Below are 57,518 nucleotides of genomic sequence, written 5' to 3'. Positions count from 1 at the left end.
CAGTGTGGTCAGCACGTGCTCCTTGCCGTCACCGAGCGCACGTCCCCAGTTCTCCCACGTGTGGCCGCCGTAGTTCGGCAACGAGATCACCGATACGCCGGCCTGCTTGGCCTGCAACTGCATGAGCACGGTCGACACCGCGGACAGGATCTCCAGGGCCATCGCACTGAGCTGGTCCTGCGGCGACAGCTTGGCCATCTCCGACGGCGTCAGGAAACCGTTGCCCGAGGAGATGATGAGAACCTGGCCGTTGTCGGCCAGCTGCGTCAGGTTCTTCGACGGGTCGTTGTCGGTCCAGCGGGTGCCGCCCGGCGCGCCCCACATGTTGACGACGCCGTTGACGTAGTTGGACACCATGGTCTGCGTGGCGAACACGCCGAGGGCGCCGACCGGGTTGTCGGTCTGGTAGTAACCCGACATCGCCTGCACGACCTTGAACTGCTCGGGGTGGCGCTCGGCGAGGGTCACCGCGGGCCCGCCGGACATCGACAGTCCGATGATCGCGTTGTTGTTGCGGGCCACGCCGAACTCACGCTCGAGGTAACCGGGCAGCTCCGAGGTCAGGAAGGTCTCCTGCTTGATGACCGTGTTCTTGTCACCGGCGCCGCCGTCCCAGTCGGTGTAGAACGACGATGCGCCGCCCACCGGCATGACCAGGGTGGTGTCGGCCTTGGCGTCGTAGACCTTGGCGGCCTGCACGTCGGTGGTCCATGCCGAGCGGGTTTCGCTGGCGCGCATGCCGTCGAGCAGGTAGACGCCGCTGTCGCTGCCGCTCGAGGCGCGGATCTGCACGATCACGTGGCGTTTCTGCGACTCCGACCAAACCTTGCAGTTCTGGACGTAGTTCCCGGAGGAGTCCCACGTGCAGCCCGGCCGCAGCACTTCGGGATGCCCACGCAGAGCGCTGGCGGTGTTCGACGAGTTGATCAGCGTGCTCGCGCCGAACAGGCCGAGCGTGAGGATCGCGACCACCGAGATGCCGGTGAGGAGTCGGCGACGAGGTGAGGGTCGGCGTGGCGACTCGGGCGTCTGGCCCGCGGGGGTGGAGGGGACGGGCGGTTCGCTGTGCGAGTGCGACATGGAGCTCCTGACATACGCGGCCACCCGACTACACGGTGCCGATGTCAGGGATGTCGTTCGGAGAGTGGACCGGCGTTACCGGGCGAGTGCATTTTTCCGGACGACCTCGGCGGTCTCGTCCGGACGTTCCCACCAGAACATGTGTCCGACACCGGACCAGCGCGCCAGGGTGGCCTGCGGGATGAGGTCGGCGAGCCGCTCGCCCTCGGCGACGGCGATCATCTCGTCGACGTCGCCGTGGATGACCGCCGTCGGCATGTCGAGTGAGCCGATTCGGTCGCGGGTGTCGTGTGCCGCACAGGCGCCCGCCTGCCACGCGACGACTGCCGACGGAACGCGGCGCTGCCTCGACATCGAGACGAAATGGTCGAAGGCGCCGGCGCGGGCGATGAACTCGGGAGACAGATTGACCTCGAACGCGATGCGTGCGACGCGGTCGGCGTCGCGCGACGAGATCGCCTCGACGAGGCGGGCCGCGCCGGACGAGCCGGGCGCACCGATGGCCCCTGGGCCGCCCGCGGTGGTGCAGCCGAGGACGAGACTGCGCACCCGGTCCGGCGAGTTCAGGGCGAGTTCCTGCGCGATCATGCCGCCCATCGACGTGCCCAGCACGTGGGCGGAGTCCCAGCCGAGGCCGTCGAGGATTCCGCGGGCGTCGGCGGCGAGGTCGGCGATGGTGAACGGTCCCTCGGCCCGACTGCTCGTGCCGATGCCGCGATGGTCGTAGGCGGCCACCGAGAAGTGCGGGGTGAGGGCGTCGAGGAGCTCATCGGTCCACATCCCGCGGTGTGCGGACATGCCGCCGATGAGCAGCAGCGGTTCGCCGTCGCCGAACACCTCGGTGTCGAGGACGGGACCGGTATCGGACGCGACGGGGATCTGCATGCGGAGATGGTAGCCACGCAGATGACCGGATTCCGTGATTCGCCTCAGAGCGCCGGCGAGATCGCCGCCCACACGTTGGGGAGTTCCTTCTCCCAGTAGTACCAATGGTGGGTTCCGACCTCCTGCAACGCGTCGGTGTACGGCAGACCCGCACCGCGCAACAACCCGGCGAACCGGCGCGAACAGTCGCTGGTCGCGATCTCGAACGCCGACGATGCGGCGAGTACCACCTGGTAGAGGCCTTCCTCGGGCGTCACGTTCCGCTTGAGGTCGGCGGGACCGAGCCGGCCGGCACCGGAGTACAGGTACAGGGCCTTGCCGCGGAGACGGTCGAGATGCAGCGCCGGGTCGTGGTCACGCCATCCGGCCGAACCGACCGGCCCCCAGAGGTTGTCGGCGTTCGCCCCACCCCGGGCGAGGGTGGCCCGCACATACGACTCTCCCTGCGGTGAGGACACCGGAGGACATCCGCTGATCGAGGCCACCGCGCGGTACAGCGAAGGGGCCCGTGACGCGAGCGTGAACGCCGCCTGCCCGCCCATCGAGACGCCCGCGATCCCGCGGCGAACCGTTCGACTCGAACCGGGCGTCGATGAGGGGCGGGAGTTCCCTGGTCAGGAACGTCTCCCACATCGGTTGTCCGACGCGCGGATCCCGGCGCTGCCAGTCGGCGTACTGGCTGCCGTACGCACCCGTCGGGAGTACGACGTTCACGTCCTTGTCGGCGAAGAACTCATCGGCATCGCCGGCTCCACGCCACCCACTGTCGTTGCCGCGCGAACCCGCCCCGTCCAGGAGGTAGAGCGTCGGCCGGGGTCCGGTCTTCGTTCGTGGCGTGAGGACGAAGAGCTTGATGTTCTTGGCCATCGCCGCCGAGTAGACCCAGACCGCAGAGCGGGTGGGGGACTCCTGCACGACCGAGACCACTCGCGACGCAGCGGGTGCCGCCACCGCCGGCGCGGCGGCCAGACACAGCATCACCAGACATGCGGCACAGACCGCACGAAGAATCACTCGAAGCACCGTTCCCCCATGTGCGCCGCGCGGACGCTCTTCCCCCGAAGAATGTGGATTCGATCGGTAGGCGGCCGGGCCGCCGGATCGAAGTCGTTCGGCAAGCGTAGGACGTTCGCGCAGTCCTGTCCGGGCCTTGCGAAATCCCGGGGTACCGCGATGGGCGCGACTCCGCGGCCTCGACGAACGACGCCGCCGGGCACATCCGTTGGGGATGCGCCCGGCGGCGTCGGGAGAGGGAACGGGCTGGGTTGTCAGGCCCCGAAACCGAGCAGCGACTTCACCTCGAGGAACTCGTCGAAGGCGTAGTCACTCCACTCGCGGCCGTTGCCGCTCTTCTTGTATCCGCCGAACGGTGCGCTCGGGTCGAGCTGGGCGCCGTTGAGCGAGATCGAACCCGCACGGATCTGTGATCCGATGCGGCGGACCTCGTCGACGTCCTTGCCGGAGACGTAGCCGGCGAGGCCGTACTCGGTGTCGTTGGCGACCTTGATCGCTTCGTCGATCGAGTCGTAACCGATGACGACGAGGACCGGGCCGAACACCTCGGTGCGGGCGATCTCCATGTCGTTGGTGACGTTGGTGAACACGGTCGGCTTCACGTAGTAGCCGGTCTCGAGACCCTCGGGGCGCCCGGGACCTCCCACGACCGCGGTCGCGCCGTCGGCGACGGCACGCTCGATGAGACCCTGGATCTTGTCGAACTGCGCCTCGGACACGACCGGGCCGAGCTTCACGTCGGTGGTGGGATCGCCGACGGTGAGCTCGGCGGCGACCCCCTTGGCGATCTCGGCGACCTCGTCGACGCGGCCGGCCGGGACCAGCATGCGGCTCGGGGCGTTGCAGGACTGGCCCGAGTTCATCATCATCGTCGCGATGCCGCCGGCGACGTTCTTCGCGAAGTCGTCGTCGTCGAGGATGATGTTCGGGCTCTTGCCGCCGAGTTCCTGGGCGACGCGCTTCACGGTCGGCGCGGCACTCTTGGCGACCTCGATGCCGGCGCGGGTGGACCCGGTGAACGAGATCATGTCGATGCCCTCGTGGCTCGACAGCGCGGCGCCGACGCCGGGGCCGTCACCGTTGACGAGGTTGAACACGCCTGCGGGTACGCCGGCGGCGTCGAAGATCTCGGCGACGATCGCCGCGCTGAACGGCGCGACCTCGGAGGGCTTGAGGACCATGGTGCAACCGGTGGCGAGTGCCGGGGCGACCTTGCACATGACCTGGTTGAGCGGCCAGTTCCACGGAGTGATGAAGCCGCACACGCCGATCGGCTCCTTGGCGATGCGCGAGCTGCCGCGGTCCTCGACGAACTTGAAGTCGGGGAGTTGCGCGGCGGCGGTCATCAGGTGGCCGAGACCGATCGGCACCTGGGCGGCGTTCGTGAGGCCGACCGGCGAACCCATCTCCTCGGTGACCGCGGCGGCGAGGTCTCCCATGCGGTTCTGGTACTCGGCGATGATCCGGTTGAGGACTTCGAGACGTTCGGAGACGGTCGTCTGTCCCCAGGTGACGAATGCGCGACGGGCGGCGTCGACCGCTGCGTCGACGTCGGCCGCGCTGCCGATGGCGACCTGTCCGGCCGACTTCTCGGTGGCCGGGTTGATGACGTCGATGAGGTTGAGCTCGGCGGGCTCGACCCACTGACCGTCGATGTAGAACTTGGTGATGTCCGGCATGGTGCCTCCGTTGCAGCCTGAAGTGAGGACAATTGTTGTCTGTTTCACACTGTAGGCGCTGCCGCGACCGGGGTCTCGCGAATCCCGGCGTTCCGGGGGCGACACTTTGTGACCGGTTCTGGAACAGCCGTCCCAGTCGCATTCTGCGACGCTCGGCCCGGCCGCGAACGACTAGGGTCGAATCATGATCCTCATCGTCGTGAAGTTCCCCATCAAGCCCGAATTCGCCGACGAGTGGCCCGAGTTGTCGCGCGAGTTCACGGAGGCGACCCGCGCCGAACCGGGTAACAAGTGGTTCGACTGGTCGCGATCGCTCGAGGACCCCAACACCTACGTCCTGGTCGAGGCGTTCGACGACGATGCCGCGGAGGCACATGTCACCGCCCCGCACTTCAAGCAGGCCCAGCAGGAACTCCCCAAGTACCTCCAGCGCACACCCGACGTCATCAACACGACGATCGAGGGCGACACCTGGTCCGAACTCGGGGAGTTCCGGGTCGACTGAGCTCTCTCAGCGGCCGGCGCGGACCTCGGAGTCCGTGTCGGCCCCCGCCGGGTCCGCCGGTCGCGCCGCGTCGTCGCCGATGCCGAGCTTCTCGCCCTCGATGTCCACGTCGGGCAGGATGCGGTCGAGCCAGCGCGGGATCCACCACGCCTTGTCGCCGAGGACGGTGAGCACCGCCGGCATCAGGGTCATCCGGACGACGAAGGCGTCCAGGAACACCGCGGCGGCCAGGGCGAAGCCCATCACCATGATGAAGGCCATGTCCTGCAGCATGAATGCGGCGAAGACCGAGATCATGATGGCCGCGGCCGCCGCCACGACGCGGGCGCTGTGGCGATATCCCTCCACCACCGCGGTCTTCGCGTCGGCGCCGTGCACGTACGCCTCTCGCATCCTGGTCACCAGGAACACCTGATAGTCCATGGCGAGTCCGAACACGATGCCCACCAACATGATCGGCAGGAACGACACCAGCGGTTGCGGGTTGTCGACGATCCCCAGGGCGCCGTCGGTGAAGAGGGCGACGGTCACACCGAAGGTCGCGGCGACGCTGAGCAGGAAGCCGAGCGCGGCGGTCAGCGGCACGAGGATCGAGCGGAACACGATGATCAGCAGGATGAAGGCGAGACCCACCACGACCAGGAGGTAGGGGATCAGCGAACTCGACAGTCGGTCGGAGATGTCGAGTTCGATCGCGGTCTGCCCGGTCACCCCGTAGGAGATGCCCGTCGTGCCCTGCACCCGGGACTCCATCTCGCGGAGCGATTCCACGAGTACGGGTGTCGCCTCGTCGGCCGGCGCGGTCGACGGGATGATGGTGATCTTCGCGGTGTCCTGGGCCTCGTTGAGCCCGCCGGCACCGATCTGCGCCACCTCGACGTTGTCGATGCGACCCAGGTCGTCGACGAGTGAGTCGAAGGCGCGCAGGCGCTCCCCGGTGTCCTGGATCTCGCGACCGTCCGCGACGACGACCAGCGGTCCGTTCACGCCGGGGCCGTAACCCTCGGCGACCATGTCGTAGGCCCGGCGCTGCGTCTCCGACGGCTCGGCGGTCCCGTCGTTGGGTAGCGCGAGCTTGAGCCCGGCCATCGGGATGGCGAGGACGACGAGGATGCCGACGATCGCGACCGTCACGGTGCGCGGCCGGGCCACGATGCGCTGGACCCAGCGCTGGCCGTTGTGCAACCGCTCCGCATCGTGCGGTCCGACATCGGGAGCGTTGAGGCGCGGTACGCGTCCGGCGAACGCCTTGCCGCCGAACAGGCCGAGGATGGCCGGCAGAAGGGTGAGCGCGACCAGCACGGCAGCCACCACGGTGCCCGCGGCGGCGATACCCATCGCGGTGAGGAACGGGATGTTCACGATGGCCAGTGCGGCCAGCGCGATGACGACGGTGCTGCCGGCGAAGACGACCGCCGAACCCGCGGTGCCGACCGCCCGCCCCGCCGCGTCGGCGCGGTTCGCCGACCGATGGATCTCGTGGCGGTAGCGGGACACGATGAACAGCGCGTAGTCGATGCCGACCGCGAGGCCGATCATCGTCGCGAGAATCGGTGTCTCGTTGCTGAGGTCGAAGAAGTGGGTGCCCATCTGCACGCCGAGCATCCCGATGGCCACGCCGACGATCGCGGTGATGATCGGCATGCCCCACGCGACCAGGGAGGCGAAGGTCAGGATGAGGATCAGCGCGCCGACCCCGATGCCGATCAGCTCAGAGGTGATCCCGAGCTCGAATTGCTGTGTGGCCGAACCCTTCATCTCGACGGTGAGGCCGGCGGCCCGCGCGTCGTCGGCGATGGCGTCCATTTGTTCGCGCATGGTCTCGGTGACGTCCGAGGATGCCTCGACGTCGAAGGAGGCGCCGAGCTGCGCAACGGTGCCCGCTGCGTTGATCGGCGAAGTGGCCTGCGCGTCGGCGGCGGCCTCGTCCGCGCTCTTGCCGAAGGTCTCCCGCTGGAAGGTCGCCGAGAGTTCACGGAGCTGACCGGGGGATTGCTCGGTGCCGTACGAGACGAACGGGTTGGCGATCGAATCGGGGCTCTTCACGTTCTCGACGGTCTTGAGGCCGGCCACCATCGAGTCGATGGCGCTCTGGAACCGGGGCTCGCTCAGCGTCGAACCCTCCGGTGCGCGGACGACATACGTGACACCGATGTCGGAACCGAACGTCGCTTCCCCGGGGAAGCGTTCGATCATCAGGTCCTGGGCGCGCTCCGACGGGATGCCCGGGATCGAGAACGACTCCGAGGTCGGTTTGGCCAGCAGGCTCGCGCCGATGCCCAGCCCGATCAGGACCAGAACCCAGATCGCGATGGTCTTGAGGCGGTTCTCGTACGCCCATCGCCCTAGTCGGTACAGGTGTGTTGCCACGTCAGTGCTCCTCGAGGGATGGGTCGGCGAGTTCGTTCAACGGTGGGATGGGTTGTGCGAGCCCGGACGCCAACTGGTCGAAGGCGGACTCCAGCACGGTGGCCAGGTCGGCAGCGGTGCCCGGGGTGTCGTCGTGATGGGTCACCCAGAATTCGAGGGCGACGCGGATGGTGGTGATCGCGTTGTGCAGGACGAGGCGCGGATACAGGGTGTGTGCCGGCTGCCCGCGCTGCGCGCACAGTTCGGCGAGACGCGCTTCGACGGTGTCGCCCAACTCCATGTCGCGGGACCTGGCCGTCAGCCCCGGATCCGTGTCGAGGAGGCGCAAGGAGCGCGACGATCTCGGCGGGTTCGCCGACGTCGGGCGAGGTGGCGGCCTCGATGAGGGCGGTCCGGACCGAGCAGAAGAAGTTCTCGTCCGTCGGTCGGGCCTCGATCCGCTCAACGATCGTGTCGAACAGCGACGACACGAAGTGCAGCAGCGCATCCTCTTTGCCACTGAAGTAGTTGTGGAACGTGCGGACCGAGACGTTCGCCTCCGCCGCGACGGCGTCGATCGTCACGTGATCCATCCCGGCGCTGGTGGACAACCGCAGCACAGCGCGGGCGAGCGCCGAACGGGTCGCCGCCTTCTTCGCCTCGCGGAGTCCGGGGGAGTTCACCTCACCCACGGTACGGAACTTGCAGAACCCTGCAAACTTGCAGGACTACGCAATATTTAGGAGAGTCCTCACACCGTTTACCCGGCGATGGCGTGCGTCACACCATCAGCCCAGTGTCGATGCGCGGGCGACCAACTCGGGCTGGAACACGAGGTTCGACGGGATATGGCGTTCGGCGGGATCGTCGGCCGCGCTCATCAGCAGATCGACCGCGGTGACGCCGATGCGGGAGGTCGGCTGCCGGATCGACGACAACGGGACGACGGCCGAGCGGGCGAAATCGATGTCGTCGTAACCGATCAGCGCGATGTCGTCGGGAACGCGGACGTCGCCGCCGAGCATCGTCAACGCCTGCAGGACCCCGATGGCCAGGAGGTCGTTGGCGCAGAACACCGCATCCGGTCGGTCTCGGGGGGCCCTGGCCAGCAGGGCCTGTCCCGCCTCGCGTCCGGCCAGCACACTCAGGTTCGCCGTCTGCACGACCTCGAGCGTGGCGTCGTCGACGGCGTCGACCGCCTCCTGCGCGCCCCGGCGGCGGTCCGCGACCTGCCGCAGTCCGGGCGGTCCGCCCACGAACACGATCCGGCGACGACCGGTCTCGCACAGGTGCGACACCGCGAGCCGCCCGCCCGCGATGTCGTCGACGGCGACGGAATCGAAGGGCGAGCCGCCGGCGTCCCGGTCGACGAGGATCACCGGGGTGCCGCGACGGCGCAGCGAGTCGAACCGCCGCAGATCGTCGCCGATCGGCGAGACGAGCAGACCGAACACCCGCTGCTCGTCGAAGGTGTCGAGATAGGCCTGTTCGCGCGATTCGTCGTCGTCGGAGGTGCCGAGCAGCACCGTGAGGTCGTGCTCGCCGGCCCGTTGTTCGGCGGCGCGGGCGATGTCGGTGAAGAAGGGGTTACCCACGTCGAGTACCACCATGCCGACGCAACGCGATCGGCCCGCACGGAGTTGACGCGCGGCGTCGTTGCGCACGAAACCCAGCTGGTCGATTGCCGCCTGGACCCGCGCGACGGTCGCGGGCGAGACCTTTCCGGGCGAGTTGAGCACGTTCGAGACGGTGCCCACCGACACCGAGGCCGCCGCCGCGACATCCCGCATGCTCACACCCATGTGTCCATCTCACCAGATGCGATGCCGGTACCCGCGTTTCGCGGACTCGGGAGGGTCGCCCATCTCGTGAGCTGATTGACTACGAACACCCGCGGTACCCCCTGTAGGAAAGGCGATCCATGTCGACTCCGGCCAGCCCGTTCTCCGCGGACTACGAACCCGACCCGCGGCGCTGGAAGGCGCTCGCGGTGTGCCTGGTGGTCGGCTTCATGACCCTTCTCGACGTCTCGATCGTCAACGTCGCGCTCCCGTCCATCGAATCCGGTCTCGGCGCGAACTCGGCCGACCTGTCGTGGGTCGTGTCCGGCTACGCCCTCGCCTTCGGACTCGTCCTGGTCCCGGCCGGCCGGGTCGGGGACGCGCGCGGCCGCAAGGTGACCTTCCTCATCGGGCTGTCCCTGTTCGTGCTGGCGTCGGCGGCATGTGGGTTCGCCCAGGGCCCGACGCAACTCGTCGTCTTCCGCCTGATCCAGGGCGTCGCGGGCGGCATTCTCGCGCCGCAGGTCTCCGGGCTCATCCAGCTGCTGTTTCGCGGGGCCGAGCGCGGCCGGGCCTTCGGCATGTTCGCCGCGACCATCGGTATCTCGACCGCGGTCGGGCCGCTGCTCGGTGGGGTCCTCATCCAGCTGGGCGGGTCCGCCGACGGGTGGCGCTGGATCTTCTTCGTGAACGTGCCGATCGGTATCGCGGCCTTCGTCGCCGCGATCCGGTTGATCCCGGCTCGGCCCGAGGAACTCAAACAACCGCTGCGGGGGAGTTTCGACCCGGTGGGCGTCGTGCTCCTGGGCACCGGGGTGTTCGCGCTGATGCTGCCGATGGTCCAGGAGCAGGAGTGGCCCGGCGGGCGGAAATGGCTGCTGCTCGTCGTCGCGGCGGTGCTGATCGGTGCGTTCGTCCTGTGGGAACGCCGGCAGGGCCGCGTCGGCCGCCAGCAACTCGTCGACCTCTCGTTGTTCTCCATGCGGTCGTACACGTTGGGGTGCATCATCGCGATGGTCTACTTCGCCGGGTTCACCACGGTGTTCTTCATCTACACGCTGTTCGTCCAGCAGGGCCTGGGCTATTCGGCACTGCAGGCCGGTCTGGCGGTGACCCCGTTCGCGCTCGGCTCGGCGGTGTCGGCCAGCGTCGGCGGCAACATCGTCAACCGGGTCGGGCGCTCGCTGGTGTTGCTCGGTCTGGGCCTGGTGGTCGTGGGGATGATCGCGACGATCGTCGCCGTCGCGTTCGTGTCCGGTCCCGGTGTCGGGTACGCCGCCGCGCTGCCGCTGCTGGTGGCGGGTATCGGTTCCGGTCTCGTGATCTCGCCCAATCTCACGCTCAGCCTCGACCAGGTGCCGGTCACCAAGGCGGGCATCGCCGGTGGCGTCCTGCAGACCGGTCAGCGCATCGGGGCCGCCGCGGGGATCGCGCTCGTCGGTGCGGTGTTCTTCGCCCAGGTCGCGAACACCGGCGGCGACTGGGCGCGGGCGTTCCAGATCGGACTGGCGACGGCCGCGGTCCTGGTGCTGATCGCGCTGGTGGTGGGCCTCGTGGATCACTTCGCCCACCGCCGCGAGGACGCGGAGGTCGCGTAGGCGGCCGGTCTGATGCCCACGCGACCTCGGCAGTCGAGCCTCAGGAACGCGCCCGGGGCACCAGCCGCTCGAGCTGGGTCACGTGCGCGGGGGTCAGCTCGTCGAGCGAGGCGACACCGAGCAGCCGCATCGTGCGTGCGATCTGCTCGCCGAGGATCTCGATCATCCGGTCCACCCCGGCCTCCCCGCCGGCCATCAGGCCGTACAGGTAGGCCCGGCCGACGAGCGTGAACCGCGCGCCGAGGGCGACCGACGCCACGATGTCGGCACCGCTCATGATGCCGGTGTCGAGCATGACATCGGTGTCCGCGCCGACCTCGCGGGCCACCTCGGGCAGGAGGTGGAACGGGATCGGTGCGCGGTCGAGTTGGCGCCCACCGTGATTCGACAATACGATGCCGTCGGCGCCGAGGGCAGTGACGGCCTTGGCGTCGTCGACGGTCTGGATGCCCTTGACCACCAGCTTGCCCGGCCACTGCGACTTGATCCACGCCAGATCGTCGAAGGTGACGGTGGGGTCGAACATCGTGTCCAGCAGTTCGGCCACCGTTCCTGACCATCGATCGAGCGAGGCGAACGCCAGGGGCTCGGTGGTGAGGAAGTCGATCCACCACTGCGGGCGCGGGATGGCGTTGAGCACGGTCTTGGCGGTCAGCGCCGGCGGGATCGACATGCCGTTGCGCTTGTCGCGCAGACGAGCCCCGGCGACCGGCACGTCGACGGTCACCAGCAGGGTGTCGTACCCGGCCTTCGCCGCGCGGTCGACCAGGGCCATCGAGCGCTCCCGGTCCTTCCACATGTACAGCTGGAACCAGTTGCGGCCGTGCGGATTCGCATCCCGGACGTCCTCGATCGACGCCGTACCCATCGTCGACAGCGAGAAGGGGATCCCGGCCCGGCCGGCCGCGCGCGCACCAGCGTATTCGCCCTCGGTCTGCATCATCCGGGTGAACCCGGTGGGTGCGATGCCGAACGGCAGTTCCGAACGCCCGCCGAGGATCGTGCACGAGGTGTCGACCTTGGACACGTCACGCAGGATGGCCGGATGGAACTCGATGTCGGCGAACGCCTGTCGTGCCCGTCCGATGGACAGCTCGGCCTCGGCCGAACCGTCGGTGTAGTCGAAGGCCGCCTTCGGGGTGCGGCGCTTGGCGATCGCGCGCAGGTCCTCGATGGTGAGGGCGGCGTCGAGGCGGCGCTTCTTCGCGTCGAACTGGGGCTTCTTGAACTGCATCAGCGGCGCGAGGTCGCGCGGCTTGGGAACTCGACGCTTCATGGGAGAACTGCCTTGCATGGTCATGCCTTTCCTGTCCCCACCGCGGTGCGGGAGCGCGTGCCGCGGGAGTGTCGGGGTGCGTAGTGTTGCGGCGGGAACCTGTCGACGACGATAGACCTCATCGCCTCGAGGTCGCCATCGATGAGACCGTGGGCGCGGGCGGTGATCAGCACGTTGCCCAGCGCGGTCGCCTCCACCGGACCGGCCTGCACCGGCAGGCCCAGCCGATCGGCGGTGAGTTGGCACAGCAGCCGGTTCTGCGAGCCGCCGCCGACGAGATGGACGGTCTCCACCGTCGTGCCGGACAGTTCGGCCGCTCGCGCCACCCCGTCGGCGAAGGCCGCCGCGAGGCTCTCGACGATCGTGCGCACCATCTCGGCGCGCGTCATCGGCGGACGCATGCCGCGCTCGTCGTACCAGTCGCGAATGCGTCCGGGCATGTCTCCCGGCGGGAGGAACCGGGCGTCGTCGGTGTCGAAGATCTCGACCGTCGCCGGCGCCTCGGCGGCCTGCGCGAGCAGTTCACCGAGTTCGGCGCGATACCCTTCGCGCTGGTACTGGCGGACCGTCTCGCTGAGCAGCCACAGGCCCATCACGTTGTGCAGGTAGCGGATACGGCCGTCGGCGCCGACCTCGTTGGTGAAGTTGGCCTTCCACCCGTCGCGGGAGACGACCGGCTGCTCGAGTTCGACGCCGACCAGACCCCAGGTCCCGCACGAGATGTACGCCGACCGCGACGGGTCCATCGGGATGGCGGCGACCGCCGACGCGGTGTCGTGGGACGCGACCGCGGTGACGCGGGTCGACGTCGACAGTCCGAGGCGCTCGGCGACGTCGCCGAGCAACGGGCCCTGGTCGGTGCCGGTCTCCACGAGGTCGGGGAACAAGCCGACGGGCAATCCGAGACGCTCCATCATCGCGGTGTCCCACCGCCCGTTGATGCCGAGCAATCCGGTGGTCGAGGCGTTGGTGCGTTCGGTGCCGCGTCGGCCCGTGAGCCAGTATGTGATGAGGTCCGGGATCAGCAGGGCGGTGTCGGCCTGATCGAGCAACCCGTCGGCCTTTTCGGCGGCCAATTGGTACACGGTGGTGAACGGCAGGAACTGTAAGCCGTTGCGCACGTACAGGTCCGCGGGACCGAGTTCGGCGTGCACGGCGTCGACCCCGACCACGCTCCGGGTGTCCCGGTAGTGGTGCGGCAACCCGATCATGCGGCCCTCCCGCAGGAGCGCGTAGTCCACCGCCCAGGAGTCCACCCCGATCCCGACCAGATCGTCGGACTGCCTGCCCGCCTCGGCGAGGCCGGCCGACGCGGCGCGGAACAGCGCCGGGACATCCCAGTGCAGAGCGGACCTGCGCCCGTTCCAGATGTGGACCGGGTCGTTGGTGAACCGGGCGACCTGTTCGAGCTCGAGTCGTCCGCGCGAGACGTCGGCCAGCATGACCCGGCCGCTGGTCGCGCCCAGGTCGATCGCGGCGACCTGGGCGGACCGGGTGGATCGGCTCATCGCAGGAACGCGGCGGCGACGCCCGCGTCCACCGGCACGTGCAGGCCGGTGGTGTGCGAGAAGTCGGACGTGCAGAGTGCGAACGCGGCGTTGGCGATGTTCTCCGGCAGCACCTCGCGCTTGAGCAGGGTGCGCTGCGCGTAGAACTTGCCGAGATCCTTCTCCTCGACGCCGTAGACGGCAGCGCGCTTGGCGCCCCAGCCGCCGGCGAAGATCCCCGAACCACGCACCACGCCATCGGGATTGATGCCGTTGACCTTGACCCCGTGCTCGCCGAGCTCGGCGGCCAGGAGACGGACCTGATGGGCCTGGTCGGCCTTCGTCGCCGAGTAGGCGATGTTGTTCGGCCCGGCGAAGACCGAGTTCTTCGACGAGATGTACAGGATGTCGCCGCCGAGCTTCTGATCGATGAGGGCGCGTGCGGCGGCCTTGCTCACCAGGAACGAACCGCGGGCCATCACGTTGTGCTGGAGGTCCCAGTCGGCGGCGGTGGTGTCCAGCAACGACTTCGACAGCGACAGGCCGGCGTTGTTCACGACGAGGTCGATGCCGCCGAAGGCGAGCACCGTCGCGTCGATCGCGGACTGTACGGCCGCTTCGTCGGTGACGTCGGCGGCCACCCCGATGGCGACATCGGTCGAACCGATCTCCTCGGCGGCCGCCCGTGCCTTCTCGGCGTCGAGGTCGGCGATCACCACGCATGCACCTTCGGCGGCCAGACGCGTCGCGATGGCCTTGCCGATGCCGGATGCCGCCCCGGTGACCAGGGCGATGCGGGTCGCGAGCGGCTTGGGCTTCGGCATGCGGGCGAGCTTGGCCTCCTCGAGCAACCAGTACTCGATCCGGAACTTCTCCGACTCGTCGATCGGTGCGTAGGTCGAGATGGCCTCGGCGCCGCGCATCACCTTGATGGCGTTCAGGTAGAACTCGCCGGCGACACGTGCGGTCTGCTTGTCCTTGCCGAAGCTGAACATTCCGACGCCCGGGATCAGCACGATGGCCGGGTCGGCGCCGCGCATCGCGGGGCTGTCCGCGGTGGCGTGACGGTCGTAGTACGCGCGGTAGTCCTCGCGGTAGGCCTCGTGCAGTGCCGTGAGGCGCTCCTTGCACTCCTCGACGCTCGTGTCGGCCGGGAGGTCGAGGACCATCGGCTTGACCTTGGTGCGCAGGAAGTGGTCCGGGCAACTGGTGCCGAGTGCGGCCAGGCGCGGATGCTCCTCTGCCGCCAGGAATTCGAGGACCGGGTCGACGTCGGTGAAGTGACCGACCTGCGGCTTGTCCATCGAGGCGAGGCCGCGGATGAACGGGGCGAGCGCCGCGGCCTTGGCCCGGCGTTCCTCGGCGGGCAATGCGCCGTAGCCGTCGATCGGGCCGCCGAAGGGTTGCGGGCGACCGTTGGCGGCGATGTACTCCTCGGCGGTGCGGATGATCTCCAGCGAATGTGCCTGCGCCTCATCGGAGGTGTCGCCCCAGGCGGTGATCCCGTGGCCGCCGAGGATGCAACCGATGGCCTGCGGGTTGTCCTTCTTGATCGCCGAGATGTCCAGCCCGAGCTGGAAACCCGGACGACGCCACGGCACCCACACGACGCGGTCACCGAAGATCTTGTGCGTCAAGACCTCGCCGTCGGCCGCGGTCGCGATGGCGATACCGGAGTCCGGGTGCAGGTGGTCGACGTGCGCGGCGTCGACGAGGCCGTGCATCGCGGTGTCGATCGACGGTGCGGCACCGCCCTTTCCGTGCAGGCAGTAATCGAAGGCGGCGACCATCTCGTCCTCACGGTCGAGGCCGGGATAGACGTCGACGAGCGCACGCATGCGATCGAGCCGGAGCACGGCCAGGCCCTTCTCGGTGAGGGTGCCGAGATCACCGCCGGAGCCCTTCACCCAGAGCAGTTCGACGTCTTCACCGGTGACCGGGTCGGTGTCGGAGCCCTTGGCGGAGGTGTTGCCGCCGGCGTAGTTGGTGTTCTTCGGATCCGATCCGAGTCGGTTGGACCGCTCGATGAGGGCGGCGACTGCGGGATTGGTCATTAGGGGTGATCTCCTCGGGAGTTCAGGGAACTGGGGCTGGGGGAGGGCTCAGGCGCCCCAGGACGACTGGGTACCGCCGACACGCTCGGCGACGATGCGCTCGTGGTATCCGGAGTCGACGTATGCGGCCATCGGGTCTGCGGGCAGGCCGCGACGGACACGACGCTCGGCGAGCATCGGACGGACGTCGGTGTAGAACGCGTCCATCACGATCGCGTTCGCGCCCAACACGTCTCCGGCGGCCTGTGCCTCGGTCAGCGCATCGGTGTCGACGAGTAGTGCGCGGGCCGTCATCTCCTCGACGTTCAGCACCGAACGGAGCTGGCCGGGGATCTTCTCCTCGACGTTGTGGCATTGATCGAGCATGAGAGCGACCGGCGACCCGGCGTCGAGCCCGCCGCCGCGGATCACCTCGAACAGGATCCGGAAGAGCTGGAACGGATCCGCGGCACCGACGATGAGGTCGTCATCGGCGTAGAAGCGCGAGTTGAAGTCGAAGGAACCCAGCTTTCCGAGGCGAAGCAGCTGCGCGACGATGAACTCGATGTTGGTTCCCGGCGCGTGATGGCCGGTGTCGAGGCAGACCATCGCCCGCTCGCCGAGCGCGGTCACATGGGCGTAGGAGGTGCCCCAGTCGGGGACGTCGGTGACATACGTCGCGGGCTCGAAGAACTTGTACTCCAACACGAGTCGCTGGTCGTCGCCGATGTGCTGGTAGATGGTCGCGAGCGACTCGGCGAGCCGGTCCTGGCGTCCGCGGATGTCGCCCTGTCCGGGGTAGTTGGTGCCGTCGGCCAGCCAGATCTTCAGATCGCGCGAACCGGTCGCGTTCATCACCTCGATGCAGGCGAGGTGATGGTCGATGGCCATCTGCCGCACCGTCTTGTCGGTGTGGGTCAGGCTGCCGAACTTGTAGGCGTCGTCCTGGAAGGTGTTGGAGTTGACGGTGCCCAGGCCGACGCCGAGATCCTTAGCGTAAGCCGCCAGGGCGGTGTAGTCGTCGACGGTGTCCCACGGGATGTGCAGGGCGACGGTGGGTGCCAGCCCGGTCAGCTCGTTGACCTTCGCGGCGTCGGCGATCTTCTCGTGGATGGTGCGGGGGGTGCCCGGGGTGCCGAACACCTTGAACCGGGTGCCGGAGTTGCCGAACGCCCAGGAGGGGAGCTCGATCTCGAGGTTGTCGAGGATCGTCTCGTCAAAGGTGGCCATGAGATTTCTTTCGGTTGGGATTCCCCGCCGCCGGCGTCGGGGTCAGCCGGCGGCGGGGAGGTCTGAGTGGAACAGTCGAACTGGTGGAACGTTTCAATCGTGCACGGCGCGATCAGGCCCGTGGTGTCAGGCCGGGGCTTTGTGTCCCGACTCCGCGGCCGGGTTGGTGCCCGGGGTCGGGTGCGCGGCGGATGCCGGTGTCTCGATGAGCTCGGGTGACAGCGGAGCGCCGTAGCGCTCGACCTCGATCTGCTGCAGCGTCTTGCCCTGGGTGTCCGGAGCCGCGATGGCGCCGATGATCAGCGCGACGGTGAGCAGTGCGACCAGCAGGATGCCGACCGTGGTGAGTCCGGTGGCCGCGAGCATGGTGGGGAAGAAGTAGCTCAACAGACCGGTTGCGGTGCGGACGGCGAAGAACATGACGCCCTGGGCGCTGGCCCGATAGGGCGTCGCGAACATCTCGCTGGCCCAGAGGCTGTAGAACGCCTGCGCGCCGATGCCCGAGGAGATGCCCCACAGGACCGCGAAGACGAGCATCGTGGCGACACCGCTGTCGGTGAAGGCGACCAGCACGATCCAGGCGACGATGCCCAATGCGGCGCCGAAGACGTACAGGGCGCGCTGGGAGACCCGGTCGGCATATCGCATGAAGCCGAAGTAGGTCGCGAGGACGGTGCATCCCCAGACCAGCACCTGCAGCAGGTTCTGCTGGACCGCGCTCTCGACGCCCGCGGTCTCGTAGACACGCGGCATGAAGATGCCGGCCTGTCCGGCCACGGTGTTCCAGAAGAGGTAGATGCCACCGAGCAGGAGTAGTGCGGTGATGTTGACCTTCTTGGAGAACAGGCCCTTGATTCCGCGGGCGCCGACGGAAGCGGTGAGCTCACGGGTCTCGTTGACCGCCTCGTCGGACCAGATCTTGGACTCCGCGAGCCCTTGGCGAATCCACCAGACGACCGCGGCGACGACGAAGAGGTGCAGGAAGATGATCCGCGAACCCAGCAGGCCCATCGGGGCGAGCGCGGCCGCCAGTGCGAAGCCGATCAGGGGTCCGACCGACCAGGCGAGCTGGGCGGTGCCGACGTGTTTGGCGCGTTCGACCGATGGCGCCTCTTCGGCGATGTAGGTCCAGGACGCGGGTACGCCCGCGCCGACCGCGAGGCCGGTGATGATGAACGCCGCCAGCAGCATGGTGAAGTTGAGCGCGAAGGCGGCGAGCAACACGCCGGCCATGTAGACCAGCAGGTCGTAGGTGTAGATCGCCTTGCGGCCGTAGCGGTCGCACAGCGGTCCGCCGATGGCGGCACCGACCGCCGCGCCGAACGCGTTGGCGCTCAGTGCGGCCAACAGGCCGACGGCGAAGTTGCTGATGCCGAACTCGTCCTGCCAGAAGGTCAGGCTGGTGGCGATCGCGATGATCGAGCCGGCTTCGATGTAGTTCGACATGGCAACCGAGATGGTCGCCCGCCAGCCGGTGGTGGAGCGCGCTCCTACTTTCATGGGATTCCTAGCGTCGGAGATCAGTAGAGAGGGTCGGGATCGGAGGGGTCAAGCCGGGTTCGCTGATGTCGGTGTGCCCGTCAGTACGCGTCGTGTGTTCGATGTCGGTCAGTCGAGGTGGAAGTACTCGAGGAGTTCGGTACGGATGGTGTCGGGATTGGCGCCGTCGGCGTCTCCGCCGGTGGCCGGGAGGAAGTACTCGGACATGTGCGCCTGCCACCGGGCGTTGACGTCCGTTGCCTCCATGGCGGCGGCGGTCGTCGCGAAGTCGTCGGTCTCGAGGTAACCCACGACCATGCCGTCGTCCTTGCGGAGGAACAACGAGTAGTTGCGCCACCCGGTCTCGCGCAGGGCGTCGAGCATCTCCGGCCACACCTCCGTGTGGGCGTCGAGGTAGTCCTCGACGCGCTCCGGGCGGAGCTGGAGCACGAAGCAGACGCGCTGGGTATCGGACATGGCTGCTCCTGACAAACGACGTGATGGGAAACGCAGACCGTCGAGAGAGGATCAACCCGGCGAATTAAAACGTTTCAATTTGTGATGGCAGCAACACTAAGAGCGGCCTGTGAGGATGTCAAGACCCGGTTCGCACAAAGCGCACCCCGCCGGAACGGGATCGGTCATGCTCTGTTCGTGCTGAAATTCGGGAAGACGCGCGGAGCAGATGTCGGGGGCAGGATCGCGATCGTGACCGGGGGCGGGTCCGGTATCGGGGCCGCGCTCACGCGCGCGCTGGTGACCCGGGGAGCCCACGTCACCTGCGCGGACATCGACCTACCCGCGGCGCAGCGGGTGACGGACTCCTTGTCCGGTGGGCCGGGCACCGCACGGGCGGTGCAACTGGATGTGACGGATGCCGCCGCTGTGCAGCGGGTGGTCGACGAGGTCGTCGCCGAGTGGGGGCGCCTGGATCTGATGTTCAACAACGCCGGGATCACCTGGGGTGGTCCGACCGAGATGCTGACGCCGGAACAATGGGACGCGATCATCGACGTCAACATCCGGGGCGTCGTGCACGGGGTCGCGGCCGCGTACCCGGTGATGATCGAGCAGCGTTCCGGACACATCGTCAACACGGCGTCGATGGCCGGGCTCGTCGCCGCCGGACTGATCACGAGCTACGTGATGACCAAACATGCGGTCGTGGGGCTGTCGCTCGCACTACGTACCGAGGCCGCGGGCCGCGGGGTGAACGTGCTGGCGGTGTGTCCCTCGGCAGTGGAGACCCCGATCCTGGACAAGGGATCGGTCGGCGGATTCGTCGGTCGCTCTTATTATCTGGCGAGTCAGGGTTCGTCGACCGCGTACGACGCCGACCGCCTCGCCCGGGACACGCTCGCCGCCATCGAGCGGAATCAACCACTGCTGGTCGTCCCGCGTCGATCCCGGATCACCTGGCGCGTCCAGCGATTGGCGCCCGGCCTCACGAATCGGCTTGCCGCGCAATTCATCGATCGGCAACGCGCGGAGTTGCGGCCGGAGGGTTAACCGCCGGCGGTGCTGCTCAGGATGGCGATGATGACACCTGCCACGGTCAGTACACCGACGACCCAGGCCATCGTGATCGCGACCCGTCTGCGTCCGAACCGGGCCGCGTTGATCGCGATCCCGAGGCACACCAGGACCGCGATCGAGTACACCGAGATACCGAGGGTGAGCAGGGCGACGGAGGAGTCGGCGAGCAGGACAACCCGAGTGGACATGACACCGAGTACATCATCAGCGGGCTCGGGGGATGCACGCGGATCGACTCGGAGTGGTGCACGGGCGCCGACGTCGTGACGTATGTCGTCGCGTTGGGTCACGCGGCTGCGGCACGCCGCGGCCGGTAGGCGACCACGAGCACGAGCAGGGCGACAATAGCGAACGACGAACCGACCAGAATCGTCGTGCCGGTTGCAGTTCCGGACGGATCGCTACGTTGGAGTGGGCCGAACACGGTCATCAGCGTGGCGAGTCCGAGCGCACCACCGACCTGCAACAGCGCCTGCATCAGGCCCGAGGCGGCGCCGGCGTCGGCTGCGGGCGAGTTGTCCACGATCAGGACGTTCGCCGGCACCACGGACAGGCCGATTCCCGCACCCATGATCATCGAGGGCGCCAGAATCGCTGCGGCGAAGGTGGAGTCGGGCCCGACGAACGACAACCACACGAGCCCGGCGATCGCCAGGGACAATCCCGCCATCAACACCGGTGCCGCACCGAAGCGCGCGACGAGGCGGGCGGTGGTCCCGGTGACCGTCAATCCGATGTTGAGAACCATGAACGGCAGGAACGCGAACCCGGACGCCACGACGCTGTAACCCATCACGTCCTGCAGGTGCAGGGTCATGAAGGTGAACATGCCCATCATCGCGCCGGGCAAGAGCAACATCACCACGAAGGGCGCGGCCTTGCGCGCGGAGTTCACCAATCGGGGTGGCAGCAGGGGATGGCTCGTACGGCGCTGTCTGATCGCGAACGCCGTGAGCGTCGATGCGCCGACGGCGAGAGAGGCGATGGTCACCGGGTCGGCCCAGGAGACCTCGGAGGCGCGGATGAAGCCGAAGACCACCGCCGCGACACCCGCAGCGGACAGCAGGGTGTCCCAGAGACCCAGGTGACCGGGCTGCCGGGGTGTCTCATCGACGGTGAACGGTGCAGCGATGAGGATCGCCACCCCGATCGGGACGTTGACCAGCATCACCCAGTGCCACGACAGCTGTTCGGTGAGTACGCCGCCCAGCAGCAGGCCGAGCGCTCCGCCCGACGCGGCACCCAGGGAGAACCAGCTGACGGCCCGGGCGCGATCGGGACCGGGCGGAAAGTTGGCGACGATCAGTCCCAGGGCGGTGGGTGCGGCGAGCGCGGCTCCCACGCCTTGCAGGACGCGAGCGATGAGAAGCATCCACGCGCTGGTGGCGAGTCCGCCGAGGAGCGAGGCCGCGGTGAACAGGGCGATGCCGTAGAGCAGCGCGCGTCGCCGTCCGATCAGGTCGCCCAAGCGGCCGCCGAGCAGCAGCAGGCCACCCACCGCCAGCACGTAGGCGTTCATCACCCAGGACTGAGACACCTCGCTGAAACCCAGGTCATCGCGGATGCGGGGGAGCGCGACGGTGACGATCGTGCCGTCGAGGATCACCATCAGCTGGCTCGCCACCACGACGACCAGTCCGATCCAGGTGCGGCGGTCGATCGTCGACTCTCCGGTGTCGGAATCTGCCGCGGGAGCGACGCGATCGGTGGTCTGGGACATCAGGGCCTCCCGGGCGGGTAAGGTCGAACAGGAGAGTGTCTCCAATTGGAGATTGTCTCCGCTTATTGAAGCGGAGATGTTCTCCGGTTACAAGTGTTTTCTTCGGGAGGTGTCATGACCAGCGCATCCGCGCCGGCGAAACCGATGCGAGCCGATGCTCGACGCAATTACGAGAAGGTCGTCGCCACGGCGGCGGAGGCCTTCCGTGAGTCGGGTATCGACACGTCGCTCGATGACATCGCCAAACGTGCCGGCGTCGGCGCCGGCACGTTGTACCGCCACTTCCCGTCTCGCGAGGCGTTGGTCGCGGCCGCGATGCGACAGGACACCGCTGCCCTCGTGGAGTCTGCGCGCGCCGATGACGAGCAGCGGGACCCCGGCGAGCGTCTCGTCGAGTGGGTCCGGGTGCTCGCGCGCCACGTCGGGGCGTATCAGGGTCTGCCCGAGATCATCATCGCGTCGGCGGGCGACCCCGAGAGCCCGCTCTACACCAGTTGCGCCGACCTCCGCGTGGCCGGCGCGGACATCCTCGGCGCCGCCCAGCGGTCCGGTGGAATCCGCGCCGATCTCACCGTCGACGAACTCTTCACGCTCGCGAACATGATCGCTTTGGGCCGTAATTGCGTTGAGTCGCAGCGTCTTCTGGATCTCGTGGTCGAGGGGATCCGCGGGCCCGGTATGTGAGCCGAGCCCGCGGGCCCGTCTGTTCATGCTCGGCGCGGACGGGTCCGCGCCCGCTCAGGAGTCGACGGTCACCTGCTCGAAGCTCAGCCGTTCCGGTGCTTCGCGGCCGGCGAAGACCTGACGATTCGGGAAGCCGCCGGTCCAGAAGTCGTACAGGTACGAGACCAGACCGCCGCGGTGGTAATCGCAGACCATGACGCCGTCGGTGACCAGGACCGGCCACCCGTCGGGGTCGTCGCCCGTCCGGTGCCAGTATCCCGAGTCGCCGTCGGTGGAACGTCCCCACCCGAACAACGAATCGCCGGAGAGGTCGACGGCCGTGTCGGTGCCGTCGTCATGCGCCCACGTCACGATGCTCAAGTCCTCGAGAAGTGGCTCGAGGTCGGCCACCGCGTGGCGCCCCGCCTCCTCGATCGACGCGTCGGGCCAGGGGAGACCGGTCCACACGAGGAAGTCGTCGCAGAAGACTCCCGGTCCGTACGTGTCGGCGAGTGCCTTGTAGTCGGTCGGCAACCGGAATCCGAGTCGCTGTTCGATGAGCGCCCAGTCGACGGTCGCCGGCCGTGCCACCGGTGGTGGGATCAGCGCGATCAGATCCTCGATGGTGTGCTTCGGCATGGTGGTCACCTCACGTTCGGGATGATCTCGAAATGAGCGATCCCGCCCCGGAGGTCCCGAGAGTCGTTCGGTACCACCGGCAGTCATGTAACCGCGGGGATCGAAGCGGTGTCCACGTACGTATTCGGCTGAACGGCCATGCGTTTGATCGACGCGGATCGGGTCGAAGAACTTGGACGCGCCGCCGGAGGTGGCGACCCGAAACGGCGAGAATGCCCGGCCGGAAGTGCCCCCAGTCGGACTCGAACCGACACTGTGCCGATTTTAAGTCGGCTGCCTCTGCCAATTGGGCTATGGGGGCGAAGGGTCCGCTCGACGACGGTCCCCACGGTGAGCATAGTCAGCCGCGGCAGCGTGTCCGAATTCGTCCGGCGCTGCCACCGACAGACGTCAACTCGACCGCCAGACTTCGATCGAGGTCTGGCACTCGAGTCGACGTCTGGGAGTCAGCCGTCCTTGACCGGCCCAGTCGCCGGGGTGATCATGGGGCATGGACGCGGCAGCGGTGACCGGGGCACGCAATTGGGAGGCCGTCCGAGAGCGGCATCCCGCCATCGTCGAGCGCCTCGAGGCGGGTCTGACGCAGGGTGATCCGCTCGCCGACGCGGTGATCGTCGAGGCCAGAGAACGCGGAATCTCCTTCTCCACACTGGTCGCGCTCTTGGAAGAGCACACCTCCGCCGAGGAGGAGACCGATGTCGAACACCTCGAGATGCCCGCCTCGATGACGCATCTGTTGCAGGTCGCGAGCACCCCACCTCCGTGGTTCGACCCGGCCTGGGCGGAGGCCGGCGCCCGCGCCTGGTGGCGGTTCGGGACGTTGCAGTCGTCGACGCTGTATCAATCGCTGATCTACGGATTCAAGGCGCAGGGGTTCGTCCGTCCGCTGGTGGCCACCGGCCGGCTGGGATCGGGGACACGTGATCGGGTCGAGTCGACGGCCCGCTGGGTCGCCGAGGCGACCACGCCCGGATCGATGCTCCCGGGCCGTCCCGGTTGGGCTGCGACGCTTCGTATTCGCCTGCTACACGCCTACATCCGCGACGTCCTGCGGCACCCGCCCGGCGGCGATCCGACGGACGACGCCGGGGCCTGGGACGAAGGGGAGTGGGGCGCACCCATCAACCAGACATATGCCGTGATGACCATCTCGTGCGGCTTCCTGGCTCTCCCTCTCGTCGTCGCACGGGATTTCGGGATCCACTACAGCAGTGCGGAATGTGAGGCGATCACACATCTGTGGCGCTGGATCGGCTGGGTCATCGGGGTCGACGACGACCTCCTGCCGCCGAGTTACGAGTCGTCGAGCGAATTGTTCCGTATCGCAGGCGAATTCGAGCTGCAGCCCGACGATTCGTCGAAGGTGCTGATCAAGGCGCTGCTTCGCGAGGGGTACGACCTTCCGCGCGTCGTGCACGGGGCCGCTCCGATTCCGGTGCCGGGGTTGCTGGTCTCCGCGGTGGATGCAATCACCAGACCCCTGCTCATGTCGTCGTTCTCGGCCATCAGCACCAGATGGGTCGAGCGCCCGGTCGCCCGGCGGATGGGTCTGCGCCGGACGCCGTTGCACCATCTCGTCGACGTCGCACGGCCCGCCGTCAGGCTGCGCGAGATCGCGCGGGCGACCGGACTGCTCGGATCGGAGTCGACGGTGATCGAGCGCGAACTGCGAACGGTCCGACGCGGACTCGGCATGCCGCACGTCCCGGAATCGTCCTTGACCGCCTAAATTACTGCTGATAACTTAACGCCGTAAAGTCGACCGACGCGACAGGGGTCCGCATGCTGGTCAGATTGACACGGCTGGTCATATCCATGCCCAAACGAGTGCTGCTGGGTGCACTCATCCTGCTGGTGGTGTGCGGCGCGTACGGCGCCACCGCGGCCGAACATCTGCTGGCCGGAGGGTACAGCGATCCGAACTCGGGGTCGGCGCGGGCGGAGAGAACGCTCGATGAGACGTTCAACCGCGGCGGGGTCCAGGTCGTGCTCAAACTGGACGGTCCCGACGGAGTCGACGTCTCCCGCGACCCGACGGCCCGAGCGGTCGGTGAGGACATCGTCGCCGACCTGAATCGCAATCAGTACGTGCAGGACCAGATCCTCTCGGTGTGGGCCAATCCGGCGCTCGACTCCGCGCTCGTCAGTCGCGACCGGACGTCGACTTTGATCATCGCCTCGCTCGACGGTGGCGAGAATTCGGCGCCGGGGCACGCCGAGGAGATCGCCGAGGCCCTGGCCGGTGACCGCGACGGGATCACCGTGCAGGTCGGCGGTCAAGGAATGGTCTTCGCACAGGTCAACGACCAGACCGCGTCCGATCTCCTCGTCGCCGAGGCCATCGCGATCCCGATCACGTTCATCGTGTTGATCTTCATCTTCGGCGGATTGCTCGCGGCGGCCGTCCCGGTCGGCATCGGCATCGTCTCGATCATCCTCACCTTCGCGCTGCTCCGCGCGATCGGATCGGTCACCGACGTCTCGGTCTTCGCGCTCAACCTCACCACCGCACTGGGTCTCGCGCTCGCGATCGACTACACGCTGCTGATCCTGACGCGCTACCGGGAAGAGGTCGGACACGGTCTGAGCCGGCCCGACGCGATCGTCCGGACCCTGGCCACGGCCGGGCGGACGGTCGCCTTCTCCGCGGTGACCGTCGCCCTGTCGCTCAGCGCGCTCGTGCTGTTCCCGCAGTACTTCCTGCGCAGCTTCGCCTTCGCGGGTCTCGGCGTCGTGGCTGTGGCCGCGGTGTCGGCGCTCGTCCTCACGCCGGCCGTGCTCATGCTCCTCGGTGATCGCATCGACGCGTTCGACGCCCGGAAGCCGCTCCGGCGCCTGCTTCGGCTGCCGCCGGCGCGGCCCGTCGAACCCGAGGACACCTGGTGGTACCGGCTCGTCCAGTGGGTGCTGCGCCACGCCTTGCCGGTCGCCGCGGTCGTCACGGTCTTCCTGCTGGTACTCGGTGCGCCGTTTCTGTCGATGAAGCTGGGTTTCCCCGACGATCGGGTGTTACCGGAGTCGGCGAGCGCGCACGCGATCCAGCAGGAGATCCGGGACGACTTCGAGGACGACCTGTCCGCAGCGGTCACCGTCGTCGTGCGGGGGCCGGTGGACGATGCGGCCCTGGCCGACTACACCCGCGCCCTGTCGACGGTCGGAGATGTCAACTCCGCAGGGTCGTCGGCGGGGACGTTCGTCCGGGGTGCGCCGGCCGCGCCCGGCAGCCCGGACGACACCCGGGGCGACGTACACGTCCTGCAGGTGTCGACCGACCGCGACCCGATGAGCGAGTCGGGGATCGCCCAGCTCGACGAGCTGCGGGCGGTGCCGCCGCCGGCGGGAACGGAGACCCTGTTCAGCGGGCTCGCCGCCGCCACCGACGACACCGTCGGGTCGATCTACGCGCATCTGCCCTGGGTGCTCGGCCTCATCGCGATCGCGACGTTCGTGCTGCTGTTCCTGTTCACCGGGAGCGTCGTGTTGCCGCTGAAGGCGCTCGTCCTCAACATCCTGTCGCTGTCGGCGACGTTCGGCGCGATGGTCTGGTTCTTCCAGGAAGGGCACCTCGGAGGTTTGGGGACCACCGCCACGGGCACCCTCAGCGCGACCATGCCGGTGCTGCTGTTCTGCGTGGCGTTCGGCCTGTCGATGGACTACGAGGTGTTCCTGTTGGGACGGATCCGCGAGGAGTGGTTGCGATCGGACCGGACGCGCGCGGCCAGCGACCATGCCGTGGCCCTGGGCTTGGCCCGGACCGGCCGGGTCATCACGGCGGCAGCCCTGCTGATGAGCATCGTCTTCGCCGCCATCGCGGCGTCAGAGGTCTCGTTCATGCGGATGTTCGGGGTCGGTCTCACCCTGGCGGTCCTGATGGACGCGACGATCATCCGCATGTTCCTCGTCCCCGCCTTCATGCGTCTGGCCGGGCGGGCGAACTGGTGGGCGCCGGGTCCGCTGCGACGGCTACATGATCGGATCGGGTTGTCCGAGGAGGCTCCGGAGGTCGGGCGTCCCGAGAAAGCGGCGCCGGACACCGCGCCGACGAGGGTCTGACACCGAATACGTCATAACGGCGGACGAACAACGGCGGGACAGGTGCAGGAGTGCAGTGACGACACGTAGACGAGCGAGATCACCGCGCGGGTCCGGAGAGATCCTCGCGGAGGAGATCATCGAGGCCGCCGGTGAGTTGCTGGTCGAGAACGGCGACGACACCGCGATGTCGATTCGCGCGGTCGCCAACCGCGTGGGGGTCACACCGCCATCGATCTACCTGCACTTCGCCGACAAGGAAGCCCTGCTCGACGCCGTGTGCGCCCGCTACTTCGAGCGTCTCGACGACGAGATGGCCGCCGCATCGGAAGGCGTCGACGACGCCTTCGAACGAGCGCTGGGCCAGGGGATGGCCTATGTCCGCTTCGCCGTCGCCACGCCCGTGCTCTATCGCGTGGCGTTCGGCAAACCCACTCCCGAAGGGCATCCGTCGAAGGTCGACGAGGTACTCGCCGCCAGTGCGTACTCGCGGTTCGCCGGAACCGTCACCGAGCTGGCCGACGACGGGGTGTTCGATCACGCCGAGATCGCCGACATCGTTCTCGAGTTCTGGGCCGCCGCCCACGGGATCGCGTCGCTGATGCTCGCCAAACCGGGTCTCGCCTGGGGCGACGACTTCGCGCGTGCGGAAGCCATGCTCACCGCCATGTGCCTGGGCCGGGCCTCGCTCGCGACCGACGGCGGCATCGATCAGACCGCAGTGGGCCGCCGGTTGAGATCGCTGCGCGACCGGGTGAACTGACCCGGTGGCGGGTGTCTGACGACAGAAGGGTCAAGAGTCGGTAAAGTCGACGTCGACTCGGTCGTTGCGAGCTCCCGTCAGGGAACTCTCAGAAACGGCCCGACGTTGAGACGGCAGACATCCGTACCGATGAAGGAGCGCTTCGTGCGAGAAAGCAGCAATCCGGTGATGCGCGGCGTGGTCCGCGACAATCAATCCGGATACGCGGGTTTCGGGGCCGGCATGGCCGGCGCCGGCGCCGCGGCCAACCAGTTCGGTCAGGCCACTGACCCCTACACCCAGCCGGCACCGCCGGCCACTCGTCAGCTCACGATCGACGACGTCGTCACCAAGACCGCGATCACGCTCGGAGTGCTGACGCTGGCCGCCGCTGCCACGTACTTCGCGATCAGCAGCCGCGCCACCGAGGCCGCCCAGGCAGCTCTCGCCACCCCGCTGATGCTGGTCGGCGCCATCGCCGGTCTCGTGCTCGTCCTCGTGGCGAGCTTCGGTCGCAAGCAGGACAACCCGGCCATCGTGCTGGCCTACGCCGCGTTCGAGGGCCTCTTCGTCGGTGCCATCTCGTTCGTGTTCGCGAACTGGGCGGTCGCCGGCGACACCTCCGCCGGTGCGCTGATCGGACAGGCCGTCCTCGGCACCTTCGGTGTGTTCTTCGGCATGCTGTTCGTGTACAAGGTCGGCGCCATCCGCGTGACGCCGCGCTTCACCCGCATGCTGTTCGCCGGCATGATCGGCGTCCTGGTCCTGATGCTCGGCAACCTGGTCATCGGTCTGTTCACCGGTGAGGCCGGAGTCCTGCGCGACGGTGGCCCGATCGCCATCATCTTCTCGCTGGTCTGCATCGCCCTCGCCGCGTTCAGCTTCCTGCTGGACTTCGACGCCGCGGATCGCCTGATCCGTGCCGGCGCACCCGACCGGGCCGCCTGGGGCGTGGCACTCGGCCTGACCGTCACCCTGGTCTGGCTGTACGTCGAGATCCTGCGTCTGCTGACCTACTTCAACTCCGACTAGTCGGTCATGTGACAGTGGCCCCGCACCTCGGCAGGTGCGGGGCCACTGTCGTGTCAGGGGTCGGTTGGCGACAAAGTGTGCCACCCGGGTGCGTTTGCGGGAACAACCCCATCACCGCGGTTCTACCGTGCGGACATGGTGTTCTTTATGATCCAGCTGGCGCTGATGATCATCGGCGCCGTCGTACACATACTGGTGGACCGATCGATGCGACGACGCACCGTCGGCCGCGCAGCCGAACTCGTGCTGCTCTGGATACTCGTCCCCGGCGGCGCATTCGGCATCCTCGCCGGGGTCGGCCACGTCGGCCCGAACGCCCCCGAGATCGCCGAGGGCATCGGGCCGGACTTCATCCCGTCCATGTTCCAGTGGGAGCTGGGGTGGAACGACATCGCCGTGGGCGTGCTCGGCGTGCTCTGCTACCGGGTGCGAAATCGTGGCGGATGGCTCGACGCCGCCGTGTGGGCACTGGCGATCAGCTACGGGGGAGACCTCGCCGGTCACATCTCGCAGTACTACATCCACGACAACACCGCGACGAACAACGTCTGGGCGATCCCCGCCGAGATCTACATCGTCGGTGCCGTCGTCATCGCCTGGTTCGTGTACCGACGAACGACCCCCCGCAGCGTCGCGGTCCAGGGACCGAACGCGGCGAGGGGTGTCGACGAGACGGAGACGGCTTCGCTCAGCTGAGGCGCTCCAGCAGTGATCAGCTGAGGCGCTCGAGGACCATGGCCATGCCCTGACCGCCACCCACGCACATCGACTCGATGCCGAAGGTCTTGTCGCGGGTCTGCAGGTTGTTGAGCAGGGTGGTCGTGATGCGGGCGCCTGTCATCCCGAACGGGTGACCCAGGGCGATGGCGCCACCCGACACGTTGAGCTTGTCGTGGTCGATGCCGAGATCACGGGCCGAACCGAGGACCTGCACGGCGAAGGCCTCGTTGATCTCGACGAGGTCGATGTCCGACAGGGACATCCCCGAGACCCGCAGCACCTTGCGGATCGCCTCGATCGGACCGAGCCCCATGATCTCCGGCGACAGGCCGGTGGCCGCGGTGGCGACAACGCGCGCCAGCGGGGTGAGGCCAAGCTCCTTCGCCTTGGTGTCGCTCATGATGACCAGCGCCGCGGCGCCGTCGTTGAGCGGGCACGCGTTGCCCGCGGTGATCGTGCCGTCCGGGCGGAAGACCGGCTTGAGCTGCGAGATCTTCTCGTAGGTCGTGCCCGCGCGGGGGCCGTCGTCGGTGGTGACCAGCGAGCCGTCGGGCAGGGTGACCGGGTCGATCTCCCGCTCGAAGAAACCGGACTTGATGGCTTCTTCGGCGCGGTTCTGGCTCAGCACGCCCCACTTGTCCTGGTCCTCGCGGGAGATGCCGGTGAACGAGGCGACGTTCTCGGCGGTCTGGCCCATCGCGATGTACACGTCCGGGATGACCCCGTCCTTGCGCGGATCGTGCCAGATGCCGGCGTCACCGGCGGCCGCCTTCTCGGTGCGGGCCATCGCGTCGTCGAACAGCGGGTTCTTGGAATTCGGTGCGCCGTCGGCGCCGCCGGAGATGCCGAAGCTCGACACGCTCTCGACACCACCGGAGATGAGGACGTCGGCCTCGCCGGCCTTGATGGCATGCAGCGCCATCCGGGTGGTCTGCAACGACGACGAGCAGTAGCGGTTCACCGTGACGCCGGGGATGTGGTCATGACCCAGCTCGACCGCGATGACCCGGGCGATGTTGTAACCGCCCTGTCCGCCGGGCTGGCCGATGCCCCAGTGGATGTCCTCGATCAGTGCCGGGTCGAGCTCCGGCACCTTGGCGAGCGCGGCTTCGACCATCTGGCGCGACAGTTCGTCGGGTCGGATGTCTTTGAGGGATCCCTTGGCGGCGCGGCCGATCGGGGAACGGGCGTGGGCGACGATGACGGCTTCAGGCATACCTCGAAACTACCGCACCAAGCATCTGCTTGGTCACGAGGTCGGTCAGCCCGGGTCGTGGCTGGTCACCGACGACGTGTCAGACGTCTCCTGAGACGTGTGACGAACCGTGTTTCTTCGACGGCCTCGGACACCTTCGGCGGTTCGGGTAGCGGCGTCGGACCCCACTCGCCGATCGAGGCGAGCACCTCGGGCACCAGGATGTCGGCGGCGAGCTCATACCCCGCGGCCGACGGGTGGAATCGATCGGGCGACAGCATGTGCTCGGGGCGCGCGAGGAACTCCTCGGTCAGCAGGTCGGCCAGTGGGACCGGCCGCCCCCCGGCGGCCCGGACCGCCGATCGCTGCGCGGCGGCCAGCGTGAGTCCCCAGCGTCGCAACACCATTCGCAGGGGCTGGGGGATCGCGGTCACCACGCCGAAATCCGGGCAGGTGCCGACGACGACCTTCGCGCCCTCGTCGACGAGTGCGTGGACGGCATCTCCGAGCCGCCGCGCCGACGGGAGCGGACTGTTGCGGGCGGTGACGTCGTTGGCGCCGACGAGGATGACGGCCACGTCGGGTCGCTCGTGATGGACGAACATCGCCTCGATCTGGGCCGCGAGCCCCTTCGACGTCGCGCCGACGATGGCCTTGTTGGCGTAGCGGACCACCCGATCGGTCTCCGCGGCCACGCGGCGGGCGATCTGGACTCCTGGCGTCTCGTCCGCGGTCTCGGCACCCAGTCCGGCCGCGGTCGAGTCCCCGAACACCACGAGATACAGGTCGTACACGGTGTCCCGGGTGAAACGTGCGCTGGTGCCGTCGGGGCGGTACACGCCGTCGCCGTCCGGGGCGTTGTCGGTACGGTGCGGGATCACCACGCGGGCCTCGGCGGCCTGACTGTTCAACAGGTTGTAGGCGGCCCAGCCGGCGCCGGCCGCGCCCGCGGTCGCAACCGCTGTCGCGCCGACGTCGCGCACGATCCTGGCGGGGACGATTCCTCGACGACTCGAACCGGACACGAGTGCCAGTTTAGGCGTTCAGCGGGATCTGCTGACTGGGGCAGCGGCCGGGTGTCGCTGTTCGCGGTGGCTCTGGGACCATGGACACATGCGCATCGCCAATCACGTCGTCGACCTGGTGGGCAACACCCCGCTGGTCAAGCTGAACTCGGTGACCTCACCCGGATCGGGCCTGGTCGCCGCCAAGGTCGAGTACCTCAATCCCGGTGGCAGCAGCAAGGACCGCATCGCCGTGCGGATGATCGACGCGGCGGAGGCCTCGGGTGAACTGAAGCCGGGCGGGACCATCGTGGAACCGACGTCGGGAAACACCGGCGTCGGCCTGGCGCTCGTCGCCCAGCAGCGCGGCTACAAGTGCGTGTTCGTGTGCCCGGACAAGGTCGGTGAGGACAAGCGCAACGTCCTGCGCGCCTACGGTGCCGAGGTCGTCGTCTGCCCGACCGCGGTGGAGCCGTCCCACCCGGACAGCTACTACAGCGTCTCCGACCGCCTGGTCACCGAGATCGACGGTGCGTGGAAGCCCAACCAGTACGCGAACCCGGCCGGTCCGCAGAGTCACTACGAGACCACCGGTCCCGAGATCTGGGCCGACACCGACGGCAAGGTGACGCACTTCGTGGCCGGCGTCGGCACCGGCGGCACCATCACCGGCACCGGCCGGTACCTCAAGGAGGTGTCCGGCGGCTCGGTGAAGATCGTCGGCGTCGACCCCGAGGGGTCGGTGTACTCCGGCGGGACCGGGCGCCCCTACCTCGTCGAGGGTGTCGGGGAGGACTTCTGGCCGTCGGCCTACGACCCGGACATCCCCGACGAGATCATCGCGGTCTCCGACGCCGACTCGTTCGACATGACCCGGCGTCTCGCCCGCGAGGAAGGGCTGCTCGTAGGCGGCTCGTGCGGGATGGCGGTGGTCGCGGCCCTGCAGGTCGCCGAACGCGAGGGACCCGACGCCGTCGTCGTCGTTCTGCTGCCCGACGGTGGCCGCGGCTACATGGCCAAGATCTTCAACGACCAGTGGATGAGCAGCTACGGCTTCCTGCGGACGCCGCTCGACGCCAACACCAAGGAATCCCTCGTCGGAGATGTGTTGCGCGGCAAGACCGGCGCCCTGCCCGACCTCGTGCACACCCACCCGCAGGAGACCCTGCGCGACGCGATCGAGATCCTGCGCGAGTACGGCGTCTCGCAGATGCCGGTCGTCGGCGCCGAGCCACCGGTGATGGCCGGCGAGGTCGCGGGTGCGGTCACCGAGCGCGACCTGCTCAGCGCGGTCTTCGAAGGTCGTGCCAGCCTCGCCGACCCGGTGTCGGCACACATGGGAGAGCCGTTCCCGCTCATCGGTTCCGGCGAACCGGTGTCGGCGGCCACCAAGGCGCTCGGCGACTGCGACGCGCTGATGGTCGTCGAGGACGGCAAGCCCATCGGCGTGATCACGCGCCACGACCTGCTCGCCTTCGTGTCGAGCCACCCGATCGTCGGATAGGAGCATCACCGTGAGTGAACGACGCAGTGCCGCGGATTCGGTTCGCTGGCAAGGCTTCTCGACCCGCGCCATCCACGCCGGCTACGATCCGGATCCGCAGACCGGGGCGGTGAACGTCCCGATCTACGCCAGTTCGACCTTCGCCCAGGACGGCGTCGGCGGACTGCGCGACGGCTTCGAGTACGCGCGCACCGGCAACCCGACCCGACGCGCCCTCGAAGCCAATCTCGCTGCGCTCGAGAGCGGCACGTATGGACGGGCTTTCGCTTCCGGTATGGCCGCCACCGACTGCGTTCTGCGCTCGACGCTGCGGCCGGGCGATCATCTGGTGATCCCCAACGACGCCTACGGCGGGACCTTCCGGCTCATCGACAAGGTGTTCAGCCAGTGGGGTATCACCTACTCGGTGGCCCCGGTCTCTGACGTCGCCGCGGTGCGCGACGCCATCCGGCCGGAGACCAAGCTGGTCTGGACCGAGACGCCGACCAACCCGCTGCTCAACGTCGGCGACATCGAGACCCTCGCCGCCGTCGCGCACGAGGCCGGCGCGAAGCTCGTGGTCGACAACACCTTCGCCTCGCCGTACCTGCAGCAGCCGCTCGTCCTGGGCGCCGACGTGGTGCTTCACTCCACGACCAAATACCTGGGCGGGCATTCGGATGTCGTCGGCGGCGCACTGGTCACCGACAGCGAGGAGCTCGACGAGGCGTTCGCGTTCCTGCAGAACGGCGCCGGGGCGGTCCCCGGACCGTTCGACGGGTTCCTCACCCTGCGCGGTATCAAGACCCTCGGTGTCCGGATGGACCGGCACTGTGACAACGCGGAGAAGGTCGTCGACTATCTGAGCGGCCACGACAAGATCGACGCCGTCCTGTACCCGGGCTTGGAGAACCACCCGGGCCACGAGGTCGCGGGCAAACAGATGAAGCGCTACGGCGGCATGGTGTCGGTGCTGGTCAAGGGCGGGCTCGACGCCGCCAAGGAGTTCTGCGCCCGCACCGAGGTGTTCACGCTCGCCGAATCGCTCGGCGGCATCGAGTCGCTGATCGAACACCCCGGTGCGATGACGCACGCCTCGACGGCCGGATCGCTCCTCGAGGTCCCCGCCAACCTCGTCCGGCTCTCGGTCGGTATCGAGGACATCGACGACCTCCTCGGGGACCTGGAGAACGCGCTGCGCTGAGGAGTCGGGTGGGCGTCAGACCCGCGCCTCGAGGAGCAGGTTCGACGCAGTGGTCGCCGCGACACGCGCCGAGGTCAGACCGGCCGCCCGGAAGGTGTCGAGCAGTCGAGTGGGGCCGGCCTGGGCGCCCAGCGAGGTCGTGCCGTCGGCGATGCTGTGCGGTACGCAGAGGTATGAGCTACCCGAATAGAACAGCAGTGCAACGGGATTGGTCAGATTCTCGGCCAGTGTGTCGTGCGCCAGCGGTTCGACGGCGATCACCTGACCGCCGGGACGCAGTGACGACCGTGCGTGTGCGAGCGCACCCACCGGATCGCCGAAGTCGTGCAGGGCGTCGAAGATCATGATCGCGTCGTGGTCGCCGGCGTACGACTGGGCCGTGGCCACCTCGAAGCGGACCCGGTCGTCGACCCCGGCCGCATGGGCGGCTGCGGTGGCGCGCCGGACGGACTCCTCGTGGCTGTCTACGCCGACGAACGTGGAGTTCGGGAAGGCCTCGGCGAGCAGGATCGTGGGGACCCCGTACCCGCACCCGACGTCGAGAACGCGGATGCCGTCGGTGAGGCGCTGTCCGAGGCCGTCGATCGCCGGAACCCACTCGCTGAGCAGCGACGCACGGTAGATCGTGCCGTAGAACCGTTCGATGCCGGAGAACAGCCGGGAATCGTGCGCGTGCCAGGGCACGCCGTCGCCGGTCGCGTACGCATGCGCGAGCTGGTCGACCGAGGACCACACCGCGGCAGCGACCTCGAAGCCGGCCACGATCGCCGCCGGACTGTTGTCCTCGGCGAGCACCATCGCGTGCTCGGCGGGGAACACGAACACCTCTGGGCCATTCGCGGCGTCATTGCCGCCGTCGTGGAGCAGGACGTATCCGGCCGCGGCCTGCACGCACAGCCATTCGTACACATACCGTTCGGCGAGTCCCGAGCGTTCGGCGAGCTCGGCGCTCGTCGCCGAACCGAGTTGCGCCAGCGCCCGCCACAGTCCCAGGCGGTCGCCGAGGTGGGTGCTGATCGAGTGATAGGCATGGGTGAGATCGGCGCTCACCTGGCCGGCGAAGGCCTCGACCCGGGCGAGGTCGATCGCGGTGTCGGAACCGGCGGCGTGTGTGGTGGTCATGGGACGAGCCTCTCGTGTGCGATGTCGGAACAACGCCGGGCGGCGTGTGCACCGAGCGTGCGCCGGGGTCCTGTCGCGGCGCTGTCATGACTCGACCGCGACCCGTTGCGCGGTGAGCCGATGGTGACAGCCCCGTGACAGCGGGCTCGGAGACCGTCGACGCATGAGAACAACACAGATCAGCGACCTGGGCACCGTGATGTCCATCTGGGCTCACCCCGACGACGAGACCTACCTCGCCGGCGGCGTGATGGCCGCCGTCCGCGATGCGGGTGGGCGCGTGGTGTGCGTGACCGCGACCCGCGGGGAAGCGGCCGACGAGAACGCCACCGCCGCAGAGCGTTCGGAGCTTGCCCTGGTCCGGAGCGGCGAGCTCGAGAAAGCGTTCATCGAGCTCGGCGTCCACGAGCACCACTGGTTGGACCTACCCGATGGTTCACTGGCGGCGATCGACGAGAGCGGCCCGGTCGGACGCATCACCACCCTCCTCGACGACGTGTCACCCGACACCGTCCTGACCTTCGGACCCGACGGCGTGACCGGGCACCCCGACCACCGCACCGTCAACCGGTGGGTCCGCCTCGCCGTCGACCGTTCGTCGACCTGCCCGCGAATCCTCCACCCGGTGGGCACCGGGCGGGGGATCGAGTTCGACCTCGCCCGTGAGTTCGACATGTGGGCGCGGGGCGGGCCGCGCCAGTGTCCGAAGGAGATGGTCGCGTTGCGAATCGATCTCGACGGGGCCGAACTGGACCGTAAGGTGCGAGCCCTGCTGGCTCAGCGCTCGCAGACCGCGGACCTGGCCGCGGCGATCGGCCTCGAGCGATATCGAACATGGGTGTCGGTGGAGACCTACGCTCATCCTGCATAGGCCGTCGGAGAACAGAGAGCGACGATCGGGATGGTGGTGCGCGAAACCGAAGACGGGCACGTGTCGCCCGCGGTCGAGGTCGGCCTGCTGGGTGCACTGAGGTTGCGGGTCGACGGTGCCGAGGTCGCGGTCCCCGGGGAACGACGACGCGCCCTGCTCGCGCTGTTGACCGTCGCCGGCCGGCACGGCATGGGTATCGGGCGGCTCGTCGACGCGCTGTGGGGCGACGATCTGCCGCGGGAACCGATTGCCGCACTGCACAATCTGGTGTCCCGGCTGCGACGCCATCTCGGCCGACACGCCGATCTGTTGGAACGACGCCCCGACGGCTACCGGCTCCGGGTGTCCGTCGTCGATGTGACGATCGTGCGCGACCTGCTCGCATCCGCCGCCGACACGCCCGATCCCGCCGAGCGTCTCCGTCTGACCGTCCGGGCCCGCGAACTCTGGCGCGGCGAGCCGCTCGGCGAGTTCGCCGGCATCCCGGACCTGGACACCGAACGCGTTGCGTTGGAGGACCTCCACAATCGGCTCGCCGACACCCACGTCGAAGCGCTGGTGGAGTGCCGCGACCCGAGCGCGACCGCGACAGCGAGGGCCGGTGTCGCGTCCGCGCCGCTCCGCGAGAGTTCGGCACGACTGCTCATCCGCGCACTCGCCGCCGACGGGCGTGTCGGCGACGCGATGGCGGTCGCGATGGAGTTCCGCGACCGGTTGCGCGAGCGGACGGGTCTCGATCCGAGCCCGGCCCTCGCGTCGCTCGAGCAGCGGGTGGCGGCGGGCTCCGAATACGGGCAGGCCGAGACGAATCCGGGGCCCGGCGTGACGTCGCGGCGTCGACCTGCTGCGCCGGCCGGGCCTCTGGTGGGGAGGGAGCGAGAACGCGCCGAGATCATCCGGCTGTTGTCGGCGCATCGGGTCGTGACCCTGACCGGTACGGGCGGCGTCGGCAAGACCAGTCTCGCGCTCGACGTCGCCGCCGACCCCGCGGTGTTCCCCGGGTACGGCGTTGCCGTCGTCAACCTCGCCGCGGTCGCGCGAGCCGACCGCGTCCTCCCGTCGGTGGTGTCCACCCTGGGTCTCGAGGTCGGGGTGGGTGCTTCCGTGGACGCGATCGCGCGCGCCGTCGACGGGTCGCTCCTGCTCGTCCTCGACAACTGCGAACATGTGTTGTCGTCCTGCCGCGAATTGGTCGCGGCGATCGTCGAACTGGCTCCCGCAGTGCGGATCCTGGCCACCTCCCGAGTCGTGCTCTCACTCTCCGCCGAGTACGTCCTGCGTCTGCAGCCCCTGACCTTTCCCACCCGCGTCGACGACGTCGACGCGGTCGTTCGGCAGCCTGCAGTGCGCGCGTTCGTCGAGCACGCGCTGCGACGCAATCCGACCTTCGCGGTGTCGAGTCGTGAGCTCACGGACCTCGTCGACGTCGTGCGCCGTGTCGACGGGCTCCCGCTCGGCATCGAGCTGGCGGCGCGTCAGGCCGCTGTGATGCCGATGTCGGCCGTGGCCCGAATGCTCGATGGTGCACTCGATCTCGCGACGGGAACCGGAGCCGACGACCAGCGGCGGCTGACGCTCCGCAGCAGCATCGACATGTCATTCCGACGGCTGAGCGTGGTCGATCAAGCCGTACTCGCCGCCCTCGCACCGTTTCCCGGCGGTGTGTCGCTGCGCACGTTCGAATCCGTCGCACTGAGCGTCGAAGCGGAGGTCGTCGGCGCAGCGGGCATCGGCACGCGAGGTGACGGCGGGCTCGACCCGGTGGAGACCCTGCACCGTCTGATCGACAGCTCGTTGCTCGTCGCCGACGCGTCGGGCGGCAGATACCGTCTCCTGCATCTCATCCGCACCCATCTGCTTGATCACCTCGACCGTGCGGGCGTGCTCGCCGCGGCCGAGGACCGGTTCCTCGACGAATGTGTCGCAACGGTGCGGGACATCGGCGACGAGTGGCTCGGCGTCGCGGAGTTCGAGGCGAATGAGCGTCTCCATGCCGAGATGGACAACCTGCGGTCGGCGCGGGACCTGGCAATGGCGCGCGGACGCGTCGACGTACTCGTGGCGATCACGACATCGCTGTCGCTGATCAGCACATGGCGCAACCTCAACGAATTGTGGACGTGGGCCGTCGAATCGGCGCGTTCGGCGTGGCTCGATGGTCATCCCGATCGCGCCGAGATGCTGTCCGCGGCGGCCGAGGCCGCGCGGCTCGTCGGCGAGTTCGACCTCGCCGTCGACTTCGCGACCTCCGCCCTACGTCCCGATGCCTCCGGGGCACCACCGGATCCGGATGCGCCCGCGTTGGTCGGCGCGCGGGCGGCCAGGGCGGCGGTCGCGCACTTCCGTGGCGACTTCGCGGTGGCGGTACGGGAATGGACCCGCTGCGGCACACACCCGTCCCTGGGGTCGGCGTTCCTCGCGTCTGCGGCGCTCGCCGCGTCGTACTCCGGTGACTCGAGCGGGGCTGCCCGGCTGTTGGCCGAGGCCCGGTCGACGCTGGACCCGTCGGCGGGGCCGTCGCAGCACGCCTTCCTCGACTACGTCCACGGCGAGCTGCTGTCCGCGCACGACCCGTCCAGCGCGCTCGCCCTCTACGAACGCGCCCACGAACGGGCCGCCGGCGTCGGGGCGACGTTCATCGTCGGGGTCGCTCGTGTCGGCGCGGCGGCGTGTCTCGTCCGCGTCGGCGATGTAGCGCGTGCCGCGGAGGCCTACGTCGTCCTGCTCGGGGCATGGCGCGACAGCGGTCAGCCGACGCAGCTGTGGACCACGGCGCGCGACGCCGCCGCACTGCTGCGCGTCCGGGGCCGGATCGACGTGGCCGACCTGCTCGTCGAGTGTGCCGATCTCGACCCCGCCGCGGCCTTCGACACACGCAGAGGTGCCGCGGACCGTGCTTTCGGGGACCTGGTGCACGCCGACAACACGGTCCACGCCGACACCGAAGTCGTGCTCGACCGGGCGATGCGCGAACTCCGAGAGATCAGGGAGTCAACGTCATCGGACGACCGCGGGAGCTCGGCGGCGCGATGACGTCTCCTCGGGTGGCTCCTGCAGGGCGGAGATGGCCGATACTGGTCGCATGCTGCTGACTGCCGACGACGTCGACCGCGCGACCGACGAGCTTGCGTCCGTGATCCGGCGGACCCCGACGATCGCGTCGCGGGTGGTGTCCGAGCGGAGCGGTGCGCAGGTGTGGCTCAAGTGCGAGAACCTGCAACGCACCGGATCTTTCAAGCCACGCGGCGCGTACCTGCGTATCTCGCGGTTGTCAGCGGGGGAACGTGCCCGTGGGGTCGTCGCGGCCAGTGCGGGCAATCATGCGCAAGGAGTCGCCTGGGCGGCATCGGAACTGGGGATCGCCTCACGGGTCTACATGCCGGTCGGAGCCGCACTGCCGAAGATCGCCGCGACGAAAGCCTATGGCGCAGAGGTGGTGCTCGCCGGATCGACCGTCGACGAGGCGCTCGTCGAGGCCCAGCGTCACGCCGATACGACGGGCGCGGCTCTGATCCACCCGTTCGATCATCTCGACATCGTTGCCGGACAGTCGACGGTCGGCGTCGAGATCCTGGAGCAGATCCCGGACGTGTCAACGATTCTCGTGCCACTCGGCGGCGGTGGGCTGCTCGCCGGCGTCGCCGCGGCGGCGCGTCTGCGACGACCGGAGGTCGAGGTGATCGGCGTGCAGGCGGCGCAGGCCGCGGCCTGGCCGACGTCGCTCGCCGAGGAGCGACCGACGCCGGTCGCGGCGATGAACACCATGGCCGACGGCATCGCCGTCGCGACACCCGGGAAGGTCCCGTTCGCGCACGTCTCCGAGTTCGTCGACCGGATCGTCACGGTCAGCGAGGAAGAGTTGAGCACCGCGCTGCTGCTCATGCTGGAGCGAGCGAAGCTGGTGGTCGAGCCTGCCGGGGCCGCGGCGGTGGCGGCGGCGGTGAGCGGTCGGCTCGCGCTGTCCGGGACCGTGTGCGTCGTGTTGTCCGGCGGCAACATCGACCCGCTGCTGCTGCGCCATGTGACGACCCACGGCCTGACCGCCGCCGGACGATTCCTCACCGTGACCGCGACCGTCTCCGACCGGCCCGGTGGACTGGTCGCGCTGCTGGAACTGCTCCGCGACCTCGGCGCGAGTGTGCTCGACGTCGTCCATTCCCGCGTCGCCGACGACTTGTATCTCGGCGAGGTGCAGGTGACCGTCAGCGTCGAGACCCGCGGACACGACCACCAGCACGACGTCCGGCGGGCCCTCGCCGACGCGGGGTTCCTGCGGGACTGAGGGCGAACGTCGGCGCTAACCTGTCTGGGTGGCTGCCGACGGACCCGCCCTGATCGGTGTGCTGGGCCCGATCGCGGTCGGCGCGTGCCCGGTGGGCGCCGAGAGCCCCGATCGGCTCGTCGCGGTGCCGGGGCTGCGGGCCCGACGCCTGCTCGTGTCGCTCGCCCTCGCCGACGGGCGCGTGATCTCGGCGGACCGCCTCATCGACCACGTCTGGGCCGACGATCCGCCGCGTTCGCCCCACAGTGCGCTGCACACCCAGGTGTCCCGGCTGCGCAAGCTCCTGCCCGAGGGGGTTCTGGAGGGCACCGAGAACGGTTATCGACTGCGCAACAGCCGCACCGACCTCGACGTGGTCGACACGCTGCTCGCCGAAGGCGGCCGGGATGCCCACGACCGGGCCCGGCAGTGGTGGCGCGGCGTGCCCGGAGACGATCTCGGGGACGGGTCCCCGGTGACGGCGACACTGTCCGCACGCATTCGACGCACCCAGGACGCGCTCGACGGTGCGCAACTGACGGCCGCGCTCGCCGAGGGTGACGTCGCGACCGCGCGATCCATCGCCGAACAGCGCTGCGCGCGAGACCCGTTCGACGAGCCGGCACACACCGCCCTGATGCGGGCGCTCGCCGGAGAAGGCCGCGCCGCCGACGCGCTCGTGGTGTTCGACCGGCTCCGACGGCGACTGTCGACCGAGCTGGGGACGGACCCGGGTGGCCGGGGAGTGGTTGTCGTTGTCATGCCGACAACTGTGGCGCCGTAGCCTGTCGTCGGGCTTGCGTCGGCTTACGTGGTGCTGTCGTTGAGGCGGAGTGTTCCGCAGAACGCTCCCGAGGAACGTCCACGGGCGACCGACGTGTATTCGACGCGGCTGACACGAGGAGTTCTGTGGATGAGCGTCTGTGCTGTGGATTCTCGGTGCGGCTGCGAGGGCAGGGCGGATTACGTTGCCTGCCATGGGACGACGCACACACTCCGCAGAGGCGGCCTGGACACCACGGATTGCTCACCGCGTCCGTCACGAGCTCATGGATGACGTTCACGAGCAACGACGGAAGGCCTACCGGCGGCTGGACGAACTCGAGGCCGAAGCGAGTCTGCTGGCCGAAGATCTCAATGATGCGGACGAGGGCTCGCTGCATCTCGATCCGGACGAGTACGCCGACCGGGAGGCCGTCCTCGAGAAGGCGGACGGACTCCTCAGCCTCATCAACTGGTGGTCTTCGTCGCTCGCGGTGACGGTGTTGAATCTCGCCGACGCGCCGGTGCACTGGGTCACTGCCCCGGCAGTCGAGCTGATCACAGGCGTGCGGAACGAGGAAGCCACCGCCGGGGGTGGCGGTGTGGACACCCGCGTCCTACCAACATTGGGTAGCGCCTGGTCTCGCCTTGTTCGAGAGGTCCGCCGGACGCCATCGACCATCGAAGAGATGTCCGGGTCTCGACAATCGCGACGTCGGGATCGACGGCTTGTGCTGGTGGCGAACAACACTCGGTGGGGAGAATTCGCCGCCCGTCGTGGACATGATCAGGCTGCACGTGCTGACCCGCGACCGGAAGCTCTGCCGCTCCGCAGAGATCGACGGGCGACGCCCGGCGGTCGTCGACGTGGACGTGTTCACCGTGGCGATCGAGCCTGCGTGGACGGGGAGCACACAAGCGTCTCCATCGGTTCGCGTGCTGATGCGTCTCGCCGATGACCTGGGCCGGGGCACGCTGACTGCCTCGCCTGTGCCGACGACGGGTCGAACGTCGGCGGCGGTCGCGGTGGTGGCCTGACAACCGGCCGGCGGCTCACTTCGCAGGTTCGAGGTTCGCGAAATGCTTGAGGGTGTCGGCCTCGATGGTCTTGTAGACCGTCGACGACGCGGGACCGGAGAACGCGGTGACCACCCGCGACGAGGTGGGCAACTCGAGCGCGAAGGTCCACTTGAGTCGGCAGCCCACATCGGCGGGCAGGATCTCGGTCGCCTCGCCGAAGCGGCGGATGCCGGGAACGTTCGCCCTCAGGACCCGGAAACCGTTGCGGTAGTGGCCATTCGCCGGATCTTCCGTCCAGTCGAAGAAGTCCTCTTCGAGGGTCACATAGCCGGGACCGAGGACCGCGCGGCGTTGTGTTCCCACCCCGTACGGTTCCGGTGAGACGAACTCGATCTTCTTGATCGCGCGGCACCAGTCCAGCGTGTGCTGACGGGTGAACTCGGCCCACGCGCGTTCCGGCGCGACCGGCAGACGCACGTCGATGACGTGCCGCACCGGCGCATCGTCGAAGAAGTCAAGATCGAAGGACTCCAGCTCATGAGAACGTGCCATGTGTCACATTGAAGCACGGTGTTCCGGGTCGAGCCCCGGGCGAGCGTGGTCGAAACAGGGTCGGCCTCCTGTCGAGGTCCACCGGTGCACTTCAACTCGACTCCTGGACTTCGATCGAAGTCCAGGAGTCGAGTCGAGGTTCGCCGGTCGTGGGGTAAGCGACCCTCGCAAGCGGATCCGATATCGGCCCTGGTGCGTCCTAAAGTCATGACCTCTTTTCCCACCGACAGACACGGGCTAATTCGCCGCACGGCAACGCTGCGACTCGGCATCAACGACGACGCTGTGACAGCCGCCGTACGGCGCGGCGAACTGATTCGTCTTGCCCCGGGGGTCTGCGCACTGGCGGCCGACGAGGCGTCCGCCGAGGACCCGGGTGACCGTCTGTACCGACTGAGATCGATCGCGGTCGCGACGTCTGTTCGAGACTGTGACGCGTCGATCCTGAGTCACGACTCGGCGGCAGCCGTTCACGAGCTGCCGCTGCTGCACCCGGAACGCGAGGTCGTGCATCTGACGAAGAAGTCGAAGGTGGGCGGGTTCGGGCACGGGTTACGGATCGTCCATGGCGGGCCGGTGGCGCCCGACGAGGTGGTCGACATCGGCGGAATCAGGGTCACGTCTCGTGAGCGAACCGCCGTAGATGTTGCGATGTCCGGTGACTTCGCCCAAGCGCTGGCCGTGTTCGATCGCGCGCTGGCGTCCGGCGCCGACATCGCCACGATGACCCGTATCCTCGCGTCGCGGAACCGTTGGCGCGGTGCGGGGACCGCGCGTCGTGCCCTTGCGCATGCGGACGGTGCGTCGGAGAGTGTCGGGGAGTCGTGGAGCCGGGCGCAGATGATCGAGGCCGGGTTGCCGACTCCGCGACTGCAGCACACGTTCCAGACGGACGCCGGAGACGCGCGGACCGACTTCGACTGGGACGGAACACTTGTCGGTGAGTTCGACGGACTACAGAAGTACGGCCGACTGTTGCGCCAGGGTGAGAGCCCGCGCGATGCACTCATCCGGGAGAAGCGTCGGGAGGATGCGCTGCGCGCACAGGGGATCATGGTGATCCGATGGACGTGGGGAACGCTCGAGCGCGGCGGGCTCGCCAATCTGCTCCGGCCGTGGTTGGACAAACTGACCGCGGCTTGACCGATGAACCCCAACTCGACTCCTGGACTTCGATCGAAGTCCAGGAGTCGAGTCGAGGTTCGCCGGTCGGAGCACGACCGTCGTTGGCACGCCGTGTGTGGCCCCGTCTGATTGCCGGCGTGGTCGCGGTGTGCGGAATTGCGTTGGGAGTCAGTACGATCGGCACTCAAAATGGCGTCGCTGTGACCGCTACCGGTTCGAGCCAGGTGTTCGAGCAGTCACCGACGACCGGGACTCCCGGTGCAGAGTCACTCGCGACCTGGGAGCAGACGAGCGCAGTGGCGAAGGCGAAGGAGTACCTCTCGATCATGGCGTTCTCGAGAGCGGGTCTGATCGATCAGCTGGAGTACGAAGGGTTCTCGACGGCCGACGCGACGTACGCCGTGACCGAGGTCGAGGCTCAGGGCGCCGTCGACTGGAACGAACAGGCGGCGCAGAAGGCCCGCGACTATCGTTCGATGACGGCGTTCTCGCGGCAGGGCTTGATCGAACAGCTCGAGTATGAGGGCTTCACGTCCGCGCAGGCGACGTATGGGGTCGACCACGCGTAGGCACGACCGATGAACCCCAACTCGACTCCTGGACTTCGATCGAAGTCCAGGAGTCGAGTCGAGGTTCGCCGGTCGCGCGACCGGCGGCAGCTCACGGGCACCCTGAAAACACGAAACCCGGGACGGTCATGCCGTCCCGGGTTGTGTTCGTCGTCCGATCAGCCGTGGTAGGGCTCCGCGCTGACCAGGGTCACCTTGATGGTGGCGCCGCTGGGCACGGAGTACTCGCGCGTCTCGCCGACCTTGGCGTCGATGAGGGCGGCACCGAGCGGGGAGCTCGGGGAGTAGGTCTCCAGGCCGCCCTGGCCGCTCTCCTCGCGGGTGGCGATGAGGAACGTCTCGGTGTCCTTCTCGTCACCGTCGTAGTAGACGGTCACGACGGAACCGGGCAGTGCGACGCCGGACTGGGTCGGCGCCTCGCCGACCTTCGCGTTGTTCAGCAGTTCCTGCAGCTGGCGGATACGCGCTTCCTGCTGGCCCTGCTCCTCGCGAGCGGCGTGGTAGCCACCGTTCTCCTTGAGGTCGCCTTCTTCGCGACGCTCGTTGATCTCGGCGGCGATGACCGGACGGTTGGCGATCAACGAATCGAGCTCGCTCTTGAGGCGGTCATGCGACTCTTGGGTCAGCCAGGTCACCTGGGTGTCGGTCATCGGTCACTCCTTTGTGTTGTCCGCGCCCCGGGCGACCGTTTACACCAGGGGCATATGGACTGCTGAAAATGCAGCAACACGACCCCTCGCGGAGCCGTGTATCCGTTCAGGGTACCAGGTGGTGAGACCTATGGCACATCGGTACTACCGCGCGACAGCGCGCCGAGAGCGTCCTGATACGTCGGTTCCATCCGTTTCAGCCATCCCACAACGAAATACGTCAAAGGCATGAGGATGACCTCGACGAGTGTCTTCCAGACGAACCCGACGATCGTGTAATTGATGAAATCTCCCCAGGTCGAGATACCCAGGGCGGTGGCGGCGATCGAACAGAAGACGATGGTGTCGGCCAACTGGCCGACAATCGTCGAACCCAGCAGGCGCGCCCAGAGACGATTTTCCCCGGCGCGTTCCTTCATTTTCACCAGGACGAAGGAATTGAGGAATTCGCCCACCACATAACCGGCCAATCCGGCGAGCAGGAATTGTGGGACGACCCCGGCAACCGTCTCGAAAGCCGCCTGGCCTTCGTAGAATTCGGCGGCCGGCAGGTGAATGGTCAACCAGAAACACAACGACGCGAGAATCAGGACCGCGAACCCGGCGAGGATCGTCCGGCGCATGGCACGGAACCCGTAGACCTCGCTGATCACGTCGCCCAGCACGTACGCGAGCGGGAACAGGAAGAAGGCGCCGTCGGTCACCAGGCCGTCCATCTGGATCGGCCCGAGATCGACCTGCAGCCATTCGTCGAACAGCACGACGCCCTTGGTGCCGGTGACGTTGCTGATGAGCATGACGCCGACGAAGACGGCGACCAGAAGGGAGAAGTAGCGGCTGCCGATGGAGGCGAAGGCGGCGCGCGGCGACGGCAGCTCGCTGCCGGTGGACGCGGTCACGAGGCCGAGGGCTTCAGGTAGGCCGGGACGTCCAGGGTGCACCCGAAGACCTCGCCGATGACCGGCGGTTTCGACGTCGTGATCTCGGTGCGGACGCCGATGCGATCTGCGGAGTCGGCGGGGACGAGGATCTCGCGCCGGCCGGTCTCGCTGCCGTCTCGGGAACGTCCGCGCACGACGCAGGCCGCCGGACGGCTCGGGTCGGACCGTTCGACGGTGAACTGCACCGCAACCGTCGAGTCGTCGAGGATCTCGTATCCGGTGGCCTCGCCGGTGACATCGGCCGTGGAGAACCGGTTGTAGCCGATCACCGCGAGCGCCACCCCGGCTGCGACGACCAGGATCGACAGGGCGATGAACCAGCGACGACGCCCCGAGGCGGTCTCCGAACGCTCCGGATAGGTGGCGCGCGGACCGCTGTGCGGTCGCGAGGTGTCGGGTGTCGCGCGCGGCGCGTCACCGGCGTCTGCGGCGCCCCCGTCCGAACTGTTCACGCGTCAATACCTACCATGGGAGGAGTAGCGATCCGAAGGTGAGGAACTGTGACCGAATCCCACGTCGGCGACCCCAAGTCGGGTGTGTTCCGGCTGATGGCGGTGCACGCGCACCCAGACGACGAGTCGAGCAAGGGTGCCGCCACGACCGCGAAGTATGCGGCCGAGGGCAACGAAGTGCTCGTCGTCACACTCACCGGCGGTGAGCGTGGCGACATCCTGAACCCGGCGATGGACCGCCCGGGCATCAAAGAACGGATGACCGAGGTCCGTCGCGAGGAGATGGCCAAGGCCGCCGAGGCGCTCGGCGTCCGACAGACATGGCTCGGCTTCGTCGACTCGGGCCTCCCCGAGGGCGACCCGCTCCCGCCTGTTCCGGAGGGGTCCTTCGCCACGGTGCCGCTCGACGAGGCCACCGAGGCCTTGGTGCGCGTGGTCCGCGAGTTCCGCCCGCACGTGATCGTCACCTACGACGAGCACGGCGGATATCCGCATCCCGATCACATCCGCTGCCATGAGGTGTCGGTCGCGGCGTACGAGCAGTCCGGCGATCCGGACGCGTTCCCGGACGCAGGCGAACCGTGGACGGTGTCGAAGCTCTACTACACCCACGGGTTCATCCGGGACCGGATGGTCCTGTTCTCCGACGAGTTCGCGCGGCACGGCCAGGAGAGTCCGTTCGCCGAGTGGCTCAGCAAGTGGGACCCGAGCCGTGGCGATCTGATGGGCCGTGTGACGACCCAGGTCGAGTGCTCCAAGTACTTCCCGCAGCGTGACGACGCGCTGCGCGCCCACGCCACGCAGATCGACCCGAACGGGGTGTTCTTCGCGGTGCCGCTGGAGTGGCAACAACGCCTGTGGCCGACGGAGGAGTTCGAGCTCGCCCGGACCCGGGTCAAGACCGCGTTGCCGGAGACCGATCTCTTCGCCGGGATCGAGGCGTGATGGGCACCAACACCGTCGTGAACGACACCCTGATGGTCCTGGCGCAGGAACCCCAGGGACCGGAGTTCGGCAAGGCATCGCCGCTGGGCCTTCTCGTGATCCTGTTGCTGCTCGTCGGGACCGCGTTCCTCATCTGGTCGATGAACCGGCAGCTGAAGAAGCTGCCCGCGTCCTTCGACGCCGAACACCCCGAGGCCGACCAGGCCTTCGACGAGGGAACCGATTCGCCGGGCCCGGCCGCTTCGGACGCGGTCGCACCGAACCCGCCCGGGACCCCGGGTGCCACCAGTGCCGCGGGCACCGACGACCGGCGGCCCGCCGACACCTGAGTCGAGGCGTAGAAGTGGAGTCATGCGCATCTCCACTCTGATCGGGACGTCACTCGCGACCGCCGCCGCGGCGGCCATCGGCAGTGTGGTCACCAAGCCGGCGGTCGAGACCTGGTATCCGAAGCTGGCGAAACCGTCCTTCGTGCCGCCGAACTGGGCGTTCCCGCTCGCCTGGACCTCGCTCTACGCCGACCTCGCGGTGACCTCGGCGGTCACCCTCGACGACCTGGCCGACGACGGGGACCACGAACAGCGGCAGCGGTATCTCGCGGCGCTCGGCGCCAACCTCGTGCTCAACGGCGGGTGGAGCTGGATCTACTTCGGCCGGGGCGCCCTCGGAGCCGCGTCGGTCGCGGCGGCGGCGCTCACCGTGAGCAGTGCCGACCTCGCCCGGCGCACCGCACGGACGAACCGGACGGCAGGTGCCGCGCTCGCCGCCTACCCGGCGTGGTGCGCGTTCGCCACCGTGCTCTCGACGAGCACCTGGTGGCTCAATCGTGGTCGGCGGTCACCGGCGCATGCCTGAGCGCCGCGGCGAATCGATCCATCGCCCAGTCGATCTCGGATTCCGTGACCACGAGCGGCGGTGCGAGTCGCAGCGTCGAGCCGTGGGTGTCCTTGGCGAGGACATTGCGTTCGGACAGCCGCAGACAGAAGTCCTTCCCGGTGCCGAGCGCGGGGTCGAGATCGATCCCTGCCCACAGGCCGAGGCCGCGCACTGCCACCACCCCGTTCCCGACGAAGTCGCGCAGTCGGGCGTGCAGATGATCGCCCAGTTCCGCCGCCCGTCGTTGCCATGTCCCGTCGGCGAGCATGTCGACGACGGTGTGACCGACGGCCGCGGCGAGCGGGTTACCGCCGAAGGTCGATCCGTGCTGACCGGGATGCAGGACGCCGAGGACGTCGTGGTCGGCAACCACCGCCGACACCGGTAGGAGCCCGCCGCCGAGTGCCTTCCCCAGCAGGTAGACGTCGGGTTCGACGCCCCAGTGCTCTACTGCGAAGGTCCTACCGGTGCGGCCCAGACCGGACTGGATCTCGTCGGCGATGAACAGCACGCCGCGTTCGGAGCAGAGGGCCCGCGTGCCGGGCAGATAATCGTCGGGAGGCACGACGACGCCGGCTTCGCCTTGGACGGGTTCGAGCAGGACGGCCACCGTGTTCTCGTCGATCGCGGCATCGAGGGCAGCCAGGTCGCCGAACGGGACGCGAACGAATCCCGGTGTGTAGGGGCCGAATCCGGCGCGCGCCTCGGGGTCGTCGCTGAACGAGACGATCGTCGTCGTGCGGCCGTGGAAGTTCCCGGAGGCCACCACGATCGTGGCGCGGCCGTCGGGTACGCCTTTGACGTCGTAACCCCACTTGCGGGCGACCTTGATCCCGGATTCGACTGCCTCCGCACCTGTGTTCATAGGCAGGACCATGTCCTTGCCGCACAGGGAAGCCAGTGCGGCGCAGAACGGTTCGAGTCGATCGGACCGAAATGCGCGGCTGGTGAGGGTGACCCGCGCCAGCTGATCGAGTGCGGCGGCGACGATGCGTGGATGGCGGTGGCCGAAATTGACCGCGGAATAGGCCCCGAGACAGTCGAGGTGTCGACGGCCGTCGATGTCGGTGATCCAGGCCCCCTCGGCGGTGGCCGCGGTCACCGGGATCGGCGAATAGTTGTGCGCCACATGAGGTTCGACGACGTCGAGAGGTGCGCCCGCGCTGGCGTGGGTGCCGGTGCCGGGGCTCGTCATCGTCATGAATCGAGGGTATCGTCGAGATCTGGTGCAAACAATCGACGTCGATTGCGTCTGAACGCAACGGATCGCCGGTATGGAAGCGAAGGGGAGCGGTCTGTTGCGGACACTGGACGACCTCGACGAGAGCGTGCTCGCGCACCTCACCCGGGACGCCCGGGCGACCTACCAGCAGATCGGGCAGCAGGTGGGGTTGTCGGCCCCCGCGGTGAAACGACGCGTCGACCGCCTGGTCGCCGACGGCGTCATCCGGGGTTTCACCGCGGTCGTCGACCCGCACGCGATGCAGTGGACCACCGAGGCATACGTGTTGGTCTACTGCCGGGGCAACATCTCGCCCGACGAGTTGAAGGCGGCGTGGGAGCCCATACCGGAGGTCGTGGGCGCGGCGACGGTCACCGGTCAGGCCGACGCCGTCCTGCGCGTGATGGCCCGCGACGTACGGCACCTCGAGCAGGCGCTCGAACGCATCCGGCGGGCGGGCCCGGTGGATCGATCAGAGTCGATCCTCGTGCTCAGCGAGCTGATCGACCGGGGGCACCCGTGAAAATCGGGGTGTCGAAACCGTTGTGCTAGTGTGGTCGCCGTGATCAGCACCGTGCGCGCGTATTGGCGCTTTATCGAGGCTCCGGGTGGGGCCACGATGATGCGTTGACCTGACGCGCGCACGACACACCCGGAGCCCGAGCAGCGACCCCACGGTCGCTGCTCTTGTCATTTGAGCGGGGCTCCGACCACACCCAGGGCATGCCTCGTCACCACAACGACACGGGCATGACCTCGAAAGGCACACAACGTGACCACCTTGCCGGACCTCCCGATCCGATCCGACGACAACGCCGAATCGACCTCCGACCGCCGCATCCGGGCGTTCCGTCCGATCCCGTCGCCCGACACCGTGCGCAGCGAACTGCCCCTCTCGGCACGACGAGCAGTCGCCGTCCAGCGCGACCGGGACGAGATCGCCGACATCCTCGCCGGCCGCGATGACCGGCTGCTCGTCATCGTCGGGCCCTGTTCGGTCCACGATCCGATCGCCGCCATCGACTACGCCCGGCGCCTCGCGCCGCTGGCCGATGCCTACTCCGAGCGACTCAAGATCGTCATGCGCGTATACTTCGAGAAGCCGCGCACCACCGTCGGGTGGAAGGGCCTGATCAACGACCCCGGGATGGACAACACCTTCGATGTCGAGCGTGGCCTGCGCACCGCCCGGTCGTTGCTGCTCGACATCATCGACCTCGGTCTGCCCGTCGGATGTGAGTTCCTCGAACCGACCAGCCCGCAGTACATCGCCGACGCGGTCGCGTGGGGGGCCATCGGCGCCCGCACCACCGAGTCCCAGGTCCACCGGCAGCTGGCGTCGGGCCTGTCGATGCCGATCGGCTTCAAGAACGGCACCGACGGCAACGTCCAGGTCGCCATCGACGGCGTGAAAGCCGCTGCGGCCGAACACGTCTTCTTCGGAGTCGACGACTTCGGCAACGGCGCCGTGGTGGAGACCGCAGGCAACGAGGACTGCCACATCATCCTGCGCGGCGGCACGCGCGGCCCGAACTTCGACGCGGAGTCGGTGTCGGCGGCCGCCGAGGCGCTCGCCGCGGCCGGCCTGCCCGCCCGGGTCATGATCGACTGCTCGCATGCCAATTCGGGCAAGGATCATGTCCGTCAGGCGGAGGTCGCCACCGAGATCGCGACGCGACTCCGGGCGGCGCGCGAGGCCGGTGAGCCCTCGAACGTCAGCGGCGTGATGCTGGAGAGCTTCCTCGAGCCCGGCGCGCAATCGACCGAGGCCACCCCGCTGGTGTACGGCAAGTCCGTCACCGACAAGTGCATGGGCTGGGAGGCCAGCGCCCAGGTCCTGGCGGCGCTCGCGCGGGGCTGACCCTTCGTGACGCGCCCTCCGCAAGCTCCGGGCGCTCCTCAGGGAGCAGGGGGCAGGGCGTTCCTTCCGATCAGGGAGCGGCGTCAGACGACGTCGACCTCAGACGTCGAGTCCGGGATCGTGATCAGTGCTCGACGACGCAGTGTTCCGCGGGGCGACCGTACCGACGGCGCCACGCGGAACTCGGCCTCCCACCGATCGGAGTGGATCCGGTTGAGCAGGTAGCCGCGTTGCGAGTTGCCGAACCGGACGTGGGGTGACGCTTCCTTGAGGCGGCGGTCGCCGTCGTCGCTGTCCTCCCCGTCCCCGCCGGAGGTGATCGACGTCGCGGCCAATTCGACGCCGCGCGTGGGCGATTCATCGGTGTAGGAGGTCCGGAGGTCGGCGACCACGCTGCGATGGATGTCGCCGGCGAGCGACACCAGGTTGCGCACGCCCCGGTCGGCGGCGCCGCCGAGGATGCGGGAGCGCGAGGCCTCGTAACCGCTCCACCCGTCCATGCTGACCGCCCGGGTCGAGCCGACGGTTCGGGCGAGGTCGGCCATCGGTACCTGCTGGGCGAGGACGTTCCACCGGTGCCGGGACGAGGCGAAGTCGTCGAGCACCCATCGCTCCTGTTCGGCACCGAGGATGGTCCGGGCGGCGTCCGCGGTGCGCGCGTTCTGCCCGGTGTCGTTGTCCCCGTTGGCCTGATCGCTGCGGTGACTGCGGGTGTCGAGGAGGGTGAGGTCGACGAGATCGCCGAAACCGAGCCGCCGATGCGCGCGGATGACGGTTCCGTTCGGTCGGGCCGCCACCCGCACCGGCGTGTTCTCCCACCAGGCGCGCAGCGCGCGGGCGCGACGCAGCGCGAATGCGGTGAGTGGGGTGTGGTCCTCGGGAATCGCTGCGGCCCAGTTGTTGTCGACCTCGTGGTCGTCGAAGGTGATCACGAACGGTGTCATCGCGTGGGCGAGTTGGAGGTCGGGGTCGGACTTGTACAGCGCGTAGCGCTCGCGGTAGTCGTCGAGGTCGACTGCTTCCCGTGTTGCCGAGAGAGGAAGCACCGCATCGGGTCTCGCGCCACCATGAACCGGGATCGGCTTCTCGTAGATGTAGTCACCGAGGTGGAGCACCACGTCGGGCGCATGCGCCGCCAGGTCGGCGTACGCATGGTAGTAGCCGTCGGACCAGTTCTGGCAGGACGCGACGGCGACCGTCATCTTCTCGACGCGTGCGAAAGGTGCTGGTGCCGTTCGGGTCCGGCCGATCGTCGAGACCTCGCCGAGTGCCCGGAACCGATAGAAGTAGTCGGCGGCGGGCGCGAGACCGCGGATATCGACGTGCACGCTGTGTCCCCATTCCGCGGTGGCGTGGACCGTACCCCGACGCACGATGCGGGTCATGGATTCGTCGGCGGCGATCTCCCAGTCGACCCGCACCGGGCGTGGTCCCATGCCGCCACCGGGCGCGAACGGGTTGCGCGACAACCGCGTCCACAGCACAACGCCGTCGGGGAGGGGGTCACCGGACGCCACCCCGAGTCCGAAGACGCCGGCGGGGTGAGCCGGTGTGGGTAGGGCCGGCGAGGTGCCGCCGAGGAGGCCGGGCGTGAACGCGAGCCCGGCGACGAGTGCCGACCAGGTGAGGAAGCGGCGTCGGGAAGTGCCGCCGCGGAGCGTGAGGTCGGGATGACAACGGATGGTCGACGGTGTGAGAAGGGCCGGTGATGCGTCGGCCGGGTTTCCCCGCATGGCCTCAGCCGACCAGGATCACCTGACCTGGGCTCCACCTGCAGACGGCGGGGACATGATGCGGAGGTGAAGTCTCCGACCTCCACGCGTACGTCCCCGCCGCCTGCCCGACGGGCTACCGCGAGTCGATCGACCCGCTCGACTTGCTCCCGGCGTCGGTGACGACGCCGACTCGCTTGCGACGGGCGCGGATTCCGAGTGCAGCGTCGACCACGAGGAAGCCGAGGAGGCTGAGTCCGAGCAACGGCACGAACCAGCCCACCACCGCGGCCACCACCACGATCGCGACCGCGCCGGCCACCGGCACCCGACGCAGTGCACCCCGTGCCGGCGGGCGACCCACCGCGACCGCGCCGCCACGCTTCGGCCGCCGTTGCCACCACATCTGATAGCCGCGGACGATCAGCACCACGAGCGCGATCGCCAGGAGCAGGAGAACCAGCTGGCTCACCCAGCCGAACAGGATGCCCATGTGCAGTGCGATGCCCCAGGTCGTGAGTTTCGCGGCGAGCGGCCAGTCGGCGAACCGCAGTTCGTCGACAACGGCACCGGTCTCGCCGTTCACGGTGACGGTGTCCTGGGCGAACTGCCAGGGCTGCCTGGTCTCGGCGACGGTGAAGGCGGTGTCCGCATCGGTCGGGATCGAGACCTCCACCTGGCCGTCCACACCGGCGGCCCGAGCGGTGCCCAGCACCCGGTCGAGCTGCGCGATCGTCTGGCCGGACGTTTCCGGAACGCGCTGCTCGTGACCCGCGCCGCCGTGATCGCCGTGCCCGCTGTGATCACCCAGCCCGTCCGATCCGGACGTCGATCCGGACAGCGAGGTGTCGACCGTCGGGGTCGTCCAGCTCAGCGCCGTGCGCACATCGGAGACGTGCTCACCGGCGTACTTCGACCAAGTCAGACCGGTGGCCGACAAGAACACCAACCCCACCGCGATCCAGACGCCGATCACGCCGTGCCGGTTGCGGGTGCGGTTGCGTCCGGTCGCCGATCGGTCGAAGGCGACCAGGTCGGCGGCGCGTCGTTTTCGGCGCGCGCGATACGCGGAGATCCACAGCGCGAGGCCGGCCACGGCGATGACCCACAGCCAGGAGGCGGCGAGCTCGCTGTAGATCCGGCCGGGCTCGCCGAGATGGAGGTGACGGTGCAGTTCGCTGATCCAGGTGCGCATCGGCAACGCCGCGCTGCTGCCGTAGGACACCAGCTCTCCGGTCGATTCCAGGGTCACCGGATCGATGAACACGGCCTGGCGCTTCGACGCCCCGAGGGAGGGATCGTCGAACAGGACGCGGGTGGTGTCGCCGGGTTCGGCGGCCGGGCGCACCGCGGACAGGGTGAGGTCCGGCCGGATCCGGGCCGCCGCCTCGACCTGTTCGGAGATCGGACGTGCGTCGCCGGTGCTTTCGGTGGAGAGTTGATCGCGGTAGACGACCTGTTCCAGCGATGGGGAGATCGCGTAGAGCCCGCCGCTGACCGCCGCAACGATCAGGAACGGCGCGATGAAGACGCCTGCGTAGAAGTGCAACCGGCGCAGCAGAGGTTGCCAGCTGTTCGGGGTCACTCGCCGGTCTGGTGCGGCGGCTGGTGGAGTGGGGTTGTCGTCGGATGTTTCGGGACGGGGGTCGGGCGGCCCGGTGGGTTCACCGGGGCGGGACAGGTTCGACAGGGACACGGGTGGGCCTCTCATGCGGAAGACGGCGCGCGGCATCGACCGCGGTCAGGCGGGATGGCAGACGCGCACCGACCGGCCCGTCGGGTGACGGGTCGGCGGAGTAGGGAATCAGCGCGTGAGGGCCGGGGGTCCGCGGGTGTCGAGAGCGGCGATGGCGCGCAGGCGGGGCCGCGCGTCGTCGTGGGTCGCCCGCGGGGCGCGCGGGATCGCGTCGTCAGCGGGCGGGTCGAGGACGGCCCGGATGAGTGCGACGACCGCGGTCAGGACGCTGAGCAGGGCGGGTTCGACGACGTGGATGGCGGCGGCGGTGAGCAGAGTCGCCACCGCGTGGACGAACATCATGGTCCCGCTCGGCGCGTGTGCAAGCGCACTCACGCCCGCGTGGTGCGCCGACGAGGCATCGAGCGCGGTGAGCGACACGTGTGCGAGCACCTGCCCGGCCGCGAGGAGCCCGATCGTGCCGAGCCACCCGGGACGACGACGGGCCGTCGCGCCGATCGCCCAGCCGAGTACGGTGCACGCCGCGATCATGAACACCAGAGATGAGGTGGCGGGGAGAGAACCCGCCGCGAGCCCGTGCGCGGCCACCGCGGTGCTCGCCGACAGCGCGCCGACGACCCCACCGCGAAGGCGGTGGAGGGCGCGCACGTCCGGGTTCACGGAAGGAGCATAGCGACGGCGGTCATGCCCGAACCGCGTGCGGTCACCGTACGGGCAGGTCAGCCCAACACCAGGAGCCAGGCGGCGACGTAGTGCAGCAGGGCCGCGACTGCGGTGCAGGCGTGGAACACCTCGTGATGACCGAAGGTCTCCGGCCAGGGGTCGGGCCAGCGTGCCGCATAGAGGACGCCACCGACGCTGTAAAAGACACCGCCGAGCGCGAGCAGGATCAGAACGGGCAGACCGGTCTCGCCGACGAGCGCCGGGGCGACGGCCACGATCACCCAGCCCAGCACGATGTAGAGGGTGACGCCGAGCCAGCGGGGTGCGCCGGGCCACGCGATCTTGAGGGTCGCACCGGCGGCTGCGCCGGCCCAGACGATGCCGAGGACCCACCAACTGGTCGGCGAGGGAAGCCCGAGGGCGCAGAACGGCGTGTAGGTGCCGGCGATGAAGAGGAAGATCATCGCGTGGTCGGCACGCTTCATCCGGGTCCGCGCGCGGGCGGTCTTCCACGGAATCCGGTGGTAGCCGGCGCTGATCGCGAAGAGTCCGAGCACGGTGACCGCGTAGACGGCACACGGTACGACGGCGACGGGGTCGCCGACCGTGGCCGCGCCGATCACCAGGGCCAGCCCCGCGACCGCGGCCACATAGGCGGAGTAGTGGTGGATGACCCCGCGCAGTCGTGGGCGGACGTCAGCCGGCGGGTTCAGCAACGTGCTCACCGAACCTACGGTACCGTAACTTCGCGCGTCCACAGCGTCACCGGCAAGGCGTGATGCGACGCGTAAGGTGTCCTGCGTGACACGAGGCCGACACGACGCGGGAACGACGCGACGATGAAGCTCCTGCCGGACCGGCTTCGACGACCCGTTCTCTCCGTCTACGAACGGCGGCTCATCCAGCTCCTCGACACCGAGCGTCTGCCGCGTCACGTGGCGATCATCTGCGACGGCAACCGGCGGTGGGCGCGTGAGGCTGGTTTCGAGGACGTCAGCCACGGACACCGCGTGGGTGCCCAGCGCATCGCGGACATGCTCGGCTGGTGCGCCGGCCTGGGCATCGAAGCCGTCACGATCTACCTGTTGTCGACCGAGAACCTCAACCGGTCGTCGGACGAACTCGACGCACTCCTCGAGATCGTGCCGGACATCGTCGACGAGATCTCCGCGCCCGAGGGCGAGTGGCGGATCCGCATCGTCGGCACCCTCGACGCACTGCCCGAGCTGGTGGCCGGACGTCTGCGGGCGGCCGCCGACCGCACCGCCGAACGGCAGGGGATGAACGTCAACGTCGCCGTCGGATACGGCGGGCGGCAGGAGATCGTGGACGCGGTTCGCGCGCTCCTGGAGGAGAAGGTGACCGCCGGGGCGACTGCGGCCGAGATGGTGGATGCGGTCACCGTGGAGGCGATCGACGCCAATCTCTACACCAAGGGTCAGCCCGACCCGGATCTCGTGATCCGGACTTCCGGAGAGCAGCGGCTGTCGGGATTCCTGTTGTGGCAGAGCGCCTATTCGGAGATCTGGTTCACCGACGCCTATTGGCCGGAGTTCCGTCGGGTGGACTTCCTGCGCGCCTTGCGCGACTACTCCGCGCGGAGCCGGCGGTTCGGCAAGTGACTCCGCCGGTGTCGATCCGCGCCGGGTTCAGCGTGCGGCGGAGTCGGCCAGGAGCCCGGTCAATGCGGTGAGATCGGCGCCGAAGGTCGACGCCGCGGGAGTGCCGAAGCCGACGCCGATCCCGCCGGAGGGCAGCGGGTCGGCGTCGGGATGCCGGAACAGGGACTGTCCGGTCACCGCGATTCCGCGTTCGTAGGCCCGGTGGACGATGGCTCCCTCGTCGGCATGGT

General features: G+C 68.5%; 52 protein-coding genes, 1 tRNA gene and 1 pseudogene (2 of these 54 running past the window's edge). 24 read left to right on the top strand and 30 right to left on the bottom strand.

Going from position 1 to position 57,518, the window contains the following annotated elements:
• The 4 genes and pseudogenes from FFS52_RS07120 to FFS52_RS07105 form a co-directional block, all read right to left on the bottom strand.
• Positions 1-1,080, bottom strand: the 5' portion of a protein-coding gene (locus tag FFS52_RS07120; RefSeq protein WP_137809271.1) for an alpha/beta hydrolase family protein. Its footprint begins 402 nt before the window's first position; 1,080 of the gene's 1,482 nt are visible here — the first part of the coding sequence; the start codon lies at positions 1,078-1,080; its stop codon lies off the left edge, out of view.
• A gap of 75 nt (positions 1,081-1,155) precedes the next feature.
• A complete protein-coding gene (locus FFS52_RS07115; RefSeq protein WP_137809270.1) occupies positions 1,156-1,965 on the bottom strand; it encodes an alpha/beta hydrolase in 810 nt (269 codons plus the stop codon).
• Positions 1,966-2,009: 44 nt separating this feature from the next.
• A pseudogene (locus tag FFS52_RS07110) lies at positions 2,010-2,832 on the bottom strand (alpha/beta hydrolase family protein).
• Between the two features lie 401 nt (positions 2,833-3,233).
• Positions 3,234-4,658: an aldehyde dehydrogenase family protein gene (locus tag FFS52_RS07105; protein WP_068971039.1), complete on the bottom strand. Its 1,425-nt coding sequence runs from the start codon at positions 4,656-4,658 to the stop codon at positions 3,234-3,236.
• Between the two features lie 184 nt (positions 4,659-4,842).
• Here FFS52_RS07105 and FFS52_RS07100 point away from each other — a divergent pair, with 184 nt between their 5' ends.
• Entirely contained in the window at positions 4,843-5,163 is a 321-nt protein-coding gene (locus FFS52_RS07100; RefSeq protein WP_068971038.1) for a putative quinol monooxygenase, read from the top strand.
• Positions 5,164-5,169: 6 nt separating this feature from the next.
• Here the strand turns inward: FFS52_RS07100 and FFS52_RS07095 are convergent, their stop codons facing one another.
• The 3 genes from FFS52_RS07095 to FFS52_RS07085 form a co-directional block, all read right to left on the bottom strand.
• Positions 5,170-7,533, bottom strand: coding sequence for an MMPL family transporter (locus FFS52_RS07095; RefSeq protein WP_137809269.1), 2,364 nt, complete (start codon positions 7,531-7,533; stop codon positions 5,170-5,172).
• 1 nt (position 7,534) lies between these two features.
• Positions 7,535-7,813 (bottom strand): hypothetical protein, encoded by a 279-nt coding sequence (locus tag FFS52_RS23855; protein ID WP_249356308.1) that lies wholly within the window; start codon positions 7,811-7,813, stop codon positions 7,535-7,537.
• 487 nt (positions 7,814-8,300) lie between these two features.
• On the bottom strand, positions 8,301-9,314 hold the full coding sequence (locus FFS52_RS07085; RefSeq protein ID WP_137809268.1) for a LacI family DNA-binding transcriptional regulator: 1,014 nt from the start codon (positions 9,312-9,314) through the stop codon (positions 8,301-8,303).
• A gap of 119 nt (positions 9,315-9,433) precedes the next feature.
• Here FFS52_RS07085 and FFS52_RS07080 point away from each other — a divergent pair, with 119 nt between their 5' ends.
• On the top strand, positions 9,434-10,891 hold the full coding sequence (locus FFS52_RS07080) for an MFS transporter (RefSeq protein ID WP_137809267.1): 1,458 nt from the start codon (positions 9,434-9,436) through the stop codon (positions 10,889-10,891).
• A 40-nt stretch (positions 10,892-10,931) separates the two neighbouring features.
• Here FFS52_RS07080 and FFS52_RS07075 read toward each other — a convergent pair whose 3' ends face one another.
• The 6 genes from FFS52_RS07075 to FFS52_RS07050 all read right to left on the bottom strand — a co-directional run bounded on the left by FFS52_RS07075 (position 10,932) and on the right by FFS52_RS07050 (position 18,873).
• Positions 10,932-12,167, bottom strand: coding sequence for an alpha-hydroxy acid oxidase (locus FFS52_RS07075; protein ID WP_055474928.1), 1,236 nt, complete (start codon positions 12,165-12,167; stop codon positions 10,932-10,934).
• Positions 12,168-12,187: 20 nt separating this feature from the next.
• A complete protein-coding gene (locus FFS52_RS07070) occupies positions 12,188-13,675 on the bottom strand; it encodes a rhamnulokinase family protein (RefSeq protein ID WP_055474927.1) in 1,488 nt (495 codons plus the stop codon).
• Positions 13,672-15,708, bottom strand: a complete 2,037-nt coding sequence (locus tag FFS52_RS07065) for a bifunctional rhamnulose-1-phosphate aldolase/short-chain dehydrogenase (protein ID WP_055474926.1) — start codon at positions 15,706-15,708, stop codon at positions 13,672-13,674. The genes FFS52_RS07070 and FFS52_RS07065 overlap by 4 nt, the downstream gene beginning before the upstream one ends.
• Positions 15,709-15,756: 48 nt before the next feature.
• Positions 15,757-16,917 carry an L-rhamnose isomerase gene (gene rhaI / locus FFS52_RS07060; RefSeq protein WP_055474925.1) on the bottom strand — a complete coding sequence of 387 codons (1,161 nt, stop codon included), beginning with the start codon at positions 16,915-16,917 and terminating at the stop codon, positions 15,757-15,759.
• Between the two features lie 126 nt (positions 16,918-17,043).
• Positions 17,044-18,417, bottom strand: a complete 1,374-nt coding sequence (locus FFS52_RS07055) for an MFS transporter (RefSeq protein ID WP_055474924.1) — start codon at positions 18,415-18,417, stop codon at positions 17,044-17,046.
• A 108-nt stretch (positions 18,418-18,525) separates the two neighbouring features.
• Positions 18,526-18,873, bottom strand: a complete 348-nt coding sequence (locus FFS52_RS07050; RefSeq protein ID WP_055474923.1) for an L-rhamnose mutarotase — start codon at positions 18,871-18,873, stop codon at positions 18,526-18,528.
• Positions 18,874-19,050: 177 nt separating this feature from the next.
• Between FFS52_RS07050 and FFS52_RS07045 the strand changes: the two genes are divergently transcribed.
• The gene (locus FFS52_RS07045; RefSeq protein WP_055474922.1) at positions 19,051-19,905 is read left to right on the top strand and encodes an SDR family oxidoreductase; all 855 of its coding nucleotides are present in this window, start codon (positions 19,051-19,053) and stop codon (positions 19,903-19,905) included.
• Here the strand turns inward: FFS52_RS07045 and FFS52_RS07040 are convergent.
• Together FFS52_RS07040 and FFS52_RS07035 are read right to left on the bottom strand one after the other, a co-directional pair.
• Positions 19,902-20,120: a hypothetical protein gene (locus tag FFS52_RS07040; protein WP_004020299.1), complete on the bottom strand. Its 219-nt coding sequence runs from the start codon at positions 20,118-20,120 to the stop codon at positions 19,902-19,904. The two genes, FFS52_RS07045 and FFS52_RS07040, sit on opposite strands and share 4 nt — an antisense overlap.
• A 98-nt stretch (positions 20,121-20,218) precedes the next feature.
• On the bottom strand, positions 20,219-21,652 hold the full coding sequence (locus tag FFS52_RS07035) for an MFS transporter (protein ID WP_249356312.1): 1,434 nt from the start codon (positions 21,650-21,652) through the stop codon (positions 20,219-20,221).
• A 114-nt stretch (positions 21,653-21,766) separates the two neighbouring features.
• Between FFS52_RS07035 and FFS52_RS07030 the strand changes: the two genes are divergently transcribed.
• The gene (locus tag FFS52_RS07030) at positions 21,767-22,336 is read left to right on the top strand and encodes a TetR/AcrR family transcriptional regulator (protein WP_137809265.1); all 570 of its coding nucleotides are present in this window, start codon (positions 21,767-21,769) and stop codon (positions 22,334-22,336) included.
• A 54-nt stretch (positions 22,337-22,390) separates the two neighbouring features.
• Here FFS52_RS07030 and FFS52_RS07025 read toward each other — a convergent pair whose 3' ends face one another.
• Positions 22,391-22,954: a hypothetical protein gene (locus FFS52_RS07025; protein WP_137809264.1), complete on the bottom strand. Its 564-nt coding sequence runs from the start codon at positions 22,952-22,954 to the stop codon at positions 22,391-22,393.
• 227 nt (positions 22,955-23,181) lie between these two features.
• A tRNA-Leu gene (locus tag FFS52_RS07020) sits at positions 23,182-23,255 on the bottom strand.
• A 189-nt stretch (positions 23,256-23,444) separates the two neighbouring features.
• On the opposite strand from FFS52_RS07020, the gene FFS52_RS07015 reads away from it, so the two are divergent.
• The 5 genes from FFS52_RS07015 to FFS52_RS06995 all read left to right on the top strand — a co-directional run bounded on the left by FFS52_RS07015 (position 23,445) and on the right by FFS52_RS06995 (position 29,456).
• Complete coding sequence (locus FFS52_RS07015) at positions 23,445-24,683, top strand: oxygenase MpaB family protein (protein WP_058250758.1); 1,239 nt, start codon at positions 23,445-23,447, stop codon at positions 24,681-24,683.
• Positions 24,684-24,736: 53 nt separating this feature from the next.
• A complete protein-coding gene (locus FFS52_RS07010; RefSeq protein ID WP_137809263.1) occupies positions 24,737-27,007 on the top strand; it encodes an MMPL family transporter in 2,271 nt (756 codons plus the stop codon).
• A 55-nt stretch (positions 27,008-27,062) separates the two neighbouring features.
• Positions 27,063-27,749, top strand: a complete 687-nt coding sequence (locus FFS52_RS07005; protein WP_137809262.1) for a TetR/AcrR family transcriptional regulator — start codon at positions 27,063-27,065, stop codon at positions 27,747-27,749.
• A gap of 144 nt (positions 27,750-27,893) precedes the next feature.
• On the top strand, positions 27,894-28,760 hold the full coding sequence (locus tag FFS52_RS07000) for a Bax inhibitor-1/YccA family protein (protein WP_055474978.1): 867 nt from the start codon (positions 27,894-27,896) through the stop codon (positions 28,758-28,760).
• Between the two features lie 135 nt (positions 28,761-28,895).
• Positions 28,896-29,456, top strand: a complete 561-nt coding sequence (locus tag FFS52_RS06995; protein ID WP_065629952.1) for a DUF6790 family protein — start codon at positions 28,896-28,898, stop codon at positions 29,454-29,456.
• Positions 29,457-29,472: 16 nt separating this feature from the next.
• On the opposite strand, the gene FFS52_RS06990 is transcribed toward FFS52_RS06995, so the two are convergent.
• On the bottom strand, positions 29,473-30,696 hold the full coding sequence (locus FFS52_RS06990) for an acetyl-CoA C-acetyltransferase (protein ID WP_055474902.1): 1,224 nt from the start codon (positions 30,694-30,696) through the stop codon (positions 29,473-29,475).
• A gap of 65 nt (positions 30,697-30,761) precedes the next feature.
• Positions 30,762-31,676, bottom strand: a complete 915-nt coding sequence (locus FFS52_RS06985; RefSeq protein WP_171011573.1) for an SGNH/GDSL hydrolase family protein — start codon at positions 31,674-31,676, stop codon at positions 30,762-30,764.
• Positions 31,677-31,788: 112 nt separating this feature from the next.
• Here FFS52_RS06985 and FFS52_RS06980 point away from each other — a divergent pair, with 112 nt between their 5' ends.
• Positions 31,789-33,183: a cystathionine beta-synthase gene (locus FFS52_RS06980; RefSeq protein WP_055474900.1), complete on the top strand. Its 1,395-nt coding sequence runs from the start codon at positions 31,789-31,791 to the stop codon at positions 33,181-33,183.
• A gap of 10 nt (positions 33,184-33,193) precedes the next feature.
• Complete coding sequence (locus tag FFS52_RS06975; RefSeq protein ID WP_058250752.1) at positions 33,194-34,366, top strand: cystathionine gamma-synthase; 1,173 nt, start codon at positions 33,194-33,196, stop codon at positions 34,364-34,366.
• Between the two features lie 15 nt (positions 34,367-34,381).
• Here the strand turns inward: FFS52_RS06975 and FFS52_RS06970 are convergent, their stop codons facing one another.
• Complete coding sequence (locus FFS52_RS06970) at positions 34,382-35,488, bottom strand: class I SAM-dependent methyltransferase (protein ID WP_137809261.1); 1,107 nt, start codon at positions 35,486-35,488, stop codon at positions 34,382-34,384.
• A gap of 163 nt (positions 35,489-35,651) precedes the next feature.
• On the opposite strand from FFS52_RS06970, the gene FFS52_RS06965 reads away from it, so the two are divergent.
• From FFS52_RS06965 to FFS52_RS06945, 5 genes are all read left to right on the top strand, one after another.
• Positions 35,652-36,359, top strand: a complete 708-nt coding sequence (locus tag FFS52_RS06965) for a PIG-L family deacetylase (RefSeq protein WP_137809260.1) — start codon at positions 35,652-35,654, stop codon at positions 36,357-36,359.
• A 30-nt stretch (positions 36,360-36,389) separates the two neighbouring features.
• Positions 36,390-39,392, top strand: a complete 3,003-nt coding sequence (locus FFS52_RS06960; protein WP_137809259.1) for a BTAD domain-containing putative transcriptional regulator — start codon at positions 36,390-36,392, stop codon at positions 39,390-39,392.
• Positions 39,393-39,441: 49 nt separating this feature from the next.
• The gene (ilvA, locus tag FFS52_RS06955; protein ID WP_065629946.1) at positions 39,442-40,641 is read left to right on the top strand and encodes a threonine ammonia-lyase; all 1,200 of its coding nucleotides are present in this window, start codon (positions 39,442-39,444) and stop codon (positions 40,639-40,641) included.
• A gap of 28 nt (positions 40,642-40,669) precedes the next feature.
• Positions 40,670-41,404, top strand: coding sequence for a BTAD domain-containing putative transcriptional regulator (locus FFS52_RS06950; protein ID WP_249356323.1), 735 nt, complete (start codon positions 40,670-40,672; stop codon positions 41,402-41,404).
• 761 nt (positions 41,405-42,165) lie between these two features.
• The gene (locus FFS52_RS06945; RefSeq protein ID WP_137809258.1) at positions 42,166-42,420 is read left to right on the top strand and encodes a hypothetical protein; all 255 of its coding nucleotides are present in this window, start codon (positions 42,166-42,168) and stop codon (positions 42,418-42,420) included.
• A gap of 15 nt (positions 42,421-42,435) precedes the next feature.
• Here the strand turns inward: FFS52_RS06945 and FFS52_RS06940 are convergent, their stop codons facing one another.
• Positions 42,436-42,954, bottom strand: a complete 519-nt coding sequence (locus tag FFS52_RS06940) for a hypothetical protein (RefSeq protein ID WP_065629943.1) — start codon at positions 42,952-42,954, stop codon at positions 42,436-42,438.
• 207 nt (positions 42,955-43,161) lie between these two features.
• On the opposite strand from FFS52_RS06940, the gene FFS52_RS06935 reads away from it, so the two are divergent.
• A complete protein-coding gene (locus FFS52_RS06935; protein ID WP_137809257.1) occupies positions 43,162-44,097 on the top strand; it encodes a type IV toxin-antitoxin system AbiEi family antitoxin domain-containing protein in 936 nt (311 codons plus the stop codon).
• Between the two features lie 119 nt (positions 44,098-44,216).
• The gene (locus FFS52_RS06930; protein ID WP_249356328.1) at positions 44,217-44,648 is read left to right on the top strand and encodes an Ltp family lipoprotein; all 432 of its coding nucleotides are present in this window, start codon (positions 44,217-44,219) and stop codon (positions 44,646-44,648) included.
• 158 nt (positions 44,649-44,806) lie between these two features.
• Here FFS52_RS06930 and greA read toward each other — a convergent pair whose 3' ends face one another.
• The 3 genes from greA to FFS52_RS06915 form a co-directional block, all read right to left on the bottom strand.
• Positions 44,807-45,298: a transcription elongation factor GreA gene (greA, locus tag FFS52_RS06925; RefSeq protein ID WP_004020945.1), complete on the bottom strand. Its 492-nt coding sequence runs from the start codon at positions 45,296-45,298 to the stop codon at positions 44,807-44,809.
• Between the two features lie 128 nt (positions 45,299-45,426).
• Complete coding sequence (locus FFS52_RS06920; RefSeq protein WP_137809255.1) at positions 45,427-46,197, bottom strand: queuosine precursor transporter; 771 nt, start codon at positions 46,195-46,197, stop codon at positions 45,427-45,429.
• Positions 46,194-46,691 (bottom strand): DUF4307 domain-containing protein, encoded by a 498-nt coding sequence (locus FFS52_RS06915; protein ID WP_137809254.1) that lies wholly within the window; start codon positions 46,689-46,691, stop codon positions 46,194-46,196. The genes FFS52_RS06920 and FFS52_RS06915 overlap by 4 nt, the downstream gene beginning before the upstream one ends.
• Positions 46,692-46,739: 48 nt before the next feature.
• Here FFS52_RS06915 and mca point away from each other — a divergent pair, with 48 nt between their 5' ends.
• From mca to FFS52_RS06900, 3 genes are read left to right on the top strand one after another with little or no spacing between them, the layout of a single operon-like run.
• Positions 46,740-47,636: a mycothiol conjugate amidase Mca gene (gene mca, locus FFS52_RS06910; protein WP_137809253.1), complete on the top strand. Its 897-nt coding sequence runs from the start codon at positions 46,740-46,742 to the stop codon at positions 47,634-47,636.
• Positions 47,636-47,965 (top strand): hypothetical protein, encoded by a 330-nt coding sequence (locus FFS52_RS06905; protein ID WP_137809252.1) that lies wholly within the window; start codon positions 47,636-47,638, stop codon positions 47,963-47,965. Before mca ends, FFS52_RS06905 begins: the two co-directional genes overlap by 1 nt.
• 22 nt (positions 47,966-47,987) lie before the next feature.
• Positions 47,988-48,491 carry a TspO/MBR family protein gene (locus FFS52_RS06900; protein ID WP_137809251.1) on the top strand — a complete coding sequence of 168 codons (504 nt, stop codon included), beginning with the start codon at positions 47,988-47,990 and terminating at the stop codon, positions 48,489-48,491.
• On the opposite strand, the gene rocD is transcribed toward FFS52_RS06900, so the two are convergent.
• Positions 48,457-49,713 (bottom strand): ornithine--oxo-acid transaminase, encoded by a 1,257-nt coding sequence (rocD, locus tag FFS52_RS06895; protein ID WP_137809250.1) that lies wholly within the window; start codon positions 49,711-49,713, stop codon positions 48,457-48,459. The genes FFS52_RS06900 and rocD overlap by 35 nt on opposite strands.
• 97 nt (positions 49,714-49,810) lie before the next feature.
• Between rocD and FFS52_RS06890 the strand changes: the two genes are divergently transcribed.
• Entirely contained in the window at positions 49,811-50,257 is a 447-nt protein-coding gene (locus tag FFS52_RS06890; protein WP_065629964.1) for an Lrp/AsnC family transcriptional regulator, read from the top strand.
• A 249-nt stretch (positions 50,258-50,506) separates the two neighbouring features.
• Positions 50,507-51,595, top strand: coding sequence for a 3-deoxy-7-phosphoheptulonate synthase (locus tag FFS52_RS06885; RefSeq protein ID WP_058250736.1), 1,089 nt, complete (start codon positions 50,507-50,509; stop codon positions 51,593-51,595).
• 83 nt (positions 51,596-51,678) lie between these two features.
• On the opposite strand, the gene FFS52_RS06880 is transcribed toward FFS52_RS06885, so the two are convergent.
• The 4 genes from FFS52_RS06880 to FFS52_RS06865 form a co-directional block, all read right to left on the bottom strand.
• On the bottom strand, positions 51,679-53,328 hold the full coding sequence (locus FFS52_RS06880) for an alkaline phosphatase D family protein (RefSeq protein WP_137809249.1): 1,650 nt from the start codon (positions 53,326-53,328) through the stop codon (positions 51,679-51,681).
• Positions 53,329-53,443: 115 nt separating this feature from the next.
• A complete protein-coding gene (locus FFS52_RS06875) occupies positions 53,444-55,018 on the bottom strand; it encodes a PepSY domain-containing protein (RefSeq protein WP_137809248.1) in 1,575 nt (524 codons plus the stop codon).
• Positions 55,019-55,111: 93 nt separating this feature from the next.
• Positions 55,112-55,663, bottom strand: coding sequence for a hypothetical protein (locus tag FFS52_RS06870; protein WP_223258833.1), 552 nt, complete (start codon positions 55,661-55,663; stop codon positions 55,112-55,114).
• Between the two features lie 59 nt (positions 55,664-55,722).
• The gene (locus tag FFS52_RS06865) at positions 55,723-56,391 is read right to left on the bottom strand and encodes a hemolysin III family protein (RefSeq protein WP_068970146.1); all 669 of its coding nucleotides are present in this window, start codon (positions 56,389-56,391) and stop codon (positions 55,723-55,725) included.
• Between the two features lie 114 nt (positions 56,392-56,505).
• Between FFS52_RS06865 and FFS52_RS06860 the strand changes: the two genes are divergently transcribed.
• Complete coding sequence (locus FFS52_RS06860) at positions 56,506-57,288, top strand: isoprenyl transferase (protein WP_068970147.1); 783 nt, start codon at positions 56,506-56,508, stop codon at positions 57,286-57,288.
• A gap of 27 nt (positions 57,289-57,315) precedes the next feature.
• Here the strand turns inward: FFS52_RS06860 and FFS52_RS06855 are convergent, their stop codons facing one another.
• Positions 57,316-57,518 carry the 3' end of a PLP-dependent aminotransferase family protein gene (locus FFS52_RS06855; protein ID WP_068970148.1) on the bottom strand. 1,261 nt of this gene lie beyond the right edge of the window, so only the last 203 of its 1,464 coding nucleotides appear in the window; the start codon falls outside the window, past its right edge; its stop codon occupies positions 57,316-57,318.

Origin of the sequence: Gordonia sp. ALPHA1B1 (assembly GCF_005502615.1) — a bacterium.
Lineage (GTDB): Bacteria > Actinomycetota > Actinomycetes > Mycobacteriales > Mycobacteriaceae > Gordonia > Gordonia hongkongensis.
This window is presented reverse-complemented; position numbering and strand designations above follow the sequence as displayed.

Coding starts and splice junctions, on each gene's coding strand:
- ilvA (WP_065629946.1), top strand. CDS start 39,442: ATGCTGCTGACTGCCGACGACGTCGACCGCGCGACCGACGAGCTTGCG.
- FFS52_RS06875 (WP_137809248.1), bottom strand. CDS start 55,018: ATGAGAGGCCCACCCGTGTCCCTGTCGAACCTGTCCCGCCCCGGTGAA.
- FFS52_RS07085 (WP_137809268.1), bottom strand. CDS start 9,314: ATGGGTGTGAGCATGCGGGATGTCGCGGCGGCGGCCTCGGTGTCGGTG.
- rhaI (WP_055474925.1), bottom strand. CDS start 16,917: ATGGCCACCTTTGACGAGACGATCCTCGACAACCTCGAGATCGAGCTC.
- FFS52_RS07035 (WP_249356312.1), bottom strand. CDS start 21,652: ATGTCCCAGACCACCGATCGCGTCGCTCCCGCGGCAGATTCCGACACC.
- FFS52_RS06945 (WP_137809258.1), top strand. CDS start 42,166: ATGATCAGGCTGCACGTGCTGACCCGCGACCGGAAGCTCTGCCGCTCC.
- FFS52_RS07015 (WP_058250758.1), top strand. CDS start 23,445: ATGGACGCGGCAGCGGTGACCGGGGCACGCAATTGGGAGGCCGTCCGA.
- FFS52_RS07105 (WP_068971039.1), bottom strand. CDS start 4,658: ATGCCGGACATCACCAAGTTCTACATCGACGGTCAGTGGGTCGAGCCC.
- FFS52_RS07010 (WP_137809263.1), top strand. CDS start 24,737: ATGCTGGTCAGATTGACACGGCTGGTCATATCCATGCCCAAACGAGTG.
- FFS52_RS06880 (WP_137809249.1), bottom strand. CDS start 53,328: ATGCGGGGAAACCCGGCCGACGCATCACCGGCCCTTCTCACACCGTCG.
- FFS52_RS07025 (WP_137809264.1), bottom strand. CDS start 22,954: ATGCCGAAGCACACCATCGAGGATCTGATCGCGCTGATCCCACCACCG.
- FFS52_RS07100 (WP_068971038.1), top strand. CDS start 4,843: ATGATCCTCATCGTCGTGAAGTTCCCCATCAAGCCCGAATTCGCCGAC.
- FFS52_RS06990 (WP_055474902.1), bottom strand. CDS start 30,696: ATGCCTGAAGCCGTCATCGTCGCCCACGCCCGTTCCCCGATCGGCCGC.
- FFS52_RS07080 (WP_137809267.1), top strand. CDS start 9,434: ATGTCGACTCCGGCCAGCCCGTTCTCCGCGGACTACGAACCCGACCCG.
- FFS52_RS07055 (WP_055474924.1), bottom strand. CDS start 18,417: ATGAAAGTAGGAGCGCGCTCCACCACCGGCTGGCGGGCGACCATCTCG.
- FFS52_RS06980 (WP_055474900.1), top strand. CDS start 31,789: ATGCGCATCGCCAATCACGTCGTCGACCTGGTGGGCAACACCCCGCTG.
- FFS52_RS06970 (WP_137809261.1), bottom strand. CDS start 35,488: ATGACCACCACACACGCCGCCGGTTCCGACACCGCGATCGACCTCGCC.
- FFS52_RS06860 (WP_068970147.1), top strand. CDS start 56,506: ATGAAGCTCCTGCCGGACCGGCTTCGACGACCCGTTCTCTCCGTCTAC.
- FFS52_RS07050 (WP_055474923.1), bottom strand. CDS start 18,873: ATGTCCGATACCCAGCGCGTCTGCTTCGTGCTCCAGCTCCGCCCGGAG.
- rocD (WP_137809250.1), bottom strand. CDS start 49,713: ATGACGATGACGAGCCCCGGCACCGGCACCCACGCCAGCGCGGGCGCA.
- FFS52_RS06995 (WP_065629952.1), top strand. CDS start 28,896: ATGGTGTTCTTTATGATCCAGCTGGCGCTGATGATCATCGGCGCCGTC.
- FFS52_RS06935 (WP_137809257.1), top strand. CDS start 43,162: ATGACCTCTTTTCCCACCGACAGACACGGGCTAATTCGCCGCACGGCA.
- FFS52_RS07030 (WP_137809265.1), top strand. CDS start 21,767: ATGACCAGCGCATCCGCGCCGGCGAAACCGATGCGAGCCGATGCTCGA.
- FFS52_RS07065 (WP_055474926.1), bottom strand. CDS start 15,708: ATGACCAATCCCGCAGTCGCCGCCCTCATCGAGCGGTCCAACCGACTC.
- FFS52_RS07040 (WP_004020299.1), bottom strand. CDS start 20,120: ATGTCCACTCGGGTTGTCCTGCTCGCCGACTCCTCCGTCGCCCTGCTC.
- FFS52_RS06960 (WP_137809259.1), top strand. CDS start 36,390: ATGGTGGTGCGCGAAACCGAAGACGGGCACGTGTCGCCCGCGGTCGAG.
- FFS52_RS23855 (WP_249356308.1), bottom strand. CDS start 7,813: ATGGAGTTGGGCGACACCGTCGAAGCGCGTCTCGCCGAACTGTGCGCG.
- FFS52_RS07070 (WP_055474927.1), bottom strand. CDS start 13,675: ATGAGCCGATCCACCCGGTCCGCCCAGGTCGCCGCGATCGACCTGGGC.
- FFS52_RS06965 (WP_137809260.1), top strand. CDS start 35,652: ATGAGAACAACACAGATCAGCGACCTGGGCACCGTGATGTCCATCTGG.
- FFS52_RS06905 (WP_137809252.1), top strand. CDS start 47,636: ATGGGCACCAACACCGTCGTGAACGACACCCTGATGGTCCTGGCGCAG.
- FFS52_RS07075 (WP_055474928.1), bottom strand. CDS start 12,167: ATGAAGCGTCGAGTTCCCAAGCCGCGCGACCTCGCGCCGCTGATGCAG.
- FFS52_RS07115 (WP_137809270.1), bottom strand. CDS start 1,965: ATGCAGATCCCCGTCGCGTCCGATACCGGTCCCGTCCTCGACACCGAG.
- FFS52_RS06940 (WP_065629943.1), bottom strand. CDS start 42,954: ATGGCACGTTCTCATGAGCTGGAGTCCTTCGATCTTGACTTCTTCGAC.
- FFS52_RS06900 (WP_137809251.1), top strand. CDS start 47,988: ATGCGCATCTCCACTCTGATCGGGACGTCACTCGCGACCGCCGCCGCG.
- greA (WP_004020945.1), bottom strand. CDS start 45,298: ATGACCGACACCCAGGTGACCTGGCTGACCCAAGAGTCGCATGACCGC.